The sequence below is a fragment of the Aeromicrobium phragmitis genome, assembly GCF_003674095.1.
GTDB lineage: Bacteria > Actinomycetota > Actinomycetes > Propionibacteriales > Nocardioidaceae > Aeromicrobium > Aeromicrobium phragmitis.
Genome location: NZ_RDBF01000011.1, coordinates 1 through 55,316 on the forward strand (window position 1 = coordinate 1; position 55,316 = coordinate 55,316).

Consider the following 55,316-nt stretch of genomic DNA (forward strand, 5'->3'; position numbering starts at 1 on the left):
GCCGGTCGAGTAGGAGGTCGCTCAGCGACCGGCGTGTCGATGCCGGGTGGCGTGAGGTGTGGTCTCGATACGCGGCTCGCAGAGCTCGCCGCTACTCGACCACCTATCCCGCAGCCCGAACCCGGAAATGACAGGAGGCCCATGCCGAACCGACATGAGCCTCGCTGCACACTGGCGACCCCGACGGGACTCGAACCCGCGACCTCCGCCGTGACAGGGCGGCGCGCTAACCAACTGCGCCACGGGGCCTCGTTGTGTGCTGCGGTAACAACCGCGAACGCAACTCTACTGCACGGTGCCTGAGCCTCCAACACGGGGGTGGCGGGTCGCTCGTCACGCCGGCGCCGGTGGCACGAACGTCCACGGTTCCCGCGGCAGCTGGGAGGGATCGAAGCCGTCGAGCAGCGCTTGCGGGCTGTCGCCGACCAGGCCGAGCGACGCCGCGATGAGGTCGAAGACGTCGATCCCGCGCGCGGTGAGTTCGCGGTAGGTCACCGCTCCGTCGCGCTTGGCCAGCCGCTTGCCCTCGAGGTTGAGCGCCAGCGGGACGTGGGCGTACTCGGGGGGCTCGATGCCGAGGAGGGACGCCAAATACGCCTGGCGCGGCGCGGACGTCAGCAGATCGTCGCCGCGGACGACCTGGTCGATGCCCTGGGCACCATCGTCGACCACGACCGCGAGGTTGTAGGCGGGAATGCCGTCGTTACGGCGCAGAACGAGATCGTCGACGCTGGCCGTCACCGTGCCGTGCAGAGCGTCGGTGACCGACCACTCGTCGACCTCGCTACGCAAGCGGATGGCAGGCGGTCGCTCGCGTCGGCGTGCGGCGCGCTCCTGCTCGGTCAGCGTGCGGCACGTCCCGGGGTAAGCGCCGGGTGGCAGGTGCGGGGCCGTGGGCGCGTCGAGGATCTCGCGTCGGGTGCAGAAGCACTCGAACGTCCGGCCCTCCGCGGCGAGGCGCTCGATGGCGGCGGCGTACAGCTCGCGACGCTGCGACTGCCGGACCGGGCGCCCGTCCCAGTCGAGGCCCAGCGCGGCGAGGTCCTCGAGCTGGCGTTCCGCCGCCCCTTCGCGCACTCGGTCGAGGTCCTCGACACGCATCCAGAACGCGCGGTCGGTGGAGCGGGCGAACAGCCACGCGAGGAGCGCGGTCCGGAGATTGCCGACGTGCAGATCGCCCGACGGGGAGGGCGCATAGCGTCCGGCGATGGTCATGGCACTCAGTATCGGCGCGATCCGATTCGAGCAGCGGGGTCGGGGGTATGCCTCTGATGTGTCGCGGGCCGCGCTCCTGCGCTCTGTTCCTCCCTTGGAGGAGCGTGGCCCGCGACCCTTTCGGCACCGGACCGACAGGAGGCTCCATGGACGCGAACGATCGCACGGCAGGCGAGGACGTCACCGACATCCTCACGACCGACCACCGCCAGATGCTCGAACTCCTCGCCGAGATCGAACAGTCGACAGATCCCGAGCGGCGCCGCGATCTCGCCGACACCGTGATCGCCGAGGTCATGCGGCACGCCATCGCCGAGGAGATGTTCGTCTACCCGGCGATGGAGGAGCACGTCCCCAACGGGCGTGAGGAGGTCGAGCACGACAAGCAGGAGCACGACGAGATCGTCCAGGTCATGAAGAAGCTGGAGGACGTGGACGCCGAGGACCCGCGTTTCATGGAATTGGCACGAGAACTGGAAGCGCAGCTGCGTCATCACGCCGACGACGAGGAGTCCGAGCAGTTCCCGAAGCTGCGCGAGCACATCCCGCACGACGAACGGGTCCAGCTGGGCGACAAGGTGCAGAACGCCAAGAAGGTGGCGCCCACGCGACCGCATCCGCACGCGCCGCATTCCGAGCTCTTCCATAAGGCCGTCGGCCCCGGCGTCGGCATGGTCGATCGGCTGCTCGACAAACTGACGGGGCGTCATACCGGGTGAGCTGAACCGCTCGTCCCTTCACACCCGTCTGTGGTGACACGTACGCTGAACGCCATGACGGACGTGAAACGCCGGCAACGCCTGTCGGCCGTCGCAGCACTGCTCCTCGTCGTGGCATTGGCTGCGTGCGGCCAGCGCGCCCACGAGGAAGCCGATGTCGCGGAGCTCTTCGCTGCCGAACTGACGAAGGCCAAGGTGCCCGGCGGGGCGCTCGCGGTCCGCGTTGACGACACCCTGCGGGTCTATCCGGTCGGGGAGGCCGACGAGGGAAGCCCGGTGACGGAGGAGACGCTCTTCGCCTACCGCAGCGTCACCAAGTCCTTCGTCGTCACCGCCGCGTTGACCCTGGTCGAGGAGGGGCTGCTCGAACTCGAGGCGCCCACTCCGGCGCCCGAAGACGGCGTGAACCCGGCGGCGGCCACGCTTCGTCAGCTCGCCGCCATGCGGTCCGGTGTGCCCAACTACTCGGCTCAACCGGGTCTCATCGATGCGCTTTCGGCCGATCCGGAGCGAAGTTGGAGCGACGCGGACCTGTTCGGTCTCGTGCGGGGCCAGCCCGAGACGTTCGCACCGGGGACGAGCTACCAGTACTCGAACACCAACACCTTGCTGCTGGCCCGGGCGATCGAGCAGGTCACCGGCGGCACCTGGGCGCAGGCGGTGGTCACCACCGTGACCGAGCCGTTGGGGCTGGAATCCGTGCGCTATCCCGGCGACGCAGGCGAACTGCCTGCCGGGGCGGCGGAGCCCTTCGAGGTGGCCGACGAAGGAGTCGACGAACTGCCCGTGGTGCGAGCCAGCGCGTTCGGGGCCTCCGGAGGTCTCTTCGGAACGGTCGGCGACCTCGCCTCCTGGGCGCAGGCCCTCGGTACCGGCGCTGTCCTGACTCCGGCGACTCAGGAAGCGAGACTCGAGGCATTCGGCCCCACCGACGCGGACCCGCAAAGTCCGCTCTACGACGCCTACGGCCTCGGGATCGGCCGGATCGGTGACTGGATCGGCCATACCGGCAACGGTCTGGGTTACCAGGCGCTCGCGATGTACCACCCGGAGGCGCAGGTCGCGGTGGCCATCACCCTCAATGCGACGGGCGACGACCAGGATCTCCCGGCTCATCTGCTGCAACGGCTCGAGGACGTGCTGCTCGCTCACTGAGACCGAGGGGCGCGCAGCCTCTGGGCTCCCGGCTGCCTCTTGCGCCCGACTATACGAGTGAATAGTCTACTGTTCATGCGTATAGCTCCCGGGGACCTCACGACGCGCGCCCGCATCCAGCGGGCGGCGATCGAGCGCTTCGGCCGCGACGGCTTCGACGTCGGGTTGCGGGGCATCGCCGAGACCGCCGGGGTCTCCCTCGGGCTCATCCGCCACCATTTCGGGTCCAAGGACGGGCTGCGCGCCGCGTGCGATACGCACGTGCTGGAGTACGTCGAGCACCTCATGGAGGAACAGGCCGCGAGTACGCACCTGATGGCGACGCTCGGGGAGTACATGCGCCAGTCGGGCGAAATGTCGGTCTACGTCCACTACATGGTGCGGAGCCTGCAGTCGGGTGGCGCGTTCGCCCGCGACTTTCTCGAGCGGCTGATTCAGAGCACCCGCGTCTACCTCGACGCCGGAGTCGCGAACGGCAGCGTCGTGCCGAGCATCGACCCCGAGGCCCGGGCCCGCTTCCTCACCATGGCCAGCATGGGGGCGCTCCTCCTGGAGTTCACCCTGAGCGAGCGTGATGACCCCCGCGAGGCGTGGGACGACTACGTGCGCCACGCGACGCTTCCGGCTCTGGAGCTGTACTCCCACGGTCTGCTGACCGACACCACGTTCCTGGAGGCGTTCCTCGCCTCCGACTCTTCGACGACGTCCTCCGTCAACGAGGCCGACGCGACCTGATCGCGTCCGTCAGAAAGGCAGTTCTGCCATGTCACCAGTCATCGACGTCACCGCGCTGTCCAAGTCGTTCGGGCCGGTCAAGGCCCTCGACCGGCTCGACCTCACCGTGGAACCCGGACAGGTCGCCGCCTTCCTCGGCCCCAACGGAGCGGGCAAGTCCACGACGATCCGCATCCTGCTGGGCCTGTTGCGGGCCGACTCCGGCGAGATTCGAGTCCTCGGGCAGGACCCGTGGGACGATGCGGTCGCACTGCACCGGCGGCTGGCCTACGTTCCCGGCGACGTCACGCTCTGGCCGAACCTCACCGGCGGAGAGGCGATCGACGTACTCGGACGCTTGCGTGGCGGAGTCGATACGGCGCGACGTGACGAGCTCATCGAGCGGTTCGAGCTCGACCCTCGCAAGAAGGCGCGCACGTACTCGAAGGGCAACCGGCAGAAAGTCGCGCTCGTGGCCGCCCTCGCCGCCGACGTCGAGCTCTACATTCTCGACGAACCGACCTCGGGCCTCGATCCGCTCATGGAAGCGGTGTTCCAGGAGATCGTCGGCGAGCTGAAAGCCGCAGGCCGCACCATTCTGCTCTCGAGCCACATTCTCGCCGAGGTCGAGAAGCTCTGCGACACCGTCACCATCGTGCGCGCCGGCGCGACGGTGCAGGCCGGACGGCTCAGCGAGCTGCGCCACCTCACCCGCAGCAGCGTCGGCGTGCAGACCGTCGACGCCGTCGCGCCACTCGCCGACCATCCCGGGGTGCACGACTTCAGGACGCGCGACGGGCGTGCCGAGTTCTCGCTCGACGGCGAGCACGCCGCGGACGTCATGCGGATCCTCGCCGACGCCCGGATCACCAGCATCGTCAGTACGCCGCCGTCGCTGGAGGAGCTGTTCATGCGGTACTACGGCAGCGTCGACGAGCCCGAGACCGAAGGGGCCCGGTCATGACGGCGTTCGCCGGGACTCCCGCCCTGGTCCGGCTCGGTCTGCGCCGTGATCGTGTCCGGCTCCCCGTATGGATCGCAGCCATCACGGCCTCCGCCGCCTACTACGCAGCCGCCCTCGACGTGGCCTACCCGACCATCGACGAGCTCCGAGCGGTCGTGACCTTCATCCAGGGGCCGGCCGGCACGCTGCTGACCGGGCCGGGCTACGGGTTGAGCGACCCGAGTTACCCGTCGGTGTTCGCTGCGGTCTACGGCCTGTACGTCCTGCTCGCGGTCGCGTTCATGAACGTTCTCCTGGTGGTCCGCCATACCCGCGGTGACGAGGAGTCGGGTCGCACGGAACTGGTCAGGGCCGGCGCGGTGGGCGCCTTGGCTCCCCTCGCAGCCGTGACCGTGATCGCGGTGGCCGCCGACGTGCTCCTCGGACTGCTCGTCGCCGTCGTCCTGGCGAACGGGTTCCCCGCCGGTGGAGCGATCCTATTCGGGGCGAGCGTCACGGCGCTGGGCCTTGCCTTCGCCGGGGTGGCCGCTGTCATCGCCCAACTCACCGAGCATGCGCGCGCCGCGACCGGAATGGCCTCGGCGTGCGTGGGAGCCGCGCTCGTCATCCGGGGCGCCGGTGACGCCCTCGCCGAGCATGGCAGCGCGTTGTCCTGGTTCTCCCCGTTCGCGTGGGCGCAACAGACGCGGGTGTTCGTCGACGACCGGGCGTGGCCGCTGCTGCTGTGCCTCGCGCTGGCAGTCCTGAGCATCGCGACGGCGGCCACGCTCCAAGCGCGCCGCGACGTGGGGGCCGGTCTCCTGTCGTCACGACCGGGCCGCGGCGAGGCCAGTGCCGCCCTGTCGGGGCCGTGGACCCTGGCGCTGCGTCTGGAGCGCTCCAGCCTGATCGCGTGGACCGCCGGTCTGACTGCCGCGGGCGTCCTGTACGGGGCGCTGGCCGAGTCGGTCCAGGTGTCGTTCGCCGACCTCCCCGAGGACCTGCTCGCCATCCTCGGCGGCAGCTCCGGACGGCTCCTCGACGGCTTCCTCTCCGTCATGGCGTTCTTCAACGCCACCCTCGCCTCCTGCTACGGCATCGCCGCGGTCCACCGCCTGACGAGCGAGGAACAGAGCGGCCGAGCAGAACTCGTGCTGTCGACCGCCGTGTCGCGCACGACCTGGATGGGCGCCGCCATCGTCGCCGCGCTCGTCGGGGCGCTCGTGCAACTGTTCGCCTCGGGACTGGGGATGGCGCTCGCCGTGGCGGCCGTGCTCGGCGACGCGAGTCGCGTTCTGGACATCGTCGCGGCCCACCTGTTGTTCCTTCCCGCGGTGGCCGTGGTGATCGCCGTGGCCGGACTCGGCTTCGCCGTGCGCCCGCGGTGGGCGAACGCAGCGTGGGTGCTCGCCGGGTACGCGATCTTCATGGGGTACTTCGCGCCGCTGTTCGAGCCGCCGCGCCTGGCGCTGGACCTCTCGCCGTTCGAGCACGTCGCGCGCATGCCGCTGGAGGAACCCCGGATCGCCCCGTTGCTCGGTCTCCTGGCGGTGGCGGCGGTCGTCGTCGGGGCGGGGCTCGTGCGGTTCCGGCGCCGGGACCTCACCGCCTCGACCTGAGGAGGCGGTGGGGACCCGACGTCGGTCACATCCGCTGGCTGAACGATTCTGCCCTTCGCACCGGACCGGTGACGAGGATCGTGTCACCCGGTTCCAGCACCGTCTCGGCGGTGGCATAGCTCCACGGTTGCCCCTCGCGTTTGAACGCGGTCACGGTGACGCCGAAGCGTCCACGGATGCCGGTTTCGCCGAGCGGGCGGCCGAGGAACTCCGGGTGCACGGTGGTCTTCACCAGCGCGAAGTCGTCGCCGACCTCGATGTAGTCCTGCATGCGCCCGCGGACGAGGTGGGCGACCCGCCGACCCATGTCCTTCTCCGGGTACACGACGTGGCCCACACCGAGTTGCTCGAGGATCGCCCCGTGCGGGTCGCTGACCGCCTTCGCCCAGATGTCGCGGATGCCGAACCGCAGCAGCAGCGACGTCACGAGGATGCTGGCCTCGATGTCGGTGCCGATCGCGACGACGGCGCGGTCGAACTCGTGGACCGAGAGTTGACGCAGCGCCTCCTCCTTGGTCGCGTCGGCCTGAACGACGTGGGTCAGCAGGCCGTTGAGGCTCTGCGCCGCGTCCTCGCGCTCGTCGATTCCCAGCACGTCCGTGCCGTTGTCCATGAGCTCGAGCGCGAGCGCCTGACCGAATCGGCCGAGTCCGATGACGACGACGGAGTCGGCGGCCGCGACCTCGGCGGGGTCGGTCCCGCCGAACAGATGCAATTTAACCAATGATCGGTCTCTCCTTCGGGAGTTCGTAGGCGCGCCGGCGCTCGCGCAGAGCCAGAGCCGAAGCGAAGGTGATCGGCCCGAGGCGGCCGATGAACATGAGCGGCACGAGGACCAGTTGGCCCACCGGAGGGAGATCGGCGGTGATGCCGGTCGAGAGACCGACCGTCGCGAAAGCGGAGACGACCTCGAAGAGGACCTCGTCGAGGGTGAACTCCGTGACGAGCATCAGCACCATCGTGCTGCCGACCACGAGGGCCACGGCGGTCAGCGAGACCGCGATGGCCTGGCGATGCACCGACCGCGACAGCCGCTTCCCGAAGACGTTGACGGCCGTCTCGCCGCGAATCTCCGTGACGATGATGAAGAGCAGCACCGCGAACGTGGTGACCTTGATCCCGCCCGCGGTGCCCGCCGGCCCGCCGCCGATGAACATCAGAACGTTCATCCCCAGCCAGGTCGCGCTGTCCATCGCGCCGATGTCGACGCTGTTGAAGCCGGCGGTGCGCGTCTGGACCGAGTGGAAGAACCCGACGAGCAGCTTGTCGTGCCAGGCCATCGCGCCGAGGGTCTGCGGGTTCCGCCACTCCACCAGGGTGATGAACACGGTCCCACCGAGAAGCAATACGCCGGTACCGAACAGCACCAGTCGCGTGTTCATGGTCCACAGTCGGGCGACGCGCAGGTGGCGCCGCAGCTGCATGATGACCGGAAAACCGAGGCCGCCGATCACGATGGCGGCGCAGAGCGGCAGGCAGATCCACGCGTCGGTGGCGTACCTCGTCAGACTGTCGCTGAACAGGGCGAACCCGGCATTGTTGAATGCCGAGACGGCGTGGAAGATGCCGAGCCAGGCGGCCCTCGGGAGGGCGATGTCGTAGCCCAGGGCGAACCGCAGGGTGAGGACGACCGCGACCGTCGCCTCGACGACGAGCGAGATTCGGACCACGCCGAGCACGAGTGATCGCACGTCGTTCAGCCCGAGGCTCTTGGCCTCGGTGGCCGCCCGGAGTTTGGACCGGAACGACAGACGCCGCACGACGGCCAGGCCGACCACCGATGCGAACGTCATGACCCCGAAGCCGCCGATCTGGATGAGCGCGAGGATGACGACCTGGCCGAAGCCGCTCCAGTAGACCGGCGTGTCGACCGTGACCAGTCCGGTGACGCACAGCGCCGAAGTGGCAGTGAACAGCGCGTCGAGCGCGCTGGCGCCGCCGGGACCCGCTCGTGCGACCGGAAGCATCAACAGGAGGGTGCCGAGGATGCCGGCGATGGCGAACGCCGCGAAGACGGTCCGGGCCGGTCGCAACGGGCGGTGCCGGGCTGAAATGCGCGGTGATGCTGCAGAGGGGCGTAGCCGCACTCGCTCAACATAGACCTGCAGGTCGCCGGAGGGGAATGACACGCAGGTCACACCGGCGCAGCGTGCGGTTAGGATCGTGCCGCGACATTACGAGGGGAAGGCACCATGCTGAAGCGCCGCTGCCGCACCTGCGGCCTCCGCAAGCCGCGGCGGAGCATGTTCTCGTGGTGGCTGGTGCCCGTCTGCCTCGTGTGCGCCGGGCGCATCGCGCGGGCCGTCCGATGAGGGCAGCCACCGCCGGGCGCAGCGGTGCGGCGGTGGCGATCCGCCGCGAGCGCCGCAGAAATGCGAACGGCGGCCGTTCCCGGCCGCCGGCGCTACGTACCCCCTACGGGATTCGAACCCGCGCTACCGCCTTGAAAGGGCGGCGTCCTAGGCCGCTAGACGAAGGGGGCCGGACCCCGCCAGCATAGTGGGTCGTGCCCGCGCGTGGGTCACCTGCCCGGCTGTGGGGAGTGCGGCAGACTGGGCACGTGATCGAGATGAGCGAGGACCGCTTCGAGGAACTCTGTGTCCTCGCGCTGGATCAGGTGCCCGCGCAGCTGGCCGCCTTGCTCGACAATGTCGTGCTCTTCATCGAGGACGACGCCCCCGCGGAGGACCCGCACTTGCTGGGCCTCTACGACGGCGTGCCGCTGACCGAGCGCGACGCGCACTACGGCGGCACTCTTCCCGACCGCATCACGATCTTCCGCCGCCCGCTGCTGGCGATCTGCGACACCGAGGAGGACGTGGTCGAGGAGGTCCGGATCACCGTCGTGCACGAGATCGCCCACTTCTTCGGCATCGACGACGCCCGCCTCCACGAGCTCGGCTATGCGTGAACTCCGCCGCGCCGATCAGCGCTTCCGGACCGAGGGAGACGGCACGACGACGTTCCACTCGTTCTCCTACGGCGCCCACTACGACGCCGGCAACATCAGCTTCGGTCCGATCGTGGCGATCAACACCGAGCACATCGAGCCGGGAGCGGGGTACGACGCTCACCGGCACAGCGACGTCGAGATCGTCACGTGGGTGCTGGACGGGTTGCTCGCGCACGAGGACTCGACGGGCGCGGGCGGCGAGATTCCTCCGGGCCTGGCGCAGCGACTGAGCGCGGGCGCCGGGGTGAGCCACACCGAGCGCAATGCCTCCGATACCGAGGGGCTCACGTTCGTCCAGATGATGTTGCGCAGTGAGAACGAGGGCGATCCTGAGTATGCGCAGGTCGAGGTGGGTGCCGTCATCGCCGGTGTGTACCGAAGCGTCGACGTGCACGCGCCCGCCGAACTGCGCGTCGCGGTGCTTGCGGCCGGCGACGTCGTCGAGGTGCCGGCCGCGCCGCGAACGCTGCTGCACGTGACGCGAGGCCGGCTGCGGCTGGGCGAGGACCTGCTCGGTCCCGGCGATGAGCTGCGCACCGATGAACTCGTCGGGACGCTGACCGCCGACGAGCCGTCCGAGGCGCTCATCTGGCTCCTGCGCTGAGGGCGCCGAGTGGTGATCATTCGTTCGCGAGTGGTGCCAGTTCGTCACCGATCGGGCGACTCGAGCGCGAATCCGCGCCACTCGCGGAGGTGGGCGCGCGGGTGGCGCGGAGGTTATTCCTGGTCGTGCGGTCATCCTTCTCACGTGCCCCATGGCTGGACAGGCGACAGAGGCGGAGGGATAACCTGCACTTATGCAGGGGTGGGAACAACATCGCCGAGCCGTCGAGGCGCTCCGCGCCTCCTATCGCCGGATCGCTCCCGGCGCGCCAGTCCGCCTGGCCAAACACACCTCCAATCTGTTCCGGCCCCGCGCGGAGTCGACCGGTCCCGGTCTGGACGTCAGCGGACTGGACGGGGTCATCGCCCTCGATCCCGAGGCCGGCACCGCCGACGTTCAGGGGATGTGCACGTACGAGCGGCTGGTCGACGAGACGTTGCCGCACGGTTTCATCCCGACGGTCGTCCCGCAGCTTCGCACCATCACGCTCGGCGGTGCTGTCACGGGTCTGGGCATCGAGTCCACGTCGCTGCGCAATGGGTTGCCGCACGAGGCCGTGCTAGAGATGGACATCCTCACCGGCTCCGGTGATCTCGTCACCGCCACGCCCGACAACGAGCACGCCGAGCTGTTCGACGCGTTCCCCAACTCCTACGGCAGTCTCGGTTACGCCGTGCGCCTGCGTATCCGCCTGGAGCAGGTGCCGCGTTTCGTCGCGCTGCGCCACGTCCGCGCCAACGGGGCGACCGAGGCCGCGAAGATCATCGAGGAGGTGGCCGACGGCGCGACGTACGACGGCCAGCGGGTCGACGCGATCGACGGAACCGCCTTCACTCCCGACGAGATCTACCTGACCCTGGCCACGTTCACCGACACGCCGGGTCCGACCAGCGACTACGCGGGACAGCAGATCTACTTCCGCTCCATCCGCGAGCGGCGCAGCGACCGCCTGACGATGCACGATTACTTGTGGCGCTGGGACACCGACTGGTTCTGGTGCTCCGGCGCGTTCGGGGCACAGCACCCGCTCGTGCGCAGGGTGTGGCCGCGGCGTTGGCGCCGCAGCGACGTCTATCACAAGCTCGTCGGCCTCGACGCGAAGTACGGCGCGAGCAGGATCCTCGACCGCATCAAGGGCGTCTCCGGCCGCGAGAAGGTCATCCAGGACATCGAGGTGCCGCTGGAGCAGCTGGGCGACTTCCTCGAGTGGTTCGATGCCGAGGTCGGCATGCGTCCGGTGTGGCTGTGCCCGCTGCGGACGACCCGGGCCTGGCCCACCTACCCCCTCGAACCCGGACGGCTGTACGTCAACGCCGGCTTCTGGGGAACGGTGGTGGTTCCGGCCGACAACCCGCCCGGAGCCGTCAACCGCCGGATCGAAGAGGCGGTCCACCGCCTCGGCGGCCACAAATCCCTCTACTCCGAGGCCTTCTACGACCGGTTCACCTTCGACTCGCTCTACGACACCGCCCGCCTCGATCGTCTGCGCCAGCAGTACGACCCCGACGAGCGTCTCAACACCCTGTACGACAAGGCAGTGAGGAACTCATGACGATCGACTCCCACACCAAGCTCTCCATCGCCGATGCGCTCGGGCGGCTCATGAAGGGCGGCCTGCCCTTCCGGTTCGAGGCGTACGACGGCAGCGTCGGGGGGCCGGAGGACTCGCCGATCACGGTCCGGCTGGTGAACGAGCGCGGGCTGTCCTACCTCATGACCGCACCGGGCGACCTCGGTTTCGCCCGTGCGTACGTGGCCGGAGACCTGCAGGTCGACGGCGTCCATCCAGGCAATCCGTACGAGGCCATGGCGCTCATCCTCAGCCAGCTGCGCTTCAAGGTGCCGTCGGCCGCGGAGATGCTGCAGGTGCTGCGCAGTCTCGGGCTCGAGCACCTCAAGCCGCCGCCACCGCCGGCCGAGGAGCACCTGCCGAAGTGGCGCCGTGCGCTGGAAGGCTTGCGCCATCACAAGAATCGCGACGCGACGGCCATCCAGCATCACTACGACGTCTCGAACCGGTTCTACGAGCTCGTGCTGGGTCCGTCGATGACCTACACCTGCGCCCTGTTCCCGGCGGCCGAGGCGACGCTGGAGGAGGCGCAGTACGCCAAGTACGACCTCATCTGCCGCAAGCTCGACCTCAAGCCCGGTGACCGTCTGCTCGACCTCGGGTGCGGCTGGGGCGGCATGGTCCGCCATGCCGCGAAGCACTACGGCGTCAAGGCCCTCGGCGTCACCTTGTCGCGCGAGCAGGCCGACTGGGCGCAGAAGGCCATCGTGGACGAGGGGCTCGCCGACCTCGCGGAGGTGCGCCACAGCGACTACCGCGATCTCACCGAGACGGGCTTCGACGCCATCAGTTCGATCGGGCTCACCGAGCACATCGGCGTGCGCAACTACCCGGACTACTTCCGCTTCGCCTACGACCATCTGCGCGATGGCGGCCGCATGCTCAACCACTGCATCACGCGGCCCGACAACGTCTCGCGGGCCACCGCGGGCGCGTTCATCGACCGGTACGTCTTCCCCGACGGCGAGCTCACCGGCGTCGGTCGCATCACCGTCGCGATGCAGGACGCGGGACTGGAGGTGCGGCACGCGGAGAACTTGCGCGAGCACTACGCGCTGACCCTCAAGGGCTGGTGCGAGAACCTCGAGGCGAACTGGGACGAGGCGCTCAAGGAGGTCACCCTCGGTCGCGCCAAGGTGTGGGGTCTGTACATGGCCGGCTCCCGGCTGGCGTTCGAGCGCAACGAGATCGAGTTGCACCACGTGCTGGGCGTCAAGGCCGGGCCGGACGGCAACGCTCACTACCCGTTGCGCGTCGACTTCTGAGCCCGCCCGGCCGTCGGATCGACGAGGCGCCGCCCGAGGGGATGGGTTGTCGGGCGCTCCGGGTAGGTTCGACCCGTGCGTATTGCGACCTGGAACGTCAACTCGATCCGGAGCCGTATCGATCGCGTGCTCGCCTTCCTGGAGCGCCACGAGGTCGATGTCCTGGCCTTGCAGGAGACGAAGTGCCGCGAGGACCAGTTCCCGGCGCTGGAGCTCTCCTCGATGGGGTACGAGTTCGCGCATTTCGGCATGAACCAGTGGAACGGTGTGGCGATCGCGTCGCGCGTGGGTCTGGAGGACGTCGCCACACAGTTCGCCGACGACCAGCCGCAGTTCGGCGAGGTGCTCGAGCCGCGGGCGATCGGCGCGACCTGCGGATCGGTGCGCATGTGGAGCCTGTACGTCCCCAACGGCCGGGAGCTGGATCACGAGCACTACGTCTACAAGCTCCAGTGGCTCGAGCGGTTGCGGGCGGCCGGCGAGGCCTGGCTGGTCGACGACCCCACGGCGCAGGTCGCGCTCACCGGAGACTGGAACATCGCTCCGCAGGATGACGACGTGTGGGACATCGACGTCTTCGCCGGTAAGACCCACGTGTCGCCGGCCGAGCGCGCGGCGTTCAACGCGATCGTCGAGAGCGGGTATGCCGATGTGGTCCGCCCCCACACGCCCGGTCCCGGGGTCTACACGTACTGGGACTACCAACAGCTGAGCTTCCCCAAGCGCAAGGGCATGCGCATCGACTTCATCCTCGGATCGCCGGCACTCGCCGCGCGGGTCACCGGTGCGTTCATCGACCGTGAGGAGCGCAAGGGCAAGGGCGCGAGCGATCACGCACCCGTCGTGGTCGACCTCGCCGACTGAGCCGTCAAGGCTGCTCGCCGCGTTCGGCGGGGGTCTCCACGGTGGCGAGCCGGTCCTTGTCGACCAGCGCCGTCCGGAACGCGGCACGTCCCACCATGTGCGCGGAGACCGGGGCGGTGAGGAGCTGGAAGAGCGCGACCACCACGATGATGGTCAGATCGCCGAGGTCCTCGGCCTGCAGCCCGAGGCCGGCGAGGATCAAGAGCAGTCCGAGCGTCTGAGGCTTGGTCGCCGCGTGCATCCGCGACAGCAGTTCGGGAAACCGCACGATGCCGATCGCCGCCACCAGCGCGAACGAGGAACCGAGGATGAGCAGGGCGCCGGAGAGCACGTCGATCACACCTCACCACCTCGCCGGATGTCGTCCTCGCGCTGCTGTTCCTCGGGCACCTTCGCGCGGGTCGCGGCGATCTTGTCCGTGTCCGGTGCCGCGTACCGGGCGATGCTGATCGACCCGAGGAATGCGACGAGGGAGAGCGCCACCAGGACGGGCAGTGTGGTGCGGTGGCCGTTGACGGCCGCCTCCACGCCGATGACGCCCACGCTGGCCGCCACGAACACGTCGGCGGCGACCGTGCGGTCGAGCATCGTGGGCCCGCGGACGATGCGGACCATGCAGAGCACGCCGGTCACCCCGAGGATGACAGCGCACGTGATGCCGACGATCGTCATGCGCTCACGTCCTCTCGCAGTAGGGCGGTGCTGGCTTCGAGCTCGTCGCGAGAACCGAAGGCGGCGATGACCCGGTGCTCCTGTGCTCGTGCCTTGCGCCGCGCGGTGTCGACGCGCCTCGGGGTCGACCCGTCGAGCACATGCAGCCACATACGGCCGTTGTCAGCGTCGAGCTCGATGAGCAGGGAGCCCGGGACGAGCGACACGAATTCCCCGGTCAGCACCTGTAACAGGTCCGAACGACTCACCAGATGCACCTCGATGACGGCGCTCTTGGGCGGAGCGCCGGGCCGGATCGCCGTCCAGGCCACCTGGAAACTCGCCACCACGAGGTCGTAGAGGAAGCGGCCGAAGAGCACGAGCAGCCCCAGCGGCCGCACCGTGCCGACCAGGTTGACCGGCGGGAAGGGGAAGACCACCACCACCAGGGTCGAGATGAGCAGGCCCCCGACGATGTTGAGCGGGGTGACCTCGCCCCACAGCATGGCCCAGACGATGGTGAGCGCGAGGATCACCGGGACGCGTACGACGTTCATCGGTCCAGCACCGCCTCGATATAGGGCTGGCGATCCAGCAGTTCGACCGCTGCGCGCTGCGCGTAGCTCATGAGCGGACCGGCGAAGACGGTCAGCGTGACCGTCACGAAGGCGAGGAAGAGCGTCGGACCGGCCATGCCGCGCGGCAGCCGCTTCTCCTCGCGTTGGTCCGCCCACGCGGTCGTCCGCTGCGTCTTGGTCCCGACGCCGCGCGTACCGTGCAGGGAGCCGGCGGGCGTCCAGGGTCCGGTATCGACCTGCGAGACGTCGGGAGCGTCCTCACCCTTGGGTTGCCAGAACGCGCGGTTCCAGATCTTCGCGATCGCGTAGAGCGTCAGCAGGCTGGTCACGACGGCGGCGACGACGCCGAGGGTGGCGAGCCCCGCCTCGTCCTCGATCCCCGCTTCCATCAGCGCGAGCTTGCCGAGGAAGCCCGAGAAGGGGGGAATGCCGGCGAGATTGATCGCCGGGACGAAGAACATGATCGACAGGATCGGCGCGAGTCGCGCCAGGCCACCGAGCCGATCGAGGTTGGTGGTTCCCGAGCGGTACTCGATCAGTCCGGCCACCAGGAACAGCGTGGTCTGCACCGTGATGTGGTGCGCGATGTAGAAGACCGCGCCCGTGATGCCGAGTTCGGTGCCCATCGCGATGCCGAACAGCATGTAGCCGATGTGGCTGACGAGGGTGAAGGAGAGGACACGTTTGACGTCCGATTGCGCGACGGCGCCCAGGATGCCGACGACCATCGTGAGGATCGCGGCCCACAGCAGCAGCGTCCGCAGGTTGTCGCCGGGGAACAGGAGCGTCTGCGTGCGCAAGATCGCGTAGATGCCGACCTTCGTGAGCAATCCGGCGAAGACCGCGGTGACAGGCGCCGGTGCGGTGGGGTACGAGTCGGGAAGCCACGCGTAGAGCGGGAAGACGGCTGCCTTGACCGCGAACGTCAGCAGCAGCATCAGCTGGAGCACCGTGGTGATCCCCGGCGGCAGTTCGGCGAACCGGCTCGCCAGCTGCGCGAAGTTGACCGTGCCGGTCGCCGCGTAGACGGCGCCGATCGACATGAGGAACAGCACCGAGGAGATCAGGCTGACGATGATGTAGATCGTGCCCGACCGGACGCGGGCGTTCGTGCCGCCGAGCGTGATGAGCACGTACGACGACGCCAGCAAGATCTCGAACCCGACGAACAGGTTGAACAGATCGGCGGACAAGAACGCATTGGAAACACCGGCGCTCAGCACGAGGAACGTCGGGTAGAAGACCGACAACGGCGTCTTGCGTCCGAACTCCACGACACCCTGACCGATTGAGTACAGCAGGACGCACAAGGTGACGATCGTCGAGACGATCAGCATGAGCGAGCTGAACCGGTCGGCGACCAGGCTGATGCCGAGTTCGGCCGGCCAGCCGCCGACGTTGAAGGTCTGGGGTCCGTGGGTGTCGGCGCGGTACAGCAGAACGCCCGCGGCAGCGACCACGAGCCCGAGCGCCACGATGCTGACGATGCGCTGGACCGCGGCCGAGCGCCCCGCAGCCAGGCACAGCCCGGCACCCAGCAGCGGGATGATGACGGGCGCGAGGACCAGCTGTTCGACGATGTGGTTCATCGGCGGCGCTCCTCGCCCACGCTGGTCTCCGCGTCCGCGGCCACACCGACGTCGTCGTTGTCGAGGTAGTCCTCGTCCGGCAGCGCCTCATCCGGGAGCGCTTCATCGAAGGTCGTCGACACCTCGTCGCGCTCCGCCCGCCGACGGATGAAGTCGTCCTCGAGGTCGTCTTGCACGTCGTCGGTCCCGGTGAGCTGGTACGCCCGGTAGGCCAGCGCGAGTCCGAACGCGGTGACGCCGAGGGTGATGACGATCGCGGTGAGCGCCATCGCCTGGGGGAGCGGATCGCTCATCGGCCCCTCACCCACGTCGATCAGCGGTGCGCGTCCGGCCGGCCCGGAGGCGACGAGGAACAGCACGTTGAGACCGTTGCCGATGAGCACGAACCCGACGAGGATGCGCGTCAGGCTGCGCTCCAGGACGAGGATCACGCCGGAGCCGACCATCACGCCGACCACGATCACCAGAATGAGATTGGGGCTCATGCCGGCACCACCTCGTCCTCCTGCTCATCGGCCTCTTCCTCGGCCTGCGCGTCGATGCCGCTTCCGAGGCTGCGCAGGACGTCGATCGCGAGCCCGACGACGATGAGGTACACGCCCACGTCGAAGAAGACCGAGGTGACCAGGTGCAGCTCACCGAGCAGCGGGATCGGGATGTCGATGATCGCGCTTTGCAACACGCCTCCGCCGAGCAGCGTCGGAACGATCCCGGACAGGGCAGCGAGCGCGAGGCCGATACCGAGCACCATGCCCGCGTCGACCGGCGCGGCGTTGTCGAGTTCCTCGCGGCCACCGGCGAGGTAGCGGATCATCAGCGCGAGCCCGGCGATGAGGCCGCCGGCGAAGCCACCGCCGGGGGAGTTGTGCCCGGACAGCATGAGGTAGATCGAGAACACGATCACCGTGTGGAAGATCAGTCGGGTGACGATCTCGAACACGATCGAGCGCCGGTCATCGTGCAGGTTCGCCGCGAGCCACTGGTTGGAGTCCGGCGTCACGATGCGGCGCGGACGGCTGACGTTTCCGGCGCGGTCGGTGATGAGGAAGATGAGACTCGCGAGCCCGGTGGCCGCCACGACGAGCACACTGAGCTCACCGAGCGTGTCCCACGCGCGGATGTCGACGAGCGTGACGTTGACGATGTTCTTGCCGCCGCCGTAGGTGTACGCGGGTTCTTCCCACCCCTGCGAGATGGGCGTGGCCGTGCGGGCGTTGCTGGCGACGAGGGCGACGGCCGAGACGAAGATTCCGACGAGCACCCCGATCCCGATCCGCAACCACCGCATGACCGTGAACGGGCGGTCGGAGAAGAACGGGGGGAGCCGACGAAGGACGAGGACGAACGTCACGAGCAGGAACGTCTCGACGAGCACCTGGGTCAGCGCGAGGTCTGGCGCACCGTGCGCCACGAAGAGGATCGCCGTGCCGTAGCCCGTGACGCCCAGCAGCAGCACCGCGCGAAGCCGGCGCCGGGATCGGACGATCAGCACGGCGGCCACGATCATCAACAAGCCGACGGCGATCTGCAGGTAGTTGTCGGCCAGCCGGATCTCGCGGACCTGCGGCGTCTCCCACGCCCGGACGAGAGCGAAGCCGGGTACCAGGATCAGCGTCACCAGGATGACGCCCAGGTAGAACGGGAGCGAACCGCGTTGCGTGCGGCCCGTGACCTCGACCGCGAGACGGTCCACCCCGCGCATCAGGGCGTGGTACGAACGATCGGCGTCCGGCATCGGCAACCGGTCGACGATCGCGTGCTGCGCTGCCGCGACCGGATGGCGACCGACGAACAACGCGAGACCGGCGACCGCGGTCAGGATCGACAACCACAGCGCCGGGGTGAAGCCGTGCCACAGCGTGAGCACCGGTTCGTGCGCCCCCTCGGGGAACGCCTCGCCGTATGTCGCGATCCGGGGAGTCAGCCAGGCGCCGACGAGTCCGCCGAGCACGGTGAAGGCGGTGATGAACGCGGGGACCAGAGAGAATCCCCGGGAGAAGGCACGGGGATGACACGGCTCGACGCCGGGCTTGTCGGCGAAGGCGCCCCAGACGAAGCGCGCGGTGTACGCCATGGTGAGGATCGAGCCGACGACGATGCCGGTCAAGGCGAGCCGCGAGGCGAACGTGCTCCATCCCAGATCACTGCCGAGGTCGACGTAGGCCGCGAACGCCGCCTCCTTCGCGGTGAAACCGAGCAGCGGCGGGATGCCGGCCATCGAGGCGGCGGCCACCGCGCTCGTGACGAACAGCAGCGGGCGGGCCTTGCGCATCCCGGACAACTCCCGCAAGTCGCGGGTGCCGACCGAACGGTCGATGACCCCGACGACGAGGAACAGCGCGGACTTGAACAAGGCGTGCGCGACGAGCAGCGACAATGCCGCGAAGGCCGCCGCCCGGGTTCCCGTCCCGGAGAGTGCGACGAGGAAACCGAGCTGGCTCACGGTGCCGTAGGCGAGCAGGAGCTTGATGTCGTACTGGCGCAATGCGCGAAGGCCGCCGATGAGCATGGTGACGATGCCGAGCGCGACGAGGAGAGGACGCCAGCCCGGAACATCGGCGAAGCCGGGGGCCATGACCGCGACGAGGAAGATGCCGGCCTTCACCATCGCGGCGGCGTGCAGGTAGGCGCTGACCGGGGTCGGAGCGGCCATGGCGCCGGGAAGCCAGAAGTGGAACGGGACCAGGGCGGACTTCGACAACGCGCCGACGAGGACCAGCATCACGCCGGCGATGACGAGGCCGCCGGTCAGCGGCGGTGCGGCCACGATCTCGCTCAACAGCGGAGTGCCCGTCTCCACCGCGAGGATCACCAGACCCATGAGCATCGCGAGGCCGCCGAACGTCGTGACGATGAGCGCGCTGAGAGCGGCGCGACGATTGGCCCGGCGATCGGGGTTGTGGCCGATCAGCAGGAACGACAGGACGGTGGTCAACTCCCAGAACGTGTAGAGGACGAACACGTTGTCGGACAGGACGAGGCCGAGCATCGCCCCGGCGAAGCCGGTCAGCACGCCGGCAAAGCGCCAGATCTCAGGGTCGCGAGGCCGGAAGTACCACGAGCAGTACACGAGGACGAGAGCGCCGATCCCGGTGACGAGGAGGGCCAGCACGGCGGCGAACGGGCCGAGCGAGAAGTCCAGGTGCAGGCCGATCGGCTCGATCCAGGTCACTCGCTGGTGGATCGCCTCACCCGACGCCGTGACCTCGAGACTCTGGGGCACGAGCCAGGCGAATGAAACGGCCGGCGCGAGCGCGAGGAGCCAGAAGGCCCGCCGGTCCAGGACTTTGACGAGGGCAGGGGCCAGCCCGGCGGCAGCAAAATGGAGCGCGACGAGCCAGACCATGGGTAGGGAAAGCGTATCGGAGGGCACCGAGCAGCGCCCTGATCGCGCTCGTCTCCGGCGGACGCTGTGCTCCGGTGCCATGATGGGCGCATGGCCGAGGAGATGGCGCGCCAGGGCGACGATGCGTATGGCGTCCAGCCGTCGCCATGGGTGCGGCGGGTGGTGCTCCTCCTCGTTCTCGTGGCCCTGGGGTACCTCGCCTACCTGATCGCCGCCGAGTTCTTCCCGCGCTGGTGGGCCGAGCAGATCGCCGGGCTCGTCGGCGGGTCGACCGCCACCGGAGTTCTCTGGGGGCTGTTCCTCGGCGCGGTCTTCACCGCGGTACCTCTGCTCGTGCTGCCTCTCGTCCTTCGCCCGCGGTGGCCGGTGCGGATCGCGGTCGTCGTGGCCGCCGTCGTGCTCGCCGCGCCCAACTGGCTCACCTTGTCGGTGGCCGTCGGCGGGAACGACTCGGCGCGCGACGGCCGCGCGCTCCTGGCGCAGGACGGTCCAGGGTTCCTCACCGGTTCGTGGATCGGCGCGTTGATCGGTGTGGTGCTGAGCGTCGCGCTGATCTCGTGGCGCGTCGGCGCCAAGCGGCGGCGGGCACGCATGCGGCATCTGCAGGAGGACCTCGCCTCACGTGAGGAGGTCGACCGACTGCGCCGGTCGGAGCCCGAACGCGGTGTCGCAAAGACGCATCGGGACACTCCGCCGGACGACTCCGGGGGCGCGTCAGTGCGCTGACCTGCGACGCTTCGGACTGTCGTACCGGCTCGCTACCGTGGATCGCAGGAGGTAGCGGTGAGGATCGCAGGAGGTAGCGGTGAGGACGAACACATTCGGGGGGCAGTGTGCCGAATGCGGTGTCGACGTCCCCGCGCAAGCCGGGTTCCGGATCGGCCTCGGCCGGGCGGCCTACATCGTGTGCCGCCATCATCGGCCGGTTCCGCCGCCGCGTGGCGCGCACACCGGCTGGCACTCCGGGCCGCTTGCCGCGCTCGACTTCGAGACCACGGGCATCGACCCGCATCGCGATCGCCTCATCACGTACGCGGCACTCGGTCCGGACGCCGGGCCGGACCTCGTGGGCATCGTGCACCCCCAGGTGCCCATTCCGGAGTCGGCCGCCGAGATCCACGGCATCAGCGACGCCGACGTCGTCCGGGCGCCAGCTCCCGCGGCCGCGCTGCGCGAACTGAGTGCCTGGGTCGATCACCTCGTCGCGCTCGATGCGCCGCTCGTGGTGTTCAACGCCGCCTTCGATCTCACGCTGCTGCGCGCTGAACTGCGACGTCACGGCATCAGCCAGCCCCGGTGGCATGAGCTGACCGTCATCGACCCCTTCGTCATCGACTACGGGATCGAGCGAGGTCGGCTGGGGTCGCGGCGCCTCGGCGACGTCGCGGACTACTACGGCATCAAGCTCGACAACGCGCACGACGCCGAGGCCGACGCCCGCGTCGCCCGTGACATCGCGGTCGAGCTCGGCGCGCGGCACCGGGCCACGGTCTTTCCGGATCGGCCACTTGTCATGGCGCAGCAACGCTTCTGGGCGGCGCAGCGCACCATGGACTACAACCGGCTCGCTCTTCGCCGCGGACGTCGGATCGAGCCGCTCGGGGACTGGCCCTTCGCGCCGGAGACCTGACCGCGCTTCAGTGGGCGGCCGAGACGCAGAAGACGTTGCCGGCCGGGTCGTGCAGCACGACCCATCGGAAGTCGCCAATCTGCTGGCGATCAACGACGCGGGCCCCGGCCCCCTCCAGCCGAGCGATCTCGGTCTCCACGTCGTCGGTCGCCTCGAGGTCGAGGTGGACGCGGTTCTTGCCCGGCGTCGGCTGCTCGACCCGTTGGAAGCCCAGGCGCAGGCCGTTCGGCAACCCGACGACGACGAACCAGCCGTCGTTCTCGGCGAGCACCTCGCCGCCGGTCTGCTCGGCCCACCAGCCGCCGATGGCGACGGGGTCGACGACATCGTGGGTGATCATCGCAGGATTCACGCTCATGCCGTCAGGCTAGGGCCGGCCACCGACACTCGGGTCTGTAGGGTGACCTCGCGACTCCGGCATCGCCGGGGCCGCTGACACTCAGGTCGAAGGGGGAGGCTCGAGCGCCACCATGACAGTCACGGAAGTCCTGCGACGGCATCGATTCTGGAGTGCGGGTGCCGCGCTCGTCGTGCTGGTCGCCGCCGGTGTTCTCGTCGCCGCTCTGGCGGGCGTCTTCGACTCCCCGAAGGACGCGGAGCCGGACGCGGCACCGGCGACCGCGCAGATGCAGACGCCGAACGAGGAACCGGCGCCCGCGGTCAACATCGAGACCACCGAGACGATGCCGTACAGCCCGGTGTGGAACCCGCCGGATCAAGGCGAGAACTTCTGGCAGGTCGTCGACCCGGAGAACGGCTACCCCGAGGACGGCGGAACCGACTTCATCCTCGCGCACGCCTGCGAGGACCACGGGTGCGCGGGCGACCAGATTCGTGCGCTGCAGACCGGCGACGACTTCACCTATCGCGGTGAGACCTACCGCGTCGAGGAGAAGATCGAGATCCCGAAGACCGAGATCGCCGACCAGGACATCTGGGTGCACGACCCGGACCGCGTCGTGGTCATCACGTGCATCCTCGACGCCGCAACGGGTGAGTATCACGAGAACGACATCATCGTGGCGAACCGCCTGGTGTGATTCGCGTCACCATAAGCATCATGTGATTGAAGTTGTTCGTTCTCCTCCTGATGTGATTGCCTTGGGACGGCGTGCCGGCCGGGCCTCGGGGGCAGGTGCGCGGCTTTGGTACTCAACTCACGCGGCGGACTCCCGTCGCTCGAAAGGACCTTCATGCGAACGATGACACGCGGCAAGGCGGCCCTTGCCGGTGCGCTGGCTGCCGGCCTGGCGCTCGTCGCGACCCCCGCGGTCGCCGCGCCCGGCGATCCGATCACCCTCACCGTCGAGGAGTCGGAGCGGACCTACACCGCCGGCAGCTGGGGCGATGGCATTGACTTCGAGGTCTCCGGTATCCCGGAGGAAGCCACCGGCGTGAGCGTCTCACTCGCCTCGTGGGGTGCGAACGGCGGCGGCCTCGTCGGCGATCCGGTCGACGGCCAGCGCGAGGCTGACGGAACCTTCTCGGGCACGATCCTCCCCGAGGGCAGCTCCCCGGTCGCCCCTGACGCCGATGGATTCCCGATCTACGAGGTCACCGCGTACTACACCTACGAGGGCGCAGACGGCGAGGTGGAGTACGAGTACGCCGATGCCATCCAGTTGACCATCCTCGAGGGTCTGTCGGTAACCGGCCCGGCCGAGGCGACCGTCGCCGAGCTCGCCGCGGGCGTGAATCTGCAGTTCGCGGGCTTCGAGCCCAACGAGAACATCACGGGTCTCATCACCCGCCTCAACCCCGAGACGAACGAATGGGAAGAGATCGGCGACTTCGCGGCCACGGTCGGCCCGAACGGCGACGGCGAGGGCGTGCTGACGATCACCGGCGCGACCGCCGGCGACATGTTCCGGGTCTCGGCGGCTGGTGCGAACGGCACGGTCTACCACTGGCTCAACGCCGTTGCCGGCGACGCCGAGCAGCCCGGTGGCGAGGAGCCTGGTGCCGAGGACCCGGCTCCGGCTCCCCAGGCGCCTCGCGCGCCTGAGCGCGTCGACACCGGCGCCTGAGCTCTAGCTCGGCTTTCGAACACCGCGAAGGCCCCGGAACATGGCTCCATGTTCCGGGGCCTTCGTCTGTCGTGTCCCGCGTCGCTGCGCGGGTACCGGATCGACGGCAGACTGGAAGCGATGTCATCGCCAGGAGGTCGCCATGTCCGATGAAGGTCACATCCGAGAGCTCACCGCTGAGGAGTGCCGCGAGTACCTGACCCTCGCGCGGATCGGGCGCATCGCCTTCAACGGTCCGGAGAAGATCGAGCTCGTGGTCGCGAACGTGGCCGTTCCCGACGCCGACCACCTGCTCTTGCGAACGGAGCCGGATTCGGTGTTGGCGCACCTTGCCGGCGACGAACCGACGCCTGTGGCAGTCGAGATCGACCATCTCGAGGAGTTGTATCGGTGGGGCTGGAGCCTCACCGTGCACGGCACGGCTCGCCGGGCCAGTGAGGAGCAGGTCATGCACTGGCAGCAGCAGGAGCCTCATCCGTGGGCGCCGGGCGACCGCGATCTTCACGTCGCGATCACGATCGAGCAGATGGCCGGCCGCAAGGTCCGCGCCGCCAAGCCGTCCTGAGCGGTCAGGACCGCCAGCGCGGAAGGATCGCGCGAAGCGCGACCATGAGTTCCAGTCGCTGCGTGGGATCGTCGAGGGCCTCGCCGAGCAGTTGCCGGACCGCCTTCATCCGCGAGTGCGCCGTCTGCGGAGGAATGCCGAGTTCGCGGGCGAGCTGATTGGTCGGTTGGCCGCGCTCGAGCCACAGCTGGAGGAACTCGGCCAGGGCCACGCGCCGTGACGCCGGCATCGGTCCCCAACTGGCGAAGTGCTTCGCGATCATGAGTTCGTTCAGCACCGGATTGCTGGCGAGGAGCATCGCGCCCAGGAGGTCCTCGAAGGGGACCAGGCGGCGGGGGTCCTCGATCGTGCCGTCGGCGAGCATCCCCGCGGCGCGACGCACGAGAGCGACCGCGGCGATGGCGTCGTTGATCGTGACGGCCGGTCCGAGGACGGCCTGGCCGTCGAGCCACTCGCACAGTTGCTCGGCGCACCAGGCGGCCGGAGCGAGGGCGGTCTGCCGTTCGTCGTCGGCCGCGACGCCGGGCTGGTGGCACAGCGCGATCGGCAGCGGTTCGGTGACCGCGGTGAGCACGACGAGTTGTTCGCCGTCACGCAGGCGGGCCAGCGCTCGGCGCTGCGACGAGGTGAGGGCGGGCGGCGCGGTGGTGCGCCGCGGCCGTTCCAGCTCGGCTCGTTCGATCCGCTCGCGCTCCAGTTCCAGGCCGGCGCGCGCGTGGGAGAACAGGAACGCGAGATAGGACATCAGCTCCTCGCGCAGTCGGATGACGACCGAGCCGGTGATCGCCTCGCCGATGACGGCGCTCAAGCCTCGCTGCGTGGCGATGCGCGCGGCGCGGAAACTCTCGAAGAGTGCGGCGGCGTCCGAACCCCGGCGCGCCTGGCGTCGGCCGAGTCGGTCCATGAGCGGAGCGACGCGGGCGGCCGCGGTGCGGGCCTCGCCCTCCTCGACGAAGGCGGTGACCGCGGCATGAACCACCTCGTGGACGAGCTGATCGTCCTGGGCCCCCGCCGCGGTCAGCACGGCGCGCCGGATCTGCTCACTCAGGTGCGTGAGCCGCGTCGGTGAGAGGTCTCGGCTCGAAGCCACGATCATCTGTCGTTCGGAGACCACGAGTGACATTCCCCATCAACTCCCCATCACTGCGTCCATACGGCAGCCGAAGATCGGCGTCGTGAGGGGGCGACAGGATGATCAAGCCACAGCGCGCCTCGCGCGAGCAACGATCCGGCCACCCGCGCGGACCACTTCCTTCACTTCTTGTGATGCGCGTGACAAAAGAAGGTTACGTTTCGATTACGAAGGGGCTCGTCTGGGGAAGGTGGTGGCGTCGTGACGTGGGCCACACCTAGCGTCCTCGCCAGGCACCGATCCATCTGAGGGGGCGGTTCGGTGCCGTCAGCCACACCACAGCGGCGCGGACCTTCTGCAGCCGCAGATGCGAGGAGGATGCATGGGCGGGACCGTCGAGGTCGAGGGCCTCACCAAGAGCTTCGGTAGCCAGAACATCTGGCGTGACGTCACGCTCACCCTCCCGCCGGGGGAGATCACGGCGCTGCTCGGGCCCTCGGGCACCGGCAAGTCGGTGTTCCTCAAGTCCGTCATGGGCCTGCTGGAACCCGAGGCCGGAACCTGCTTCGTCAACGGGATCGACATGGTGCGCGCCAACGAGGCGCAGCGCCTCGAGCTCCGCAAGAGCTTCGGGGTGCTGTTCCAGGACGGCGCGCTGTTCGGCTCGATGAACGTCTACGACAACGTTGCGTTCCCGCTGCGTGAGCACACCAAGTTCGACGAGGAGACGATCCGGTCGATCGTCATGGAGAAACTCGACATGGTCGGCCTAGTCGGGCAGGAGCACAAACTGCCCGGCGAGATCTCCGGCGGCATGAAGAAGCGCGCCGGTCTCGCGCGTTCACTCGTCACCGATCCGGAGATCATCCTCATCGACGAGCCGGACTCGGGCCTCGATCCGGTCCGCACGTCCAACCTCGCGCAACTGCTCATCGACATCAATGCGGCGACGGACGCCACGATGCTCGTCGTCACGCACAACATCGAGCTCGCCCGGACCCTGCCGGACAACCTCGGCATGCTCTACCGCGGCGAACTGGTGATGTTCGGTCCGCGCGAGGAGTTCCTGCTCACCGACCATCCGGTCGTCTCCCAGTTCATGAGCGGCGATCCTGAGGGGCCGATCGGCATGAGCGAGGAGACCGACCATCGGCGCGGCGAGCCGCTCCCCGAGGCCGAGGACCTGCCCCCGTATCCGGGCGGCACCGCGGTGATGTCGCGCCACGCGGGGGCGCGAGCGATCGAGGTGCTGCCGCGTCAGCTGCTCCCCAAGTCGGGTGCCGTGCGCGCCAGCGGCGAGCGGCACCGTGAGCGGGTCACCTCCGGCGCCGCGCAACTGTACGTCGCCGACGACGAGGAGAAGGACCGAGTCCCGATCCCTCCGAGGCCCGGTCCGATCACCCGGGCGCTGAACGCCACCGGCGACCTCTTCGCGCTCGGTCTCGACACGATCCGGGCCACGTTCAAGCGTCCGTTCGCCGCACGCGAGGCTCTCGAGCAGTTCTGGTTCGTCGTGAGCGTCTCGTGGATTCCGGCGATGCTGGTCGCGATCCCCTTCGGTGCGGTCATCGCGCTCCAGCTCGGTACGCTCACCGTCCAGGTCGGCGCCCAGTCCTTCACCGGTGCCGCGAGCGTTCTGGCGGTCGTCCAGCAGGCGGCCCCGATCGTCACCACCCTCGTCATCGCGGGTGCGGGCGGCGCGGCGATCTGCGCCGACCTCGGTTCGCGCAAGATCCGCGACGAGATCGACGCCATGAAGGTCATCGGAGTCTCGCCGGTCCAGCGCCTCGTCGTTCCGCGGGTGCTCGCCTGCATCGCGGCGGCCATCTTGCTCAACGGACTCGTGTCGGTCGTCGGTGTGCTCGGCGGCTACTTCTTCAACGTCATCGTGCAGGGAGGAACGCCGGGTGCCTACCTCGCGAGCTTCACGGCGCTCGCGCAGATCTCGGACCTGTGGGTGGGCGAGATCAAGGCGGCCATCTTCGGCTTCATCGCCGGCGTCGTCGCGGCGTACCGGGGCCTGAACACCGCCCCCGGCCCCAAGGGCGTGGGCGACTCGGTCAACCAGTCGGTCGTCATCACCTTCCTGCTGCTGTTCTTCGTCAACTTCGTCATCACCACGCTGTACTTGCAGCTGTTCCCCGGCAAGGGAGCCTGATATGGCCCAGTCCACCGTTCGTCCCGCCCGCTGGTGGGACACCCCCATCAACGCGCTGGCCGGCTTGGGCCAGGACCTGCGGTTCTACGGCCGCGTCATGGCCTGGATCCCGGCCACCCTGCGCCGCTACCCCAAGGACGTGCTGCGGCTGCTGTCGGAAGTGAGCTTCGGCTCCGGCGCGCTCGCCGTGATCGGCGGGACGATCGGCGTGATGGTCGGTATGACGCTGTTCGTCGGCACCGTCGTCGGTATGCAAGGTTATGCCGCCCTGGACCAGATCGGCACCGCCACACTCAACGGCTTCATCTCGGCCTACTTCAACACCCGCGAGATCGCTCCGCTCGTCGCGGCGCTCGCGCTCTCGGCCACCGTCGGCGCCGGGTTCACCGCACAGCTCGGCGCGATGCGGATCAACGAGGAGGTCGACGCGCTCGACGTCATGGCCGTGCCGAGCGTGCCCTACCTCGTCACCACGCGCGTCATCGCGGGCTTCATCGCGATCATCCCGTTGTACGTGCTGGGCCTGCTCACCTCGTACGCCGGCTCGCGCATCGTCACGGTCTACTTCTACGGTCAGTCCGCGGGAACGTACGACCACTACTTCAACCTGTTCCTGCCCCCGATCGACATCCTGCTGTCGTTCGTCAAGGTGCTGATCTTCTCGGTGCTGATCATCCTCATCCACTGCCGGATGGGCTTCACCGCGAAGGGCGGGCCGGCGGGCGTGGGCCTGGCGGTCGGCCGCTCGGTGCGCACGACGATCGTGACCGTCGCGGTGCTCGACCTCATCTTGTCCATGGCGCTGTGGGGCACCACGACGACGGTGAGGGTGGCCGGATGAGCAAGTCGTCGCGCGTCGTGGACGCGTTCCTCGGTCTGGGCTATCTGGCCCTCGCGGCGGCACTGGTCGCCGTCGCACTGCTGGCCTATGAGAAGGCCTTCACGCCGACCACGGACGTCACGTTGCGGACGGGCGCGATCGGCAACGCGTTGCAGGAGGGGTCCGACGTCAAGCTCAACGGCGTCCCGGTCGGTGAGGTCTCTCGGGTGCGCACCGACCCCGACGGCGCTGAGCTGACGCTCGCCCTCAAGCCCGCGGTGTCCGAGACGCTGCCGGCCGGAACCACGGCACGGCTGCTGCCCAAGACGCTGTTCGGCGAGCGGTACGTCTCGCTGGTCACTCCGGCGTCGGGCTCGGCCGGCAGAGCGTCCGGCGGCGGGCCCGAGGGCCTCTCCGAAGGCGACGTCATCTACCAGGACACGTCCGACGAGGCGGTCGAGCTCGAGGAGCTCTTCGACGAACTGCTTCCGGTCCTGCAGGCGCTGCAGCCGGAGAAGCTGTCGGCGACGCTCGGTGAGCTGTCGGCGATGCTGCGGGGTCGGGGTGCCGACCTCGGTGACTCGATGGCGCGTTGGTCGGACTACCTCGAGCAGCTGAATCCGCACGTTCCGACGATGGCCGAGGACTTCCAGAAGCTGGCCGAGGTCGCCGACACCTACAACGAGGCGTTGCCGGATCTGCTGTCGGCGCTCGATTCGATGACGACGACCTCGGCCACGATGGTGCAACAGCGCGCTCAGCTGTCCGACGTGTACGCCAACGTCATCACCGCGTCCGACACGACCGGTGGCTGGGTCGGCACGCACCAGCCGACGATCGAGATCCTCTCCGCGGACAGTCGGGCCGCGCTCGAGGCGGTGCGACCGTACGCCTCGCAGTTCCCCTGCCTGTTCGAGGCCGCTCGGGACTTCATTCCGGCGATGGACAAGACGCTCGGCAAGGGCACTGACGAGCCCGGCATTCACGTGGTGCTCAACGTCGAGGAGTCGCGCGGCAAGTACGTGCCCGGGGCTGACGCGCCCCAATACGCCACCGGCGGTTCACCGCGCTGCCCGTACGTGACCGGCAAGAGGGCCGCGCCCTCGGCCACGAAGAGCGCCGCCGCGGCGAGCGCCGACGCCGCACCGGCGATCGAGCAGATCGCTCCGCCTCCCGGGGAGTTCGTGCGCCAGCAGGCCGCCCTCACCGGCCTCGGCGACGCCAACTCCCCGGCGGAGAACCAGCTCTTCGCGGAGCTGCTGGCGCCGACCGAGGGCCTCGCACCCGCCGAGTACCCCGGGTGGAGCAGCCTGCTCGTCGGTCCCGTCCTGCGCGATACGAAGGTGACGCTGCAATGACCAAGATCCTCATCAAGAGCATCGTCTTCACGCTCGTGACCGTGCTCGCGACGATCGCCCTGGCCGGCACGATCCGCAACAGCGTGGGCGGCACGGCCAAGGAGTACACGGCGATGTTCACCGACGCCACGAGCCTCAACAAGGGCGACGACGTGCGCATGGCAGGCGTCAAGGTCGGCACCGTGGAGCACATCCGCGTCGCCGAGAACCGGCTGGCCGAGGTCAGGTTCACGGTTTCCAACCAGGTGCGGGTGCGCGGCGGCACCACGGCAGAGCTGCGCTTCCGCAACCTCGTCGGGCAGCGGTACATCGCGCTCGAGCCGCCGGAGGACCCGGGCCCGACGCTGCAGGCCGGATACACGTTCGGTACCTCGGCGACGCGTCCGGCGCTGGACCTCACGATGCTCTTCAACGGCTTCCAGCCGCTCATGAAGTTCCTCTCACCCGAGGACGTCAACAAGCTCTCCGAGCAGATCATCGCGGTGTTCCAAGGTGAGGGTGCGACGGTCGAGGGGCTGCTGTCCAGCACTGCGAGCCTCACCCAGACGATCGCGGAGAAGGACGAGGTCATCGGGCAGCTCATCGACAGCCTGAGTGCCGTGCTCACCACGATCAACAGCCGCTCGGACCAGCTCGACACGACGATCATCACCTTGCAGCAGCTCGTCTCCGGGCTCGCCGAGGACCGCGAGGTCATCGGCAGCACGCTCGACGGCCTCGGCAACCTGACCGTCAGCGTCTCGGAGCTGCTCGAGGAGGGTCGCGCGCCGCTCAAGGGCTCGATCGCGGCGCTCGACCGGCTCAGCGGCAATCTGTCCAACGCCGAGGCGGTGCTCAACTCGTTCTTCGAGGTGCTCCCCACGAAGCTCGACCGGATCGGCCGCCTCGGCAGCTACGGCTCGTGGCTGAACTTCTACGTCTGTTCCATCGAAGGGAAGATCCCCATGCCCGAGGGCTACATGGGTGACCTCGGCGTCACGCCCGCACCAGGTGTCACGAGGTGTGCGGCATGAGCGAGCGCCAGCGAGTGATCAACAAGCACCTCATGCCGACGCCTGCACATCGTGGGTTCTTCTGGCAGGGGGCGGCATGAGTAGATTCCCCAAGGCGTTCGCCGAGCGCAACAAGGTGCTCATCGCCGTCGTCGGCCTGCTCGCGATGACCCTGGTCTTCCTCGCGACCTTCAACGCCTCGGCGCTCCCGGTCGTCGGTGGCGGCAAGGTCTACACCGCCCAGTTCGCCGAGGCCGGCGGACTGAAGCCGGGCAACGAGGTCCGGGTGGCCGGCGTCAAGGTCGGCGAGGTCACCGACATCGGCCTGGACGGCACTCGGGTCGAGGTCAAGTTCCGCGCCAAGGGCGTCGACGTGGGCGATCAGACGCGGGCCGCGATCAAGGTCAAGACGATGCTGGGTCAGAAATTCCTGTCGCTCGATCCGCTCGGCACCGAGGAACTCGACGGCCCGATCCCGGTCTCGCGCACCACCACCCCCTACGACGTCAACGCGGCGTTCTCGGACCTGTCGGACACGATCGGCGAGATCGACACCGACCAGATGGAGGAGAGCTTCACGGCGCTCGCCGACGCCTTCCGCGACACCCCGGAGTCGGTGCAGGGCATGGTGCAAGGGCTGACCGACCTCTCGCGCACCATCTCCAGCCGCGACGCCGAACTGGCGGAGCTGTTCTCGGCCACCGCGGAGGTCTCGGGCACCCTCAAGGACCGCAACAGCGAGTTCGAGCGGCTCATCAACGACGGCAGCGCCCTGCTGACCGAGTTGGAGAACCGCCGCGAGACCGTGCGGGCGATGCTGCAGGGCACCGCGCGGCTCGGTACCGAGCTCGAGGGGCTCGTGCGCGACAACGAGGCGCAGCTGCGGCCCGCGCTCGCCAAACTCGACGAGGTGGCCGCCATCTTGCAGCGCAACCAGGACAACCTCGAGGAGGCGCTCAAGCTCCTCGGCCCCTACTACCGCGGACTGGCCTCGGCGACGGGCAACGGCCGCTGGGTCGACTCCTACATCTGCGGTCTGTTCGACGAGAACGCCGCACCGGTCCTCGACAACAACGTCGTCCGCAACTGCGAGCCGGGAGGTCAGCGATGAGCAGCACCGTCAAGCGGATCACGCAGCTCGCCGTGGTGGTCGCACTCGTCGTCGCCGCGGTGGTCGCGTGGCGCCTGATCGAGCGCCAGGGCGTGGAGTTCGAGGCGACCTTCGACTCCACCGTCGGCCTCTACCCGGGCTCGGACGTCCAGATGCTCGGTGTCCCGGTGGGCGTCGTCACGGCGATCGAGCCCGAAGGCGACGAGGTGCGCGTGTCGATGCGGCTCGACCGGGGCCAGGAGGCAGCGGCGGATACCGCCGCCGTCATCGTCGCCCCGACGCTGGTGAGCGATCGCTTCGTGCAGCTCACCGAGCCCTACGACGGCGGGCCGAAGCTGGAAGCGGGCACCGTCATCGAGGAGACGGCGGTGCCGGTCGAGATCGACGAACTCTACGAGAGCCTCGAGGACATCGGCAGCCAGCTCGGCCCGAACGGGGCGAACGAGGACGGTGCGCTGTCGGACCTGCTGACGGTGCTCGCGCAGAACCTCGAGGGCAACGGCGCCGACATCAACCAGATGATCCACGAGTTCGGCAAGGCCACCGGCACCCTGGCGAACTCCGACGACGATCTGTTCGCCACGATCGCGAACTTCAAGGAGTTCAACGACATGCTCGTGGCGAACGACCGGACGCTGGCGCAGGCGAACCGACAGCTCGCCACGGTGGCCGACTATCTCGCCGAGGACCGTCAGGACATGCAGGCCGCCATCGCCAATCTCGGGCAAGCGCTCGGCATCCTCGACGAGTTCATCCGCGACAACCGCGGCAACCTGCAGACCAGCGTCGAGAACCTCATCGGTCCGACGCAGGTGCTGGTCAACCAGAAGAACGCGCTGGAGGAGACCGTGCGCACGATCCCGCTCGTCCTGCAGAACTTCCTCAACGCCTACGAGCCGGGCAGTAACACCCTGCACGGTCGCGGCAACCTCAACGAGCTGACGGTCTGGTCCGGTAACGGCTTGGCCGCCGCCACGTCGCAGGACGCCCCGCTCACGCTGTTCGGTGGACTGGAGGAGAACCAATGAGGCGTCTACGACTCGCGGTCGCGGGAGCCGCCGCCGCGCTGACCCTGAGCGGCTGCGGCATGCTCGGCGGCAGCGTCTACGACGCACCGCTTCCCGGAGGTGCCGACGTCGGATCGGATCCGTTGCGGTTCAGCGCCGACTTCGAGGACGTTCTCGACCTGGTGCCGCAGTCCAGCGTCAAGCTCGACAACGTCGACGTCGGACGTGTTCAGGACATCGACCTCAACGAGGACGGCGAGAGCGCTCGGGTCGAACTCGTCGTGAACCGCGATGTCGAATTGCCCGCGGGGACGACCGCTCGTATCCAGCAGACCTCGCTGCTCGGCGAGAAGTACGTCGCGCTGGTCCGGCCGAGCACGCCGCAGTCCGGTCGCCCGGTCGGCGACGGCGCCCACATCGGGCTGGCCGAGACGTCGCAGGCCGCGCAGGTCGAGCAGGTCCTCGGGGCGCTCTCGATGGTGCTCAACGGTGGCGGCATCGAGCAGTTCCAGGAGATCTCCCGCGAACTGCAGCAGGTCTCCGAGGGTCGCCCCGAGGAGATCACCGCTTTCCTGCGCCAGATGGAGTCGTTCGTCGGGGTGCTCGACGAGCGCAAGGAGGCCATCACCAACGCGCTCGACAGCCTCAACGAGCTGTCGCAGACGCTCGAGGCCGACACCGACCGGATCGTCCGCGCTCTGGACGGCCTGAGCCCCGGCATGCAGGTGCTCGTCGACCAGCGTTCGCAGCTGGTCGCGATGCTGGAGGCACTCGACCGGCTCTCGGTGGTCACCGTCGACACCTTGAACAACGCTCAGGACGACATCGTCGCCGATTTCCAGGCGCTCGAACCGATCCTCGACCAGTTGGCCCGTGCCGGTTCGGCGTTGCCGGAGTCGCTGCAGATCCTGTTGACCTATCCGTTCCCCGACTCGGTGCTCGGGGCGATCAAGGGCGACTACATGAACGTGTTCATCACGACCAACTTCCGCACCCTGCCGGCGGGCTGTGCGGCCAAGGGATGCGAGTGGCCGCAGGTCAACAGCACGGGGTCGCCCTCGACCGGCATGAGCTTGCAGGGCCGCCAGGGCGCGGACCCCGACGCCCCTGAGCCGGAGCTGCCGCCGACCCTGCTGCCACCGACGAACTCGGCGGTGCCGGGGCTTCCCGCTCCGACCATCGAGGTGCCGCCGAGCCGGCTGCCAGGCGCGCCCTCGGGCACGCCCAGCCAGCCCTCGCCGTCGCCGTCGACGAGCTCGTCACCGAGTTCCCCACCCGCGACGCTTCCGGAAGGTGGCCGCTGATGCTCACCGGCTCCATCAAGTCCAAGCTCATCGTGTTCGTCGCGGTGGCCCTCGTGGCCACCAGCTACCTCGGTGCGTCGTACGTGGGCATCAACCCCTTCAGCTCCGACTACAAGGTCACCGTGGCCCTGCCCGACGCCGGGGGTATCTTCACCAACGGTCAGGTCACGTACCGGGGCGTGCCAGTGGGCCGCATCGAGCGGCTCACCCCGACCGAGGAAGGCGTCGAGGCGGTGCTGCGCATCAACGGCGACGCGCCGGACATCCCCGCGGATGTCGTCGCGACCGTGGCGAACCGCTCGGCGATCGGCGAACAGTACGTCAACCTCGCGGGCGACACACGCAGCGACGAGACGCTCGCGGCGGGCGATCACATCTCGGCGTCGTCCAATGCTCTGCCGCCCCCCATCGAGAACCTCCTGCGCACGGGGCGCGACTTCGCCGCGTCGGTACCCGAGGAGGACTTGCGCACCGTCATCGACGAGGCCTACGAGGCGTCGCGCGGAGCCGGGGAGAACCTCGGGCAACTCATCGAGACCTCGCGGGAGTTCGTCGAGATCGCCGATCAGAACTTCCTCGCGACGCAGGGACTCATCGAGAACGCCGATCGCGTGCTCACCACGCAGCAGGAGTCCGCCGAGAGCATCAAGGGTTTCAGCGCCGATCTCGATCTCTTCGCCGCCGCACTGCGCGACGCGGACACCGATCTGCGCACCCTCATCGCCAATTCGCCGGCGGCCGCCCAGGAGATGAACGCCCTGTTCGAGCAGGTCGGCACCCCGCTCGGCACGCTGATGGCGAACCTCATCACCCCGGCGCAAGTGTTCGGCATCAATGCGGCCGGCGTCGAGGACGCGCTCATCCGGGTGCCGGAGGCGGTGAGCGTCGGCTGGGCGATCAACGGCTCCAAGGGGCTGAACCTGGGACTCGCCCAGACGTACTTCGATCCGCTGCCGTGTGTCGCAGGTTACGGTGGGACGGCCATGCGCGACGGTCTGGACACCTCAACGGGGCGCCCGTTCAACACCTCGGCCGGCTGCACGGCCGACCCGGCCAGCGGCACCAACGTGCGCGGGCCGCAGAGCATCAGCCATCCCGGGGCGCCCGCCGCGGCACGGGTCAACGTCGCCGGTGGTCTGGGAGACCTGCTGGGAGGAGTGGGATGAGCATGACCGAAGCGTCGTCGAGCGACACCGCCGACGAGGTCGAGACCGCGGACGTCGCCGACGACGGCACGCCGGAGCGGTCTCCACGGACGTCGCGGGGACGGCTGGGCGAGTGGCTGATCCTCGCGCTCGCCGTGGTCCTCGCGATCTCGGGTGTCGTCGCCGGCTGGCTGGCATGGAACGACGACACGATCGAGCAGGCGCAGACCCGCGACGCGGTTCTCGTCGAGGCCCGCCAGCACATCGAGACGATGAACACTCTCGACTACCGCGAGGTCGACGAGGGCCTCGCGGCGTGGGCCGACGTCACCACCGGGACACTGCACGACCAGCTCGTGGGCGTCTCGGACGAGGAGAAGCAGTTGCTGGCCGAACAGCAGATGATCTCGACCGGCAAGGTCGTCGACGCCGCCGTCACCGACTTCGACGCTTCGAGCGCCACCGTCATCGCGGCCGTGGAGGTCACCGTCGAGGACGATGCCGACCCGGACGCAGAACCCACGGTCAAGCGCAATCGCTTCAGCGCGGAGCTGCTGCGCGTCGAGGGGGAGTGGAAGTTGGAGAACCTTCAGCAAGTGGCGGTGAACCTGTCATGAGGCGCATCCTGAATCGCTGGGTCCTCGTCGGTGTCCTCGCGGTCGTCGGCATCGCCGGTTGGGCCACTGCCTGGACCATTCAGCAGAACTCCGCCGCGCAGAACGCCGCGCTCATCGACCCCGGCGCCACCGCGGACGTGCAGGCGCAGGTGTCGCAAGCGCTGACCCGGGTGTTGTCGTACGACTTCAACGACCCGCAGGCCACCGAGGACGCTGCCGAGCAGTTCCTCACCGGCGACGCGCGCGAGGAGTACGACACCTTGTACTCGACGCTCCAGGAACAGGCACCCGATCAGGAGCTCGTGCTGACCGCGCAGGTGCAGGTCGCCGGCGTCAAGGAACTGCGCGACGACTCCGCCGAGCTCCTGGTGTTCCTCGATCAGGCGAGCCGCCGGGCCAGCGACGAAGAGGCGAGCGTCTCCGCCGCGCAGCTCTCGGTCACCGCCGAGCGCGACGGCGACACCTGGACGATCACCGGCCTCGAGATCCTCTGATCGCTGCCGTGAACCCGTTGAGTGTGACGTTTGCGCGGTGAATCGTGCGCTCCAAGCGGACAAACGTCACACTCAACGCGTCGCCGACGGGTGGCTCGACCGCGATCAGATCGCACGGCAGCGATCGGTCACCGAACCGGGCAGCCACCGGGGAAGGTGCCGAGTCGCTCGATGTCGTAGCCGCCGGGGTAGCTGCGGATCCAGCGGATGTCCTCGAGTTGCTGGGGGCGCACGCGAGCGGGGGCGAGGCGCAGCAGCCTCCCCCGCAGCCGCAGTGACAGCGGGCCCAGGAGGCGGATCGCCGGCACGGGGCGGTCGTACCCGAAGGCGCGCAGCAGCGGATCGTCCATGAGGGAGCGGGCGAACGCGTGCATGAGCCGGCCCGGCACCCACGGGTAGAACGTCAGCATGAACCCGAGCGTGGCGTCGGCCACGCGACGGGCCCCGGCGTCGAAGGCGAAATGCTCGGTCTCGTAGGCGTCCATCAGCTGCGCGAACTCCTCGTACGTCGCGGGGATCTCGCTGATGCCCATGTGCCGGCCGAGCACCTGGTAGTAGCGCACCGTGGCGCGCACTTCGTTGTCGGTGAGCGGACGTTTGCCGAACCGCGCGATCCATCGCACCGGAACGACGACGAACGTGCTGAGCACGTAGCGCATCTCGTGATCGGGGATGTCGTAGCTGCGGTGCATCTGGTTGATCCGCCGGATCGCCGCTCGCGCTTCGGGATGCTCGAAACCCTTCTCGCCCGGGACCGCGAGCAGCAAGGTGGTGTCGTCGTAACGCTTCTGCGTGTCCTGCGCGAATGCCCCGGTCTCGTCCAGCAGGCGGCCGATGCCGGGCACCGCGTACGTGCGAAAGAGCGCGAAGCTCAGCGCCATCAGCATGTCCCAGGGGAACTCGTGCTGCACGATCTTGGCGTAGATGTCCCGGTACTCGGTCTCGGGGTCGAGCCGGTCGGTGTAGCGGCGCCAATGGTCGCGTCTCATGAGGCCAAACTAGAGCGATCGCTCTAGATGTGCAAGGGTGGCCGCATGCGAACCGTGGCTCAGCAGCGGGGAGAGGCCTCCACCCGCCGCATGATCGAGGCGACGCGGGCGCTGCTCGCCGAGGGCGGGCTGACAGCCGTGACGGTCGCGGCCGTGGCCCGGCGGGCTGGCACGTCCAACGGCTCGCTCTACCACCGCTTCGGCGATCGCCAGGGCTTGTTGCTCGCCGTCCAGGACTCCCTGCTCACCGCGCTCGAGAGCGAGGCGGTGGCTGCGATGGAGGAGGCCGTGGTTCTCGAACCGCAGGAGGCAGCGGCCCGAGCCGTCGGCGAGGCGCTTCGCCTGTTCGCGGACTATCGACCCGTCCTGCGGGCGTTCTTCGTCGAGGGACAGTCCATCGACGCGTTCGTCGATCGCAACGCCCGATGCACGCACCTGCTGGCGGCACAGGCGGAGTCGTTGCTCGTCGAGCGGCTCGGCATGACGCCGACGCGGGCCGCGGCCGTGTACCGCGTGCTCTTCTCCGTCGGCGCCGCGCAGTCGCTCTTCACCGAGGACCAGATGCGTCAAGGCCCCGTGGCGCAGGACGAACTGGCCGCCGTCCTGACCCGACTCGTCTCGCCCGGAGGCCAGTGACCGCGTGAGCGGTAGGTGAGGTCCCATGCGAGCAAGCCTCCTGGGACCTCACCTACCGCTCGGCGAGCCGGATCACTGCTCGATGTCGACCTCGCGGGTCTCCTTGCCGATCACCAGGGCGATGAAGGTCAGCGCGGCCATCGCCGTCAGATACAGGCCGACGAGGAACGGGCTGCCGTCGCCCACCGTCCACAGCCAGACCGCGATGAACGGCGCGACCGCGGCGCCCAGGATCGAACTGACGTTGTAGCTGATCCCCGAGCCCGTGTACCGCACGTTGGTCGGGAACAGTTCGGGCAGGAGCGCACCCATCGGCCCGAAGGTCAGACCCATGAGGGTGAAGCCGACGACGAGCCACAGCATCACGAGTCCGTTGTCGAGCATGGGCACCCACAGCAGGCCGAAGACCATGATGCCCGCGGTGACGATCAGCAGCGTGAGGCGACGACCGAAGCGGTCGGCGAGTGGCCCGGAGATCATCGTGAAGATGCCGAAGAACACCACGCCGCCGATCATCATGAGGACGAACGTGTTGTACGAGTACCCGAGTCCGGCGAGCTCGGCGTCCTCGGGCGCGCGCCCGTAGCTGAGCGAGAACGTCGTCATGAGGTAGAAGAGCACGTAGGTCGCGAGCATGAAGAACGTGCCGAGCACGAGTTCGCGCCAGTGGCTCTTGGCGACCGAGGCGAGCGGGAGCCGGTGGACGGTGCCCTTCTCGAGGGTCTTGGTGAAGGCCGGGCTCTCGACCAGTCGCAGGCGGACCCACAGGCCGACGGCCACCATGATGGCGCTGAACAGGAACGGAATGCGCCAGCCCCACGACAGGAACGTGTCCGAGGGCATCGACGGATCGTCGGACGGCATCGCCAGGGCGATGAGCAAGAACAGGCCGTTGGCCAGGATGAAGCCCAGCGGGGCGCCCAATTGCGGGAACGTGCCGTACCACGCGCGCTTGCCGGCCGGCGCGTTCTCCGTGGCCACGAGTGCAGCGCCGCTCCACTCACCGCCCAGCGCGAATCCCTGCGCGAGGCGCATCAGCACGAGCAGCAGCGGTGCGAACCAGCCGACCATCGCGTACGTCGGCAGCACGCCGATGAGGAACGTCGCGATACCCATCGTCAGCAACGCGGCCACGAGGGTCGTCTTGCGCCCCTTCTTGTCGCCCAGGTGGCCGAAGAACACCGCGCCGGCCGGCCGCGCGACCATCGCCGCGCCGAAGACGGCGAACGAGGAGAGCAGCGCGACGGTGTCGTTCCCCGCGGGGAAGAACAGATGGGGGAACACCAGCACCGCGGCGGTCGCGTAGACGTAGAAGTCGTAGAACTCGATCGTGGTGCCGACGAGGCTCGCGAGAACGACGCGATGGCGAGGATTGGCTGGGGTCGCGGCCTGCTGGCCACGGGTGGATGTCGACGACATGGCAGTACTCCCGAGAGGTCCTGAGGGGGATGGAGCGATGGTACGCACGCTCATCTCATCCTCCGGACACCGGGTTCATGCTCTGGACACGCCCCCTCGTGCGTACAGTGACGCCGTGAACGCCGTACGACTCGAGGGCGTGACCTTCGTCCGCGCCGGCCGCGAGCTTCTCCACGGCATCGACCTCACCGTCGGCCGTGGTGAGCAGTGGGCGTTGCTCGGCCCGAATGGTGCCGGCAAGTCCACCCTGCTGTCGATCTGCTCGGCGACCACCTTCCCCAGTCGAGGCAGCGCGCGCATCCTCGACGCCCAGATGGGCCGCGTGGACCTGCGCGAGCTTCGCCGTTCGATCGCGGTCGTCGATGCACGGCACCCGCTGCGCTCGAACCTGACCGTCCTCGACATCGTGCTGACCGGAGCCACGTCGACGATCGAGCGCGTCCCGCGCTGGGAACCCACCGACGACCAACGCAAGCGCGCCGAGGATCTGATGAGTCAGCTCGGTGTCGGTGATGACTCGACGCAACGCTGGCTGACGATGTCGCAGGGTGAGCGGGGGCGGACGTTGATCGCTCGCGCGCTGATGACGGACCCCGAGCTGCTGATCCTCGACGAGCCGAGTACGGGTCTGGACCTGGCCGCCCGCGAACGGATGATCGCGACCATCGACCGCCTGCCCGAGACGGGCGTGACGACGATCATGGTGACCCACCACTTCGAGGAGTTGCCGACCCGGACCACGCATGCGGCGCTGGTGCGGGCCGGGCGACTCGTCGCCGCCGGTCCGGTCGACCAGGTGCTGACCGACGCGAACGTCAGCGCGGCCTTCGACCACCCGGTGCGGATCGAGCGCATCGGCGGACGCTGGTCCGCCCGCACGCGCACATCGTGACATCCGGTTCTAGGGTGGGTCGTTGTGGATGACCCGACGCTCGCGGTGCTCGCCTTCCTCGCCGCCGCGGCGTTCCTCGCCGGCTGGACCGACGCCGTCGTCGGTGGTGGCGGGCTCATCCAGTTGCCCGCCCTGATGATCGCGTTCCCCCACGCGGCCCCCGTGCAGCTGCTGGCGACCAACAAGGCCGGTTCGATCGCGGGAACCTCGGTGTCCAGCGTGACGTATCTGCGCCGGGTCCGGCCCGACCTGAGGACGGCGTTGCCGCTCGCGCTCGCCGCCTTCGCCGGCGCGCTCGGCGGCGCCTTCGTCGCGTCGTTCATCCCCCGTGACGCGTTCAACCCGGTGATCCTCGTCGTGCTGGTGATGGTGGGCGCCTACACACTGCTGAAGCCCCAGCTGGGCCGATCGAGTCTGCTGAGGTTCAGCGGCCACCGCCATTACGGGGCAGCGATGCTGACCGGTACTGCCATCGGCTTCTACGACGGTGCGCTCGGCCCGGGCACCGGTTCGTTCCTCGTGTTCGCGCTCGTCGGGTGGCTCGGTTACGGGTTCCTCGACGCGAGTGCCAAGGCCAAGATCGCGAACTTCGCGACCAATCTGGCCTCGCTCATCGTCTTCATCCCGCAGGGGGCGGTCATGTGGAAGGCCGGCCTGGTGCTCGCGATCTTCAACGTGCTCGGCGGGTACCTCGGCGCGCGCACGGCCGTCGCCAAGGGCTCGGTGTTCATCCGGATCGTCTTCGTCGTCGTGGTCGGCGCTTTCATCGTCAAGATCGGCTGGGACGTCGTGCAGCAGTTCTGGGGCTGAGCGTCGGCGATACCCTGCCGACATGGACTTCGCCCTCGACGAGCTCGACGAGCAGATCGCCCTCGCGGCGCGCACCTTCGTGGACCGCGAGATCCTGCCACATATCCGTGAGTGGGACCGGGCGGAATCGGTCGACACGGCGATCGTGCCCCGGATGGGTGAGCTGGGCATCCTCGGTCTCGGGATCGATGAGGAGTACGGCGGCACACCGGCGAGCTTCCAGGCGTACGCCGCCGTCATGGAGGAGCTCGGCCGTGGCGACAACTCGGTGCGCGGCATCGTCTCGGTGAGCCTCGGCCTCGTCGGCAAGAGTATCGCCGCCTACGGCACGCCCGAGCAGAAGCAGGAGTGGCTGCCGCAGATCACCTCTGGAACGGCCTTGGGATGCTTCGGTCTCACCGAGCCGGACTCCGGATCGGATCCGGGTTCGCTGCGCACGCGCGCCCGCCGCGACGGCGACGACTGGCTGCTGAGCGGCGAGAAGATGTTCATCACCAACGGCACGTGGGCCAAGGTCGCGCTCGTGTTCGCGCGCACGAGTGACGAGGGCGGGCGCGGCATCACCGCGTTCCTCGTGCCGAGCGACACGCCCGGCTTCACCGCTCACACGATCCACGGCAAGCTCGGCCTGCGGGGCCAGGCGACCGCCTCGTTGTCGCTCGAGGAGGTCCGCGTCCCGGACTCCGCGCGGCTCGGCGAGGTCGGGCGAGGGCTGCCGATCGCCCTCGCCGCACTGACGAAGGGCCGCATCTCCGTTGCTGCGAGCAGTGTCGGCGTCGCGCAAGCCGCGCTCGATTTCGCCCTCGGCTATGCCACGGAGCGCAGCCAGTTCGGCGGCCCGATCGCGAGCAAGCAACTCGTGCAGGAACTGCTCGCCGACTCCGCCGTCGAGATCGACGCCGCTCGGCTGCTCACCCGTCGCGCTGCCTGGGGCGTCGACCAGGGCACCACGCTCAAGGCGCTCTCCCTCCACGTCTCGATGGCCAAGCTCGCGGCGAGCGAGGCGGCGGTCGCGGTGACCAACCGTTGCCTCCAGGTGCTCGGGGGCTACGGTTTCATCGACGAGTACCCGCTCGGCAAGTACCTGCGGGACGCGCGGGTCCTCACCCTGTACGAGGGCACGAGCCAGATTCAGAAGCTGATCATCGGACGGGAGTTGACCGGTCTCAATGCCATGTGACACCACGAGCGACTTCATCGTGACGCTGTCCTGCCCGGACCGCGTCGGTATCGTCGCGGCCATCTCCTCGACGCTCGCGGACAACGACTGCACGATCGTGGAGTCGCAGCAGTACGCCGATCCCGACACCCGTCAGTTCTTCATGCGCGTGCGCTTCCTGTCCGCCGAACCGCTCGCCGTCGACGACATGCGCGAGCGGCTCGCCGCGGCGGTCGCGGACTTCGACATGACGTGGGACCTCCATGACGCGACCGCGCCGATGAAGGTCGTCGTCATGGTGAGCAAGCAGGGCCACGTGCTGAACCATCTGCTGTTCCGCTATCGGACGGGACAGCTGCCGGTGGAGATCGTCGCGGTGGTCTCCAACCACACGACCTGGCAGGACGAGGTGCGCTGGCACGGTATCGACTTCCACCACCTGCCGGTCACGCCGGACACCAAGCGTGAGGCGGAGCAGCAGGTGCTCGCGCTGATGCAGCAGACCGGTGCCGAGGCGCTCGTCCTGGCCCGCTACATGCAGATCCTGTCCGACGAGATGTGCCGGGCGGTCCATGGCCGGGCGATCAACATCCACCACTCACTGTTGCCGAGCTTCAAGGGCGCCCGTCCGTACGAGCAGGCCCACCGGCGCGGCGTCAAGGTCATCGGTGCGACGGCGCACTACGTCACGGCAGAACTGGACGAGGGCCCGATCATCGAGCAGGACTTCCGCCGCGTCGACCACCGATCCTCCGCCGGCGAACTCGCTCACCTCGGCCAGGACCTGGAGGCCCGGGCGCTGGCCCACGCGCTGCGAGCGCACGCCGAGCATCGGGTGCTCCTCAACGGCGTGAAGACGGTCGTCTTCGACTGAGTCGCACTCGCCCCGCTCGTCAGGAGCGGTGCGGGGTCAACCTTTCGCGCGCAGGGCGGTGCGTCATCAACCTTTCGCGAGTCGGGCGGTGCGTCATCAACCTTTCGTGAGTCGGATCAGGTTGAGCAAGCACCGCCGCGAGCGAGGTCAGGTTGAGGACGCACCGGCCGCGAGGCGGATCGACCTTGCGCGAGTCTGGCGGTGCGTGTTCAACCTTTCGAGGGCGGGATCCGGTTGAAGCTGCACCGCTGCGGGGCGGGTCAGGTTGAGGACGCACCGCCGCGAGCTCGGGTCAGGTTGACGACGCACCGCCCGGGGACGTGCTGCCGCCGGACGTGAGGTCAGGAGGGGGAGGGGCGTTCTTCGACGTCGTCGGCCGGAGCCGATTCAGCCCGCTCGGCGTCCTCGTCCGGGTCGATCGAGCCGCGGCGGTCCTCCGGCGGCGCTTCACGGGAGACCTGGTGATCGATCTGCTCGTTGAGGTAGCGCAGCACTTCGACGACGACGGCCGCGACGGGCACGGCCAGGAACGCGCCGGTGATGCCGAACATCGAGCCGCCCGCGGTCACGGCGAGCAGCACGACGCCGGCGTGGAGCTTCATGCTCTTGCCCTGCAGCCACGGCGACAGGACATTGCCCTCGAGTTGCTGGACCGCGATGATGATCAGCACCACGATGAGGGCGTCCTGGAAGCTGTTCGTCACGAGCGTGACGAGGACCGCGAGGGCACCGGTGGCGAAGGCGCCGACGATCGGGATGAAGCCGCCGAAGAACGTCAAGATCGCGAGCGGGATCGCGAGCGGTACACCGACGATGACCAGGCCGAGGCCGATGAAGAACGCGTCGATCGCCGACACCAGGCCCTGCGTGCGGATGAAGCCGCCGAGGGTGTTCCAGGAGCGGGTCAGCATCTCCGCGAGGTGACCGCCGGCCCGGCGTCCACCCACCCGGCGCACGAACGGCAGGAACCGGTGGCCGTCCTTGAGGAACAAGAACGTCAGGATCAGCGTCACCACGAGGTTGACGACCACACTCGTGACAGTGCCGATCGTATTGAAGACGCCGGCGCCGATGTCCAGGGCGGATTCGCGGAGCCAGTTCTGCACGGCATCGAGCGCGTCGGTGATCTGCCCCTCGGTCACCTGGAACGGCCCTTCGACGAGCCATTGCTGCACCTCGGTCAGGCCGCTGGCGGCGCTGTTGACGATGCTCGGCGCCTCGTCGACGACCTGCGGGATGAGTAGCGAGAAGACGAAGAAGAGCCCGCCGATGAAACCCAACGAGGTGACCGCTGCGGCGAATGCGCTGGGGAACCCGATGCGTCTGAGCGTGCGGACCGGCGGTTCGAGCACGGTGGCGATGAGGATCGCCAGGCTGATCGGGAACCAGACCATCCACGTGCGGCCGATGACCCATCCGAGCACGTAGAGGGCGGCCGCGATCACGACGATCCGCAGGCCCCAACGTTGAAGATGGCCGAAGCCCTCATCGATTACCCGGCCGCGGTCGCGGATCTTGGTCTCGCTCACGCTGATGAGCCTAGCCGTCCAGACGCCAGTTCACCGGTTCCGCGCCCTGCTGTCGCAGGAGTTCGTTGGTGCGGCTGAAGGGCCGCGAGCCGAAGAACCCGCGCGAGGCCGACAGGGGACTGGGGTGGGCCGAGGTGATCCGGGGCGTGTCGCCGAGGAGCGGGGCGAGGTTCTGCGCGTCGCGGCCCCACAGGATCGCCACGAGTGGCCGCTGCCGGGCGACGAGCGCGCGGATCGCCTGTTCGGTCACGCTCTCCCACCCCTTGCCGCGGTGACTCGCCGGAGTGCCGGGGCGCACCGTGAGGACGCGATTGAGCAGCAGTACCCCCTGATGCGCCCACGGCGTGAGGTCGCCGGATTCGGCCGGCGTGATGCCGAGATCGTCGTGCAACTCCCGATAGATGTTGACGAGGCTGCGGGGCAGCGGACGGACGTCGGGGTTGACCGAGAACGACAGACCCATCGGATGTCCCGGGGTCGGATACGGGTCCTGGCCGGTGATGAGCACCTTCACGTTCGCCATCGGTTCGGCGAACGCGCGCAAGACGGCCCCGCCGGCGGGCAGATAGCCGCGACCGGCGGCGATCTCCTCGCGGAGGAAGTCGCCCATCGCGGCGATCTGCGAAGCGACGGGAGCGAGGGCCTCGGCCCAGTCGGGCGCCAGAAGTTCGTCGAGCGGGCGGCGTGTGGTCATCGCGCCCTATCGTGCCGCAGCGCCCGGGGCGCGAGTACCGCGGCCACGAGACAACCCGCGAGCGGCACGAGGAACGCGCGGTCCAGCCCCGCTGCCGAGGAGATGGCCCCGATGACGGACGGACCCGCGAGCAGGCCCAGGTAACCCATGCCGACGGCGCGGGCGAGGTAGACGCCGCTGTAGCGCCGATCCACGTTGCCCGCCGCGGAGTAGAACTGGGGAGCGCAACCGGCGAGTCCGATCCCGACGACCGCCCAGCCCACCAGTGCGAGGGCGGGGTCGGGAGCCAGGACGGTGACGGCGAAGCCGAGCGCGCCGAGGGTCGCTGCGCGCCGCACGAAGGCCCCCGGACCCCATGCGCGGACGAGGAGGTCGGCGAAGAGCCGGACGGCGGTCATCGCGACCGAGAACGCGCCGAATGCGAGGGCCGCGGTCGACGCGCTCGCGCCCAGGTGGTCGCGCACGTGGACCGTGCTCCAGTCGAAGGCCACGCCCTCGGACAGCATGAGCACGAAGGCGAGCCCGCCGATCAGCAGGACTCGCCCGGTCCACGGCGGACGGGTACGCGGGCTGAGATCGTTCGCCTCGTCGTGGCGCGATTCGGGTGGGAGCAGCAGTGGGCGTAGGGCGAGGGCAGCGGCGATCGTCACCCCGCCGCCCCCGGCGAGGGCCACGGGCGCGCTGACCCCGAGCGCGAGCAGCGCCCCGCCGCTCAGTGCCGCGACGAGGCCGCCGGCGGAGAAGAACGCGTGGAAGGATGACATGATGGCGCGCCCCCAGTGCTGCTCGACCTGGACGGCCTGGGCGTTCTGGGCGACGTCGACGAAGCCGTTCATGGCGCCGAGCACGACGACCGCCCCCGCGAGACTCAGCTGGTCGTGAGCGAGCCCGGGCAGGGGGAGCGCGAATCCCATCGCGACCATCGCGGTGACCACGACCGCCCTGCTGCCGAAGCGGTCGGTGAGTGGTCCGGCGGCTTGCATCCCGATCCACGCGGCCACGCCCAGGACGAGCAGGAGGAGGCCGAGCTGATGGTCAGCGACTCCGGTCCGGTCCTTGATCAACGGGATGTGCACGACCCACATCCCGAGGACGAAGCCATTGAGTCCGAAGATCCCGCTCGTGGCGATGCGGGCGGGCAGGAGACGCACCCGACGACTCTAGAGCGTGGCGGGCCGCATCGCGGCCCGGCGGTGTCGGTAGACTCGGGCTGCTTTGTCTGCCGTCGCGTCGTACCGCGCCTTGTTGCGCACAGTCGGGCCCGCCTACGTCCTCGTAGCCTTCCTCGGGCGTATTCCGCTTGCCATGAGCCAGCTGGGCACGCTCGTCATGGTCAGTGAGGCCAGCGGCCGATACGCGTGGGGTGGCGCGGCCGCCGGCGCGCTCGCGATCGCCAATGCGGTGGGCGCCCCGGTCGCGGGGCTGCTCGCGGACCGGATCGGCCAGCGCCCCGTCGTCGTGGTCCAGTCGATCCTGGGTGCGCTCGGACTGATCTCGCTCGTCGTGGTCACGACGCCGGAGGCACCGCGTACGCTCATCGTCGCCGTGGCCGCGGTGACCGGACTCATGCTTCCGCAGGTCGGGCCGCTTGCGCGCGTGCGCTGGCGGCCGATCACCGAGCACAGCGAAGGTGACCCCGTGCGCCGCCGTCGCCTCGTCGATGCGGCCTTCTCCTACGAGGGAGCGGCCGACGAGGCCTCCTTCGTCCTCGGACCCGCCCTCATCGGCGTGCTCGGCGTGCTGGTCGACCCGGCCGGCGCCGTGGTGACGGCGGGCGTCGTGCTCGCCGTGTTCGGCACGTGGTTCGCGGTGCACCCGACCGTGCGACTCGTGAAGCGGGCGGCAGCCCACGCCGCGGAGGACCACCGCTTCTGGTCGGTGGCGTTCGTCGTCCTCATCGGTGCGCAGTTCTGCGCCGGGACGTTGTTCGGCAGTATCCAGACCGGCACGACGGTGCTCGCGACGGCGGCCGGGCAGGCGGGCCTGGCCGGCCTCATCCACGCCTGCCTCGGAATCGGCAGCGTCATCGCCGGTCTCGCGATCACCGCACTTCCCGAGCGCATCCTCTACGCGACGCGGATGCTGGTCGCCGCGGCCGCGCTGTTCGCGCTCGCCGTGCCGCTGTGGTGGGTCGACTCGCTGCCCGCGCTCGTCGCCGTGATCGTCGTGCTGGGTTTCGCGGTCGCGCCCTACATGATCAGCAACTTCGCGCTCGCGGGCATCCTCGTCCCGCTGTCCGGGGTCGGCACCGCGATGACGTTCCTCGCCGCCGCGACCGGGCTCGGCTACGCCACGGGAGCGGCGGTCGCCGGTCGAGCCGCGGACGCGGGCGGTCACCAGCCCGCCTTCCTCGTGACGATCTGCGCCGCCGGTGGGGCTTTCGTGCTGGCGCTGCTGGCCAACCCGGTCCTGCGCCGGGCCCGCGTCGTCAACGCCTGAGCATCACCGCGGCAGCGCCAACGCCTCCTCGAGACGGTCGCGTGCCGCGGGCCACTCGTCGTCGACCATCGAGAAGATGACGGTGTCCCGCCAGCTGCCGTCGACGCGGCGACGGTGCTTGCGGAGGACGCCCTCGCGCAGCGCACCGAGGCGGGTGATCGCTGCCTGCGAGCGTTCGTTGCGGATGTCGGTGTGCCACACCACGCGGACGCACTCCAGCTCCTCGAAGGCGCGGCGCAGGAGCAGCAGCTTCGCTTCGGTGTTGTGCCCCTGTCGCCAGTGGCTGCGGCCGAGCCAGGTGTGTCCGATCGCGACCGTCCGCAGGGCCGGATCGATGTCGTAGTAGGTCGTCATTCCGACGGCCTTGCCGCTGGCGACGTCGAGCTGGGCCCAGGGCACGACGCCGGGCGCCTCGAGATACCAGGCGATGAGCGACCGCATCTGGTCCACCGACGCCGGGAGAGGCTTGCTGAGGTGGCGGAACACCTCGTCGTCGGCCGCCTCGAGCAGGTCCGGCGCATGCTCCTCGGCGAGCGGAACGAGACGGACGATGTCGCCGGCCAGACCGGGCGCGGCGTAGAAGTCGTCGTGCGGCATGTCCCGCACGTTACGTGGGCCTGCGACGCGAGTCGGATCTGCAGTGGCGTGAAGTTGCCCACCTTCGGCACACTAGGTTCGTCGCCGCGTCGTGGGCGCGGCGATCCTTGGTGACCGATCACCGGGGAAGACTGCCCCTCTTCGAGTTAGGACACGATGCCGAGCACCGCTCCGCGTTCGGACGACCCTCCGAGTTGTAGTACCGAGGCGCCAGGGGGTGAGCGCCGATGAGTGTCGTCTTGTTACTGCTGGGCCTGGTGGTCGTGTTGGTGATCACCGCGGCGACCGCCTACTTCGTGGCCCAGGAATTCGCCTACATGGCCGTTGACCGGTCCCGTCTGAAAGCTCGCGCCGCCGCCGGCGACGCCGTGGCCGAGCGCACCCTCAAGGTCACCGGCCGGACCTCGTTCATGTTGTCGGGCGCTCAGCTCGGCATCACCGTCACCGCGCTGCTGGTCGGCTACGTCGCCGAACCGCTGATCGGTGAGTCCGTCGGCGATCTGCTAGGCGGTGTGGGTGTCTCCACCGCCGTCGGCGTGGGCATCGGGACGGTGCTCGCCCTGCTGCTGTCGACGATCATCCAGATGCTGTTCGGCGAGCTGTTCCCCAAGAACCTCGCCATCGCGACCCCCGAGCCCGTCGCCCGGGCGCTGTCGCGGTCCACCCTCATCTATCTCAAGGTCTTCGGGTGGCTCATCAGCGTCTTCGACCACGCCTCGAACCTGTTGCTGCGCATGCTCAAGATCGAGCCCGTGCACGACGTGGAGAGCTCGGCGACCGCCCGAGACCTCGAGCACATCGTGGCCGAGTCGCGGGAGTCCGGCGATTTGTCGCCGGAGTTGTCGATGATGGTCGATCGCATCCTCGACTTCCCGCGCCAGGACGTCGAGCACGCCATGGTGCCGCGTTCGCGCGTGGTCGCGATCGAGTCCGACGAGACCATCGGAGCCTTGCGCGAGCGCATGGCCTCGGGACACTCGCGGTATCCGGTCATGGAGGAGGGACGCATCGTCGGCGTCGCGCACCTCATCGACGTCCTGGAGGTCGACGACATCGACGCTCCCGTCACCTCGATCATGCGGCCCGCGCTGGTCATCCCCGAGCTGATGCCGCTGCCCAACGCGCTGGCGGCCTTCAACGACACGCGCGAGCAGCTGGCGTGCGTCGTCGACGAGCACGGGAGCTTCTCCGGCGTGCTGACGCCCGAGGATCTGTCCGAGGAGTTCGTCGGTGAGATCGCCGACGAGTACGACGAGGTGTTCCCCGTCGCCGAACCCGAAGGTCCGGGCCTGTGGCGGGTGTCCGCTGAAGCGCACATGGACGAGGTTGAGCGCCTCCTCGAGCGCGATCTACCCAACGGCGACTACGAGACGCTCTCCGGTCTCGTCATCGCGAACCTCGGCCGACTGCCGGAAGAAGGCGATCAGGTGCGCGTGGAACTGCCACCCGACCCGGGCGCCGTCGCCCTGGGTGAGGAACCCGAGCCGGAGTACTTGACGGTCACCGTGCTGGAACTGCGCGACCACGTCGCCTCGACCGTCCGCGTCGAGATGACCGTTCAGGCACCCGTCGACGAGGAGGAAGCGCGATGAGCGAGAACCCGTGGGTGGTCACCATCACCACCGTCGTCATCATCGCGTTGAGCGCGTTCTTCGTCGCGATCGAGTTCGCACTCATCGCAGCGAAACCGCACCGGCTCGAGGACGCCGCGACTGAGAGCCGCTCGGCGCGGGCCGCGCTGCGGTCCTCGCACGAGCTGACCCTCCTGCTGGCCGGTTCGCAGCTGGGCATCACGATGTGCGCCCTCGCCCTGGGTGCCATCACGAAGCCGGCCGTGCACCACGCCCTGACGCCCCTGCTCGACGGCTGGGGCATGCCGTACTGGATCGCCGACACGCTGGCCTTCGTCCTGGCGCTGATCATCGTCACGTTCCTCCACCTGGTGGTGGGGGAGATGGCTCCCAAGTCCTGGGCGATCGCGCACCCGGAACGGTCGGCGACCCTGCTCGCGATCCCGATGCGGGCGTTCATGTGGCTCGTCCGGCCGTTGCTGCGGGCGCTCAACCAGGCGGCGAACCGGCTCGTGCGCGCCGTGGGCGTCGAACCGGTGGATCAGACGTCATCGAGCCAGAGCGCCGCCGACCTGCTTCAGCTCGTCCAGCACTCGGCCAACGTCGGTGCGCTAGACGCGGCTTTCTCGGCGCAGATCGCGCAGACGATCAACCTGCAGGAGCTCACCGTGGGCGATCTGCTGGTGCAGGGCAACGAGATCACGGCCGTCCCGTCCGACGGCACCGTCGCCGACGTGCAGCGCGCGGCACGCGAGTCCGGCCACCTGCGGATCCTCGTCGGGCCGCGGGAGCGACCCACGCACGTGGTGCACGTGCGCGAGACCCTGACGCGGGCAGCGGGGGAGCCGATCGCCCCGGCGAGTCGCGAGGTGTTCACGCTCACCGCGCAGACCCCGTTGCACGAGGCGCTGACCACGATGCGCGAGTCGCGCAATCACCTCGCCGTCGTGGACGACGGCGAGCGGGTCGTCGGTGTGGTCACGCTCGCCGACGTGTTGCGTCGGCTGTCCCCGAGCGGTCAGGCGGTCGAAACGCCCGCGACCGTCTGACCGCGGACCCGGCCGGTGGCGTGACGCTCACGCCACCGGCCGCGTCGTCTTTCCGTGCGGGTCGCGCTGCTCGTTGAGCTCGGTGAGGAAGTCGTTGGCCCACAGATCGATGTCGTTCTCCATGACCTGCTTGCGCAGCGCCTTCATGCGCCGGCCCATCTCACGCGGGCTGGCGTTGATCGCCTCCAGCATCTTCTGCTTGAGGCCGTTGATGTCGTGCGGGTTCACCAGGTACGCCTGCCGGAGTTCGGCGGCCGCGCCGGCGAACTCGCTCAGGACCAGCCCCCCCTCGTTGTCCCACCGAGTCGCGATGTACTCCTTGGCGACGAGGTTCATGCCGTCGCGCAGCGGCGTGACCACCATGACGTCGGCGGCCCGGTAGAGCGCGGCCATCTCCTCACGCGGGTACGAGGCGTGCAAGTACTGGATGGGCTGCTGCCCGATCCGGCCGACGTCGCCGTTGATCCGGCCGACGAGCCGGTTGATGTCGTCGCGAAGAATGCGGTACTGCTCGACGCGTTCGCGCGACGGCGTGGCGACCTGGATGAACGCGGCATCGTCGAGCTGCACGCTGCCGTCGGCGATGAGCTCTCCGAAGGCGCGCAACCGTTGCGGCAGGCCCTTGGTGTAGTCGAGCCGGTCGATGCCCATCAGCACCGTCCGGGGATTGCCCAGGCTCTCGCGGATCTCCGCGGCTCGGGCCTGAACCTCCGGGGTGCGCGAGAGCTTCTCGAATCCCGCGGCATCGATCGAGATCGGATACGCCTTGGCCAGCACGGTGCGTCCGTCGGGCAGGTAGACCGTGTCGCGGTGGGTCTTGTGGCCCACCCGCTGACGCACGAGTCGGACGAAGTTCTGGGCTGCGCCGGGCGCCTGGAAACCGACGAGGTCGGCACCCAGCAGACCCTCGAGGATCTCGCGTCGCCAGGGCAGCTGCTGATACAGCTCGGTCGGCGGGAACGGGATGTGGAGGAAGAAGCCGATGCGCAGGTCAGGGCGCAGGGCGCGCAGCATCTGCGGCACGAGCTGCAGCTGGTAGTCCTGCACCCACACCGTGGCGCCGTCGTTGGAGATCTCGGCGGCGCGGTTGGCGAACCGCTGATTGACCGCCACGTAGGAGTCCCACCACTCGCGGTGGAATTCCGGGGGAGCGATGACGTCGTGGTAGAGCGGCCAGAGAGTCGCGTTCGAGAAGCCCTCGTAGTACTCGCGCACCTCCTGCTCGCTCAGGGGGATCGGCACGAGGTGCATGCCCGCGTGCTCGAAGGGCTGAAGTGCCTCATCGGCTGCGCCGTGCCATCCGATCCAGGCTCCGTCGTGGCGCCGCATGACGGGCTCGAGCGCGGTGACGAGACCGCCGGGGGAGGTGCGCCACTGCACCTCGCCGGTGGACGAGGTGACGCGATCGACGGGCAAACGGTTCGCGATGACGACGAAATCTGTCCGCTCGCTCGGCATGTCTTTAGCCTAGGACACGACGCGGCGGGCGGCTCGCCATCATGAATGACAGCGGTGTGATTCATGCCGTAGGATCGTCGCCATGAGTGCAGTGGAGAAGTCGCAGGCGCCCGATGAGTCCGCCAGCTCCCTCTCCGACCGTGATCGCGAGATGCTCGCCCTGGAACGCTACTGGTGGCAGTATGCGGGAGCCAAGGAGCAGGCGATCCGGGAGAAGTTCGAGATGTCCGCCACGCGGTACTACCAGCTGCTCAACGCCCTGATCGACACCGAGGAAGCCCTCGCCTTCGACCCGCTGCTGGTCAAGCGCCTGCGCCGTCTGCGTGCGCAGCGTCAGCGTCAGCGCTCGGCCCGCCGGCTCGGCTTCGACGTCTGAGCCGTGACCGTCGAGGGTCCTCCCGCCCCGTCGCATCGGCGCGAGTCCGGTCGGCGTACCGCGATTCTGGCCGGACTCACCGCGCTCGCCGTTCTCACCGGCGTGCTCGTCGCCCTCGCGCTGCAGCGAGGCGATGCCGGGACCCCCAGCGTCCAGCCGCCCACGCTCGCCACGCCCACGCCGAGCGAGGAGTCCGAGCCCGCGCCGCCGTCGGAACCCGAACCGGAATCGGAGACTGAGCCCGAGCCCGAGCCCGAGCCCGAGCCCGAGTCGGAGACCGAGCCCGAGACGGAGACTCAACCCGAGACGGCGCCCGTCGCCAGGACGCTCGGCGTCATGGTGCTGAACGCCACGCGCATCACCGGCCTCGCCGCGCAGACCTCCGGCACGGTCAGCAACGCCGGGTGGACCGTTGTCGGATCGGGCAACGCGCGCGGCAGTTATCCGGGCGACACGATCTACTACCCGGCGGGCGGATACGAGCAGGCCCAGCTGCTCGCGGCCGACCTCGGGATCGGCCGGCTGATGCCGAATCTCGCGGACATGCCGAGCAACCGGTTGACGGTGGTCCTGACGTCGGCTCGCTGATCGTCGCCGGGCATACTCGACACCATGACCGCCCGCCTTCCCGATCCGGTCCTGACCGACCCCGAAGGAACCTTGCTCGGTCTCGATTTCGACGGGACGCTGGCTCCGATCGTGGAGGATCCGCAGCGCGCCTTCATCCACCCGGGATCGCTGGCGGCGCTGTGTCGCCTCGGGTCACGGCTGGGGCAGATCGCGATCATCACCGGGCGCCCGCTCGATCAGGTCCGCCGGCTCGGCCGCTTCGAGGCCAGCGGCGGTCTCGACCATCTCGTGATCTGCGGGCAGTACGGCGCAGAGCGGTGGGACGCGTCGACCGGTGTCATCTCACGGCCTCCGCAGCCGGAGTCCGTCGCCGAGCTCGAACGCCGCCTTCCGCGGTGGCTCGCCGAGCACGATGCGGAAGCGGTGCGGCTGGAGAACAAGGGCCTCGCGCTCGCGCTGCATACCCGGGGCGTGGCGCCCGGCCTGCTCGACGAGCTGGCGGGGCCGTTGAAGGCGCTGGCCGATGAACTGGGTCTCGCGATCGAGCCTGGCCGTCAGGTCATCGAGTTGCGTGCCCCCGGGACCAACAAGGGCGACGCTCTGTTGGGGCTCGTGGAGCAGACCCAGGCGCGGCAGATCGTGTTCGCCGGCGACGACCTCGGCGACCTCCCGGCGTTCGACGCCGTCGACGCCCTGCGGGCCGACGGCCACTGGGGTCACCTCGTCTGCTCGGCGTCGGTCGAGCAGCAGGCGCTCGTCCCTCGCTCGGACCTCGTGCTGGACGGTCCCGACGACGTGGCCGCCTGGCTCACCGAACTCGCCGACGCCCTCGCCTGACCGTCACGTCCCTGCCCCGTCACCTCTCCTTGCGTCATACGTTCTGCGGGTCCTGAGCCTCAGAACGTATGACGTCCCGAGGTTCTCCACAGGATCGCGTGCCGGTCACTCGCCGGGAGAGGGCAACCGAACGACGATCGGCCCATGAGCAGCCGCGCCCTCGTCCACCTCTCTCCCGCGATCGCCCGGGAGGTCGAGCAGCTCTTCGCATCGCAGCACGGGGTGGCCGGACGCGGTCAGTTGCTGCGGGCCGGGGTGAGCCGATGGGTACTGCAGGCCAACGTGCGCGGAGAGCGGTGGCGCGCGCACGGCCGGCAGACCATCGCGGAGCACACCGGAGAACTCACCCCGCCCGCCCGTCGCTGGCACGCAGTCCTGGAAGCCGGGCCCCGAGCGGCGCTGGACGGTGTCAGTGCGCTCGCCGCAGCGGGCCTGACCGGGTGGGAGGTCGACCACGAGCGAGTCTCGGTGCCGCGCGGCGCTCGGGTCCGTCGTCCTCGCGGCGTCGTCATCCGCCAGACTCGCCGCTGGCGCGCCGAGGACATCGTCCGGGCCGGAGTCCCGCGGGTGCGGGTGCCGGTAGCCGCGGTGCACGCTGCACTCTGGGTGCGGACTCCCCGGCAGGCGGCGACGATCCTCTCCATGGTGGTCCAGCAGCGGCTCTGCCCGGCCGAGGACATCGGACGTGCACTGCTCGCCGTGCGCCGCGACCGGCGGCGTCGGCTGCTCGAGGACATCGTCGTCGATCTATTGGGCGGCGCGCAGGCGATGGGGGAGATCGACCTGGCGCGGATGTGTCGCCGCGCCGGCCTTCCCGCGCCGAGCCGTCAGCGGGTCCGGCGCACCTCGCGAGGGACGACCTATCTCGATGCCGAGTGGCCCGAGTTCCATGTCGCGCTCGAGGTCGACGGCGTGCATCATCTCGGAGCGGAGGCGATCATCGGCGATGCGCTGCGGCACAACGACATCGCACTGGATCACTCGACCGTCCTCCGCGTCCCGGTGCTCGGACTGCGCGTGGCGCCGGGCGATTTCCTCGATCAGCTGGCCTCCGCTCTCGAGGCCGGTGGCTGGCGCCGCGCAGCGTGAAGCCCGGCCGCCGAACGTCATACCTTTCGAGGGTCAGGACCCGCAGAACGTATGACGCAAGGCGACGGTGACCAGGATATGGACGCGTGTCTCGAAAGGTGAGACTCGCGTTCGCCGGTGCGGAGGGCGCTCACTACGCTGATGCCAACTCATCACGAGGGGCAGAGGGATACGGCCCGGCGAAGCCCCAGCAACCAGCCGATCGGCGGCCAGGTGCTAATTCCGTCCCGGTCGAAAGCCGAC

General features: G+C 69.0%; 55 protein-coding genes, 2 tRNA genes and 1 riboswitch (1 of these 58 running past the window's edge). Of the genes, 37 read left to right on the forward strand and 20 right to left on the reverse strand.

All coding sequences use genetic code 11. From position 1 onward, the window contains the following. Positions 1-172 precede the first annotated feature (172 nt). Positions 173-249: transfer RNA gene (locus D9V41_RS12895), tRNA-Asp, on the reverse strand. An 84-nt stretch (positions 250-333) separates the two neighbouring features. Further along, positions 334-1,215 carry a tRNA glutamyl-Q(34) synthetase GluQRS gene (gene gluQRS / locus D9V41_RS12900; protein WP_121794994.1) on the reverse strand — a complete coding sequence of 294 codons (882 nt, stop codon included), beginning with the start codon at positions 1,213-1,215 and terminating at the stop codon, positions 334-336. Positions 1,216-1,361: 146 nt separating this feature from the next. Between gluQRS and D9V41_RS12905 the strand changes: the two genes are divergently transcribed. The 5 genes from D9V41_RS12905 (at position 1,362) to D9V41_RS12925 (ending at position 6,365) form a co-directional block, all read left to right on the forward strand. Then, entirely contained in the window at positions 1,362-1,934 is a 573-nt protein-coding gene (locus D9V41_RS12905; RefSeq protein ID WP_121794995.1) for a hemerythrin domain-containing protein, read from the forward strand. Between the two features lie 54 nt (positions 1,935-1,988). Further along, positions 1,989-3,089 carry a serine hydrolase domain-containing protein gene (locus D9V41_RS12910; protein ID WP_121794996.1) on the forward strand — a complete coding sequence of 367 codons (1,101 nt, stop codon included), beginning with the start codon at positions 1,989-1,991 and terminating at the stop codon, positions 3,087-3,089. A gap of 75 nt (positions 3,090-3,164) precedes the next feature. Next, complete coding sequence (locus tag D9V41_RS12915; protein WP_121794997.1) at positions 3,165-3,824, forward strand: TetR/AcrR family transcriptional regulator; 660 nt, start codon at positions 3,165-3,167, stop codon at positions 3,822-3,824. 28 nt (positions 3,825-3,852) lie between these two features. Next, positions 3,853-4,767 (forward strand): ABC transporter ATP-binding protein, encoded by a 915-nt coding sequence (locus tag D9V41_RS12920; protein ID WP_121794998.1) that lies wholly within the window; start codon positions 3,853-3,855, stop codon positions 4,765-4,767. Further along, positions 4,764-6,365, forward strand: coding sequence for an ABC transporter permease (locus tag D9V41_RS12925; protein WP_121794999.1), 1,602 nt, complete (start codon positions 4,764-4,766; stop codon positions 6,363-6,365). The genes D9V41_RS12920 and D9V41_RS12925 overlap by 4 nt, the downstream gene beginning before the upstream one ends. Before the next feature lie 25 nt (positions 6,366-6,390). Here D9V41_RS12925 and D9V41_RS12930 read toward each other — a convergent pair whose 3' ends face one another. From D9V41_RS12930 to D9V41_RS12940, 3 genes are all read right to left on the reverse strand, one after another. Continuing rightward, positions 6,391-7,089: a potassium channel family protein gene (locus D9V41_RS12930; protein ID WP_121795000.1), complete on the reverse strand. Its 699-nt coding sequence runs from the start codon at positions 7,087-7,089 to the stop codon at positions 6,391-6,393. Continuing rightward, entirely contained in the window at positions 7,082-8,494 is a 1,413-nt protein-coding gene (locus D9V41_RS12935) for a TrkH family potassium uptake protein (protein ID WP_243697268.1), read from the reverse strand. The genes D9V41_RS12930 and D9V41_RS12935 overlap by 8 nt, the downstream gene beginning before the upstream one ends. Before the next feature lie 280 nt (positions 8,495-8,774). Next, positions 8,775-8,847, reverse strand: a tRNA-Glu gene (locus D9V41_RS12940). Between the two features lie 87 nt (positions 8,848-8,934). On the opposite strand from D9V41_RS12940, the gene D9V41_RS12945 reads away from it, so the two are divergent. The 5 genes from D9V41_RS12945 (at position 8,935) to D9V41_RS12965 (ending at position 13,621) form a co-directional block, all read left to right on the forward strand. Then, positions 8,935-9,276: a metallopeptidase family protein gene (locus tag D9V41_RS12945; protein ID WP_121795001.1), complete on the forward strand. Its 342-nt coding sequence runs from the start codon at positions 8,935-8,937 to the stop codon at positions 9,274-9,276. After that, on the forward strand, positions 9,269-9,922 hold the full coding sequence (locus D9V41_RS12950) for a pirin family protein (RefSeq protein ID WP_121795002.1): 654 nt from the start codon (positions 9,269-9,271) through the stop codon (positions 9,920-9,922). Before D9V41_RS12945 ends, D9V41_RS12950 begins: the two co-directional genes overlap by 8 nt. A gap of 193 nt (positions 9,923-10,115) precedes the next feature. Beyond that, on the forward strand, positions 10,116-11,474 hold the full coding sequence (locus tag D9V41_RS12955) for an FAD-binding oxidoreductase (RefSeq protein WP_121795003.1): 1,359 nt from the start codon (positions 10,116-10,118) through the stop codon (positions 11,472-11,474). After that, positions 11,471-12,757, forward strand: coding sequence for a class I SAM-dependent methyltransferase (locus D9V41_RS12960; RefSeq protein WP_121795004.1), 1,287 nt, complete (start codon positions 11,471-11,473; stop codon positions 12,755-12,757). The genes D9V41_RS12955 and D9V41_RS12960 overlap by 4 nt, the downstream gene beginning before the upstream one ends. A gap of 75 nt (positions 12,758-12,832) precedes the next feature. Next, on the forward strand, positions 12,833-13,621 hold the full coding sequence (locus tag D9V41_RS12965) for an exodeoxyribonuclease III (RefSeq protein ID WP_121795005.1): 789 nt from the start codon (positions 12,833-12,835) through the stop codon (positions 13,619-13,621). 4 nt (positions 13,622-13,625) lie between these two features. Here the strand turns inward: D9V41_RS12965 and mnhG are convergent, their stop codons facing one another. The 6 genes from mnhG to D9V41_RS12995 are packed head-to-tail and all read right to left on the reverse strand — an operon-like array spanning position 13,626 to position 19,785. Further along, the gene (mnhG, locus tag D9V41_RS12970) at positions 13,626-13,961 is read right to left on the reverse strand and encodes a monovalent cation/H(+) antiporter subunit G (protein ID WP_121795006.1); all 336 of its coding nucleotides are present in this window, start codon (positions 13,959-13,961) and stop codon (positions 13,626-13,628) included. Continuing rightward, a complete protein-coding gene (locus D9V41_RS12975; protein ID WP_121795007.1) occupies positions 13,958-14,293 on the reverse strand; it encodes an MrpF/PhaF family protein in 336 nt (111 codons plus the stop codon). Before D9V41_RS12975 ends, mnhG begins: the two co-directional genes overlap by 4 nt. Then, positions 14,290-14,829 (reverse strand): Na+/H+ antiporter subunit E, encoded by a 540-nt coding sequence (locus tag D9V41_RS12980; RefSeq protein ID WP_121795008.1) that lies wholly within the window; start codon positions 14,827-14,829, stop codon positions 14,290-14,292. The genes D9V41_RS12975 and D9V41_RS12980 overlap by 4 nt, the downstream gene beginning before the upstream one ends. After that, positions 14,826-16,439, reverse strand: coding sequence for a Na+/H+ antiporter subunit D (locus tag D9V41_RS12985; protein ID WP_121795009.1), 1,614 nt, complete (start codon positions 16,437-16,439; stop codon positions 14,826-14,828). Before D9V41_RS12985 ends, D9V41_RS12980 begins: the two co-directional genes overlap by 4 nt. Then, entirely contained in the window at positions 16,436-16,924 is a 489-nt protein-coding gene (locus D9V41_RS12990; RefSeq protein WP_121795010.1) for a Na(+)/H(+) antiporter subunit C, read from the reverse strand. The genes D9V41_RS12985 and D9V41_RS12990 overlap by 4 nt, the downstream gene beginning before the upstream one ends. Then, complete coding sequence (locus tag D9V41_RS12995) at positions 16,921-19,785, reverse strand: Na+/H+ antiporter subunit A (protein WP_121795011.1); 2,865 nt, start codon at positions 19,783-19,785, stop codon at positions 16,921-16,923. The genes D9V41_RS12990 and D9V41_RS12995 overlap by 4 nt, the downstream gene beginning before the upstream one ends. Before the next feature lie 90 nt (positions 19,786-19,875). Here D9V41_RS12995 and D9V41_RS13000 point away from each other — a divergent pair, with 90 nt between their 5' ends. Further along, positions 19,876-20,511 carry a hypothetical protein gene (locus tag D9V41_RS13000; protein ID WP_121795012.1) on the forward strand — a complete coding sequence of 212 codons (636 nt, stop codon included), beginning with the start codon at positions 19,876-19,878 and terminating at the stop codon, positions 20,509-20,511. A 79-nt stretch (positions 20,512-20,590) separates the two neighbouring features. Then, entirely contained in the window at positions 20,591-21,415 is an 825-nt protein-coding gene (locus D9V41_RS13005) for an exonuclease domain-containing protein (protein ID WP_121795013.1), read from the forward strand. A gap of 7 nt (positions 21,416-21,422) precedes the next feature. Here D9V41_RS13005 and D9V41_RS13010 read toward each other — a convergent pair whose 3' ends face one another. Then, positions 21,423-21,773, reverse strand: a complete 351-nt coding sequence (locus tag D9V41_RS13010; protein WP_121795014.1) for a VOC family protein — start codon at positions 21,771-21,773, stop codon at positions 21,423-21,425. 112 nt (positions 21,774-21,885) lie between these two features. Here D9V41_RS13010 and D9V41_RS13015 point away from each other — a divergent pair, with 112 nt between their 5' ends. From D9V41_RS13015 to D9V41_RS13025, 3 genes are all read left to right on the forward strand, one after another. Further along, positions 21,886-22,455, forward strand: a complete 570-nt coding sequence (locus D9V41_RS13015) for a sortase family protein (protein WP_121795015.1) — start codon at positions 21,886-21,888, stop codon at positions 22,453-22,455. 153 nt (positions 22,456-22,608) lie between these two features. Then, positions 22,609-23,442 carry a hypothetical protein gene (locus D9V41_RS13020; RefSeq protein ID WP_121795016.1) on the forward strand — a complete coding sequence of 278 codons (834 nt, stop codon included), beginning with the start codon at positions 22,609-22,611 and terminating at the stop codon, positions 23,440-23,442. Between the two features lie 142 nt (positions 23,443-23,584). Continuing rightward, a complete protein-coding gene (locus D9V41_RS13025; RefSeq protein WP_166376038.1) occupies positions 23,585-24,007 on the forward strand; it encodes a pyridoxamine 5'-phosphate oxidase family protein in 423 nt (140 codons plus the stop codon). 4 nt (positions 24,008-24,011) lie between these two features. Here D9V41_RS13025 and D9V41_RS13030 read toward each other — a convergent pair whose 3' ends face one another. Then, positions 24,012-25,097 (reverse strand): helix-turn-helix domain-containing protein, encoded by a 1,086-nt coding sequence (locus D9V41_RS13030; protein WP_166376039.1) that lies wholly within the window; start codon positions 25,095-25,097, stop codon positions 24,012-24,014. A gap of 364 nt (positions 25,098-25,461) precedes the next feature. Here D9V41_RS13030 and D9V41_RS18710 point away from each other — a divergent pair, with 364 nt between their 5' ends. The 10 genes from D9V41_RS18710 to D9V41_RS13080 all read left to right on the forward strand — a co-directional run bounded on the left by D9V41_RS18710 (position 25,462) and on the right by D9V41_RS13080 (position 36,085). Beyond that, positions 25,462-27,237, forward strand: a complete 1,776-nt coding sequence (locus D9V41_RS18710) for an ABC transporter permease (RefSeq protein WP_481725500.1) — start codon at positions 25,462-25,464, stop codon at positions 27,235-27,237. Between the two features lies 1 nt (position 27,238). Then, positions 27,239-28,078, forward strand: a complete 840-nt coding sequence (locus D9V41_RS13040) for an MlaE family ABC transporter permease (protein WP_121795019.1) — start codon at positions 27,239-27,241, stop codon at positions 28,076-28,078. Beyond that, the gene (locus tag D9V41_RS13045; RefSeq protein ID WP_133434186.1) at positions 28,075-29,415 is read left to right on the forward strand and encodes an MCE family protein; all 1,341 of its coding nucleotides are present in this window, start codon (positions 28,075-28,077) and stop codon (positions 29,413-29,415) included. The genes D9V41_RS13040 and D9V41_RS13045 overlap by 4 nt, the downstream gene beginning before the upstream one ends. Next, positions 29,412-30,428 carry an MCE family protein gene (locus D9V41_RS13050; protein WP_121795021.1) on the forward strand — a complete coding sequence of 339 codons (1,017 nt, stop codon included), beginning with the start codon at positions 29,412-29,414 and terminating at the stop codon, positions 30,426-30,428. The genes D9V41_RS13045 and D9V41_RS13050 overlap by 4 nt, the downstream gene beginning before the upstream one ends. Before the next feature lie 76 nt (positions 30,429-30,504). Continuing rightward, positions 30,505-31,518 (forward strand): MCE family protein, encoded by a 1,014-nt coding sequence (locus D9V41_RS13055; RefSeq protein ID WP_121795022.1) that lies wholly within the window; start codon positions 30,505-30,507, stop codon positions 31,516-31,518. Further along, on the forward strand, positions 31,515-32,546 hold the full coding sequence (locus tag D9V41_RS13060; RefSeq protein ID WP_121795023.1) for an MCE family protein: 1,032 nt from the start codon (positions 31,515-31,517) through the stop codon (positions 32,544-32,546). Before D9V41_RS13055 ends, D9V41_RS13060 begins: the two co-directional genes overlap by 4 nt. Beyond that, entirely contained in the window at positions 32,543-33,829 is a 1,287-nt protein-coding gene (locus D9V41_RS13065) for an MCE family protein (RefSeq protein WP_121795024.1), read from the forward strand. Before D9V41_RS13060 ends, D9V41_RS13065 begins: the two co-directional genes overlap by 4 nt. After that, positions 33,829-34,995 (forward strand): MlaD family protein, encoded by a 1,167-nt coding sequence (locus D9V41_RS13070; protein WP_121795025.1) that lies wholly within the window; start codon positions 33,829-33,831, stop codon positions 34,993-34,995. Before D9V41_RS13065 ends, D9V41_RS13070 begins: the two co-directional genes overlap by 1 nt. Beyond that, complete coding sequence (locus D9V41_RS13075; protein ID WP_133434187.1) at positions 34,992-35,591, forward strand: hypothetical protein; 600 nt, start codon at positions 34,992-34,994, stop codon at positions 35,589-35,591. Before D9V41_RS13070 ends, D9V41_RS13075 begins: the two co-directional genes overlap by 4 nt. Beyond that, on the forward strand, positions 35,588-36,085 hold the full coding sequence (locus D9V41_RS13080) for a hypothetical protein (RefSeq protein ID WP_121795027.1): 498 nt from the start codon (positions 35,588-35,590) through the stop codon (positions 36,083-36,085). The genes D9V41_RS13075 and D9V41_RS13080 overlap by 4 nt, the downstream gene beginning before the upstream one ends. Before the next feature lie 128 nt (positions 36,086-36,213). Here the strand turns inward: D9V41_RS13080 and D9V41_RS13085 are convergent, their stop codons facing one another. Next, entirely contained in the window at positions 36,214-37,074 is an 861-nt protein-coding gene (locus D9V41_RS13085) for an oxygenase MpaB family protein (RefSeq protein WP_121795028.1), read from the reverse strand. A gap of 45 nt (positions 37,075-37,119) precedes the next feature. Between D9V41_RS13085 and D9V41_RS13090 the strand changes: the two genes are divergently transcribed. Further along, positions 37,120-37,710, forward strand: coding sequence for a TetR/AcrR family transcriptional regulator (locus D9V41_RS13090; RefSeq protein WP_166376040.1), 591 nt, complete (start codon positions 37,120-37,122; stop codon positions 37,708-37,710). Between the two features lie 72 nt (positions 37,711-37,782). Here the strand turns inward: D9V41_RS13090 and D9V41_RS13095 are convergent, their stop codons facing one another. After that, positions 37,783-39,129 (reverse strand): MFS transporter, encoded by a 1,347-nt coding sequence (locus tag D9V41_RS13095; protein ID WP_121795030.1) that lies wholly within the window; start codon positions 39,127-39,129, stop codon positions 37,783-37,785. 115 nt (positions 39,130-39,244) lie between these two features. On the opposite strand from D9V41_RS13095, the gene D9V41_RS13100 reads away from it, so the two are divergent. Genes D9V41_RS13100 through purU form a run of 4 tightly spaced genes read left to right on the forward strand, consistent with a single transcriptional unit; the run spans position 39,245 to position 42,864 of the window. Then, positions 39,245-40,021, forward strand: coding sequence for an ABC transporter ATP-binding protein (locus D9V41_RS13100; protein WP_243697269.1), 777 nt, complete (start codon positions 39,245-39,247; stop codon positions 40,019-40,021). 24 nt (positions 40,022-40,045) lie between these two features. After that, positions 40,046-40,831 (forward strand): TSUP family transporter, encoded by a 786-nt coding sequence (locus D9V41_RS13105; protein WP_121795032.1) that lies wholly within the window; start codon positions 40,046-40,048, stop codon positions 40,829-40,831. 22 nt (positions 40,832-40,853) lie between these two features. Next, the gene (locus D9V41_RS13110) at positions 40,854-42,011 is read left to right on the forward strand and encodes an acyl-CoA dehydrogenase family protein (protein ID WP_121795033.1); all 1,158 of its coding nucleotides are present in this window, start codon (positions 40,854-40,856) and stop codon (positions 42,009-42,011) included. Further along, positions 42,001-42,864 carry a formyltetrahydrofolate deformylase gene (purU, locus tag D9V41_RS13115; RefSeq protein WP_121795034.1) on the forward strand — a complete coding sequence of 288 codons (864 nt, stop codon included), beginning with the start codon at positions 42,001-42,003 and terminating at the stop codon, positions 42,862-42,864. Before D9V41_RS13110 ends, purU begins: the two co-directional genes overlap by 11 nt. 341 nt (positions 42,865-43,205) lie before the next feature. On the opposite strand, the gene D9V41_RS13120 is transcribed toward purU, so the two are convergent. From D9V41_RS13120 to D9V41_RS13130, 3 genes are read right to left on the reverse strand one after another with little or no spacing between them, the layout of a single operon-like run. Next, positions 43,206-44,393, reverse strand: a complete 1,188-nt coding sequence (locus tag D9V41_RS13120; RefSeq protein ID WP_243697270.1) for an AI-2E family transporter — start codon at positions 44,391-44,393, stop codon at positions 43,206-43,208. 10 nt (positions 44,394-44,403) lie between these two features. Continuing rightward, on the reverse strand, positions 44,404-45,087 hold the full coding sequence (locus D9V41_RS13125; protein WP_121795036.1) for a uracil-DNA glycosylase: 684 nt from the start codon (positions 45,085-45,087) through the stop codon (positions 44,404-44,406). Then, on the reverse strand, positions 45,084-46,238 hold the full coding sequence (locus D9V41_RS13130; protein WP_243697271.1) for an MFS transporter: 1,155 nt from the start codon (positions 46,236-46,238) through the stop codon (positions 45,084-45,086). Before D9V41_RS13130 ends, D9V41_RS13125 begins: the two co-directional genes overlap by 4 nt. A 154-nt stretch (positions 46,239-46,392) precedes the next feature. Between D9V41_RS13130 and D9V41_RS13135 the strand changes: the two genes are divergently transcribed. After that, positions 46,393-47,526 carry an MFS transporter gene (locus D9V41_RS13135; protein WP_243697272.1) on the forward strand — a complete coding sequence of 378 codons (1,134 nt, stop codon included), beginning with the start codon at positions 46,393-46,395 and terminating at the stop codon, positions 47,524-47,526. Positions 47,527-47,529: 3 nt separating this feature from the next. Here D9V41_RS13135 and D9V41_RS13140 read toward each other — a convergent pair whose 3' ends face one another. Then, positions 47,530-48,123, reverse strand: coding sequence for a GNAT family N-acetyltransferase (locus D9V41_RS13140; protein ID WP_121795038.1), 594 nt, complete (start codon positions 48,121-48,123; stop codon positions 47,530-47,532). A 227-nt stretch (positions 48,124-48,350) separates the two neighbouring features. Between D9V41_RS13140 and D9V41_RS13145 the strand changes: the two genes are divergently transcribed. Beyond that, on the forward strand, positions 48,351-49,715 hold the full coding sequence (locus tag D9V41_RS13145) for a hemolysin family protein (protein WP_121795039.1): 1,365 nt from the start codon (positions 48,351-48,353) through the stop codon (positions 49,713-49,715). Then, complete coding sequence (locus tag D9V41_RS13150; RefSeq protein ID WP_208006857.1) at positions 49,712-50,743, forward strand: hemolysin family protein; 1,032 nt, start codon at positions 49,712-49,714, stop codon at positions 50,741-50,743. The genes D9V41_RS13145 and D9V41_RS13150 overlap by 4 nt, the downstream gene beginning before the upstream one ends. A 27-nt stretch (positions 50,744-50,770) precedes the next feature. Here D9V41_RS13150 and D9V41_RS13155 read toward each other — a convergent pair whose 3' ends face one another. Next, a complete protein-coding gene (locus D9V41_RS13155) occupies positions 50,771-52,201 on the reverse strand; it encodes an alpha,alpha-trehalose-phosphate synthase (UDP-forming) (protein ID WP_121795040.1) in 1,431 nt (476 codons plus the stop codon). Positions 52,202-52,283: 82 nt separating this feature from the next. Between D9V41_RS13155 and D9V41_RS13160 the strand changes: the two genes are divergently transcribed. The 4 genes from D9V41_RS13160 (at position 52,284) to D9V41_RS13175 (ending at position 55,073) form a co-directional block, all read left to right on the forward strand. Then, positions 52,284-52,577, forward strand: coding sequence for a DUF3263 domain-containing protein (locus D9V41_RS13160; protein ID WP_121795041.1), 294 nt, complete (start codon positions 52,284-52,286; stop codon positions 52,575-52,577). 3 nt (positions 52,578-52,580) lie between these two features. Beyond that, positions 52,581-53,165, forward strand: a complete 585-nt coding sequence (locus tag D9V41_RS18345) for a LytR C-terminal domain-containing protein (RefSeq protein ID WP_121795042.1) — start codon at positions 52,581-52,583, stop codon at positions 53,163-53,165. Positions 53,166-53,189: 24 nt separating this feature from the next. After that, entirely contained in the window at positions 53,190-53,984 is a 795-nt protein-coding gene (otsB, locus tag D9V41_RS13170; protein WP_121795043.1) for a trehalose-phosphatase, read from the forward strand. Positions 53,985-54,128: 144 nt separating this feature from the next. Further along, a complete protein-coding gene (locus D9V41_RS13175) occupies positions 54,129-55,073 on the forward strand; it encodes a hypothetical protein (protein ID WP_121795044.1) in 945 nt (314 codons plus the stop codon). Between the two features lie 146 nt (positions 55,074-55,219). Then, a riboswitch (SAM riboswitch) is annotated at positions 55,220-55,316 on the forward strand; it runs 16 nt beyond the window's last position.

Coding starts and splice junctions, on each gene's coding strand:
- D9V41_RS13065 (WP_121795024.1), top strand. CDS start 32,543: ATGAGGCGTCTACGACTCGCGGTCGCGGGAGCCGCCGCCGCGCTGACC.
- D9V41_RS13150 (WP_208006857.1), top strand. CDS start 49,712: ATGAGCGAGAACCCGTGGGTGGTCACCATCACCACCGTCGTCATCATC.
- D9V41_RS12925 (WP_121794999.1), top strand. CDS start 4,764: ATGACGGCGTTCGCCGGGACTCCCGCCCTGGTCCGGCTCGGTCTGCGC.
- otsB (WP_121795043.1), top strand. CDS start 53,190: ATGACCGCCCGCCTTCCCGATCCGGTCCTGACCGACCCCGAAGGAACC.
- D9V41_RS12985 (WP_121795009.1), bottom strand. CDS start 16,439: ATGAACCACATCGTCGAACAGCTGGTCCTCGCGCCCGTCATCATCCCG.
- gluQRS (WP_121794994.1), bottom strand. CDS start 1,215: ATGACCATCGCCGGACGCTATGCGCCCTCCCCGTCGGGCGATCTGCAC.
- D9V41_RS13070 (WP_121795025.1), top strand. CDS start 33,829: ATGCTCACCGGCTCCATCAAGTCCAAGCTCATCGTGTTCGTCGCGGTG.
- D9V41_RS12980 (WP_121795008.1), bottom strand. CDS start 14,829: ATGAACGTCGTACGCGTCCCGGTGATCCTCGCGCTCACCATCGTCTGG.
- D9V41_RS12975 (WP_121795007.1), bottom strand. CDS start 14,293: ATGACGATCGTCGGCATCACGTGCGCTGTCATCCTCGGGGTGACCGGC.
- D9V41_RS13155 (WP_121795040.1), bottom strand. CDS start 52,201: ATGCCGAGCGAGCGGACAGATTTCGTCGTCATCGCGAACCGTTTGCCC.
- D9V41_RS13080 (WP_121795027.1), top strand. CDS start 35,588: ATGAGGCGCATCCTGAATCGCTGGGTCCTCGTCGGTGTCCTCGCGGTC.
- D9V41_RS12950 (WP_121795002.1), top strand. CDS start 9,269: ATGCGTGAACTCCGCCGCGCCGATCAGCGCTTCCGGACCGAGGGAGAC.
- D9V41_RS13025 (WP_166376038.1), top strand. CDS start 23,585: ATGTCCGATGAAGGTCACATCCGAGAGCTCACCGCTGAGGAGTGCCGC.
- D9V41_RS13055 (WP_121795022.1), top strand. CDS start 30,505: ATGAGTAGATTCCCCAAGGCGTTCGCCGAGCGCAACAAGGTGCTCATC.
- D9V41_RS12995 (WP_121795011.1), bottom strand. CDS start 19,785: ATGGTCTGGCTCGTCGCGCTCCATTTTGCTGCCGCCGGGCTGGCCCCT.
- D9V41_RS13135 (WP_243697272.1), top strand. CDS start 46,393: ATGAGCCAGCTGGGCACGCTCGTCATGGTCAGTGAGGCCAGCGGCCGA.
- D9V41_RS13010 (WP_121795014.1), bottom strand. CDS start 21,773: ATGAGCGTGAATCCTGCGATGATCACCCACGATGTCGTCGACCCCGTC.
- D9V41_RS12920 (WP_121794998.1), top strand. CDS start 3,853: ATGTCACCAGTCATCGACGTCACCGCGCTGTCCAAGTCGTTCGGGCCG.
- D9V41_RS13045 (WP_133434186.1), top strand. CDS start 28,075: ATGAGCAAGTCGTCGCGCGTCGTGGACGCGTTCCTCGGTCTGGGCTAT.
- D9V41_RS13020 (WP_121795016.1), top strand. CDS start 22,609: ATGCGAACGATGACACGCGGCAAGGCGGCCCTTGCCGGTGCGCTGGCT.
- D9V41_RS13160 (WP_121795041.1), top strand. CDS start 52,284: ATGAGTGCAGTGGAGAAGTCGCAGGCGCCCGATGAGTCCGCCAGCTCC.
- D9V41_RS13145 (WP_121795039.1), top strand. CDS start 48,351: ATGAGTGTCGTCTTGTTACTGCTGGGCCTGGTGGTCGTGTTGGTGATC.
- D9V41_RS18710 (WP_481725500.1), top strand. CDS start 25,462: ATGGGCGGGACCGTCGAGGTCGAGGGCCTCACCAAGAGCTTCGGTAGC.
- D9V41_RS12910 (WP_121794996.1), top strand. CDS start 1,989: ATGACGGACGTGAAACGCCGGCAACGCCTGTCGGCCGTCGCAGCACTG.
- D9V41_RS13140 (WP_121795038.1), bottom strand. CDS start 48,123: ATGCCGCACGACGACTTCTACGCCGCGCCCGGTCTGGCCGGCGACATC.
- D9V41_RS13050 (WP_121795021.1), top strand. CDS start 29,412: ATGACCAAGATCCTCATCAAGAGCATCGTCTTCACGCTCGTGACCGTG.
- D9V41_RS12990 (WP_121795010.1), bottom strand. CDS start 16,924: ATGAGCCCCAATCTCATTCTGGTGATCGTGGTCGGCGTGATGGTCGGC.
- D9V41_RS12905 (WP_121794995.1), top strand. CDS start 1,362: ATGGACGCGAACGATCGCACGGCAGGCGAGGACGTCACCGACATCCTC.
- D9V41_RS12955 (WP_121795003.1), top strand. CDS start 10,116: ATGCAGGGGTGGGAACAACATCGCCGAGCCGTCGAGGCGCTCCGCGCC.
- D9V41_RS13015 (WP_121795015.1), top strand. CDS start 21,886: ATGACAGTCACGGAAGTCCTGCGACGGCATCGATTCTGGAGTGCGGGT.
- D9V41_RS13095 (WP_121795030.1), bottom strand. CDS start 39,129: ATGTCGTCGACATCCACCCGTGGCCAGCAGGCCGCGACCCCAGCCAAT.
- D9V41_RS13040 (WP_121795019.1), top strand. CDS start 27,239: ATGGCCCAGTCCACCGTTCGTCCCGCCCGCTGGTGGGACACCCCCATC.
- D9V41_RS13110 (WP_121795033.1), top strand. CDS start 40,854: ATGGACTTCGCCCTCGACGAGCTCGACGAGCAGATCGCCCTCGCGGCG.
- D9V41_RS13060 (WP_121795023.1), top strand. CDS start 31,515: ATGAGCAGCACCGTCAAGCGGATCACGCAGCTCGCCGTGGTGGTCGCA.
- D9V41_RS13000 (WP_121795012.1), top strand. CDS start 19,876: ATGGCCGAGGAGATGGCGCGCCAGGGCGACGATGCGTATGGCGTCCAG.
- D9V41_RS13125 (WP_121795036.1), bottom strand. CDS start 45,087: ATGACCACACGCCGCCCGCTCGACGAACTTCTGGCGCCCGACTGGGCC.
- D9V41_RS13175 (WP_121795044.1), top strand. CDS start 54,129: ATGAGCAGCCGCGCCCTCGTCCACCTCTCTCCCGCGATCGCCCGGGAG.
- D9V41_RS13090 (WP_166376040.1), top strand. CDS start 37,120: ATGCGAACCGTGGCTCAGCAGCGGGGAGAGGCCTCCACCCGCCGCATG.
- D9V41_RS13085 (WP_121795028.1), bottom strand. CDS start 37,074: ATGAGACGCGACCATTGGCGCCGCTACACCGACCGGCTCGACCCCGAG.
- purU (WP_121795034.1), top strand. CDS start 42,001: ATGCCATGTGACACCACGAGCGACTTCATCGTGACGCTGTCCTGCCCG.
- D9V41_RS12915 (WP_121794997.1), top strand. CDS start 3,165: ATGCGTATAGCTCCCGGGGACCTCACGACGCGCGCCCGCATCCAGCGG.
- D9V41_RS13075 (WP_133434187.1), top strand. CDS start 34,992: ATGAGCATGACCGAAGCGTCGTCGAGCGACACCGCCGACGAGGTCGAG.
- D9V41_RS12960 (WP_121795004.1), top strand. CDS start 11,471: ATGACGATCGACTCCCACACCAAGCTCTCCATCGCCGATGCGCTCGGG.
- D9V41_RS12945 (WP_121795001.1), top strand. CDS start 8,935: ATGAGCGAGGACCGCTTCGAGGAACTCTGTGTCCTCGCGCTGGATCAG.